Origin of the sequence: Cupriavidus cauae (genome assembly GCF_008632125.1) — a bacterium.
Lineage (GTDB): Bacteria > Pseudomonadota > Gammaproteobacteria > Burkholderiales > Burkholderiaceae > Cupriavidus > Cupriavidus cauae.
This window is the reverse complement of sequence record NZ_VWRN01000045.1, coordinates 112130-167724: the sequence shown is the minus strand read 5'-3', so window position 1 is coordinate 167724 and position 55595 is coordinate 112130. Positions and strand designations below refer to the sequence as shown.

Annotated in this window: 51 protein-coding genes (1 of these 51 cut by a window edge); 28 read left to right on the top strand and 23 right to left on the bottom strand. The window is 69.1% G+C overall.

Going from position 1 to position 55595, the window contains the following annotated elements; all coding sequences use genetic code 11:
* Positions 1-116: 116 nt before the first annotated feature.
* The gene (locus F1599_RS16845; RefSeq protein ID WP_150083826.1) at positions 117-515 is read left to right on the top strand and encodes a RidA family protein; all 399 of its coding nucleotides are present in this window, start codon (positions 117-119) and stop codon (positions 513-515) included.
* The gene (locus F1599_RS16840) at positions 512-1642 is read left to right on the top strand and encodes an oxidoreductase (protein ID WP_150083825.1); all 1131 of its coding nucleotides are present in this window, start codon (positions 512-514) and stop codon (positions 1640-1642) included. Before F1599_RS16845 ends, F1599_RS16840 begins: the two co-directional genes overlap by 4 nt.
* 20 nt (positions 1643-1662) lie before the next feature.
* Here F1599_RS16840 and F1599_RS16835 read toward each other — a convergent pair whose 3' ends face one another.
* Positions 1663-2028 carry a TraR/DksA family transcriptional regulator gene (locus F1599_RS16835; RefSeq protein ID WP_150083824.1) on the bottom strand — a complete coding sequence of 122 codons (366 nt, stop codon included), beginning with the start codon at positions 2026-2028 and terminating at the stop codon, positions 1663-1665.
* Between the two features lie 233 nt (positions 2029-2261).
* Here F1599_RS16835 and F1599_RS16830 point away from each other — a divergent pair, with 233 nt between their 5' ends.
* The 5 genes from F1599_RS16830 to F1599_RS16810 are packed head-to-tail and all read left to right on the top strand — an operon-like array spanning position 2262 to position 9098.
* Entirely contained in the window at positions 2262-3725 is a 1464-nt protein-coding gene (locus tag F1599_RS16830) for an MFS transporter (RefSeq protein WP_149316070.1), read from the top strand.
* Positions 3722-5263 (top strand): FGGY family carbohydrate kinase, encoded by a 1542-nt coding sequence (locus F1599_RS16825; protein ID WP_150083823.1) that lies wholly within the window; start codon positions 3722-3724, stop codon positions 5261-5263. The genes F1599_RS16830 and F1599_RS16825 overlap by 4 nt, the downstream gene beginning before the upstream one ends.
* 18 nt (positions 5264-5281) lie before the next feature.
* A complete protein-coding gene (locus tag F1599_RS16820; RefSeq protein ID WP_150083822.1) occupies positions 5282-6961 on the top strand; it encodes a glycerol-3-phosphate dehydrogenase/oxidase in 1680 nt (559 codons plus the stop codon).
* Positions 6958-8508: an FAD-binding oxidoreductase gene (locus F1599_RS16815; RefSeq protein WP_150083821.1), complete on the top strand. Its 1551-nt coding sequence runs from the start codon at positions 6958-6960 to the stop codon at positions 8506-8508. The genes F1599_RS16820 and F1599_RS16815 overlap by 4 nt, the downstream gene beginning before the upstream one ends.
* A gap of 5 nt (positions 8509-8513) precedes the next feature.
* Positions 8514-9098, top strand: a complete 585-nt coding sequence (locus tag F1599_RS16810; RefSeq protein ID WP_149316074.1) for a glycerol-3-phosphate responsive antiterminator — start codon at positions 8514-8516, stop codon at positions 9096-9098.
* A gap of 79 nt (positions 9099-9177) precedes the next feature.
* Here F1599_RS16810 and F1599_RS16805 read toward each other — a convergent pair whose 3' ends face one another.
* The 10 genes from F1599_RS16805 to F1599_RS16760 form a co-directional block, all read right to left on the bottom strand.
* Complete coding sequence (locus F1599_RS16805; protein WP_150083820.1) at positions 9178-9555, bottom strand: hypothetical protein; 378 nt, start codon at positions 9553-9555, stop codon at positions 9178-9180.
* 77 nt (positions 9556-9632) lie between these two features.
* Positions 9633-11195 carry a glycoside hydrolase family 68 protein gene (locus tag F1599_RS16800; RefSeq protein WP_150083983.1) on the bottom strand — a complete coding sequence of 521 codons (1563 nt, stop codon included), beginning with the start codon at positions 11193-11195 and terminating at the stop codon, positions 9633-9635.
* A gap of 700 nt (positions 11196-11895) precedes the next feature.
* Complete coding sequence (locus F1599_RS16795; RefSeq protein WP_150083819.1) at positions 11896-12864, bottom strand: aliphatic sulfonate ABC transporter substrate-binding protein; 969 nt, start codon at positions 12862-12864, stop codon at positions 11896-11898.
* 17 nt (positions 12865-12881) lie between these two features.
* Positions 12882-13100, bottom strand: coding sequence for a TOBE domain-containing protein (locus tag F1599_RS16790; protein ID WP_150083818.1), 219 nt, complete (start codon positions 13098-13100; stop codon positions 12882-12884).
* Between the two features lie 38 nt (positions 13101-13138).
* A complete protein-coding gene (ssuE, locus tag F1599_RS16785; RefSeq protein WP_149316078.1) occupies positions 13139-13756 on the bottom strand; it encodes an NADPH-dependent FMN reductase in 618 nt (205 codons plus the stop codon).
* A complete protein-coding gene (locus tag F1599_RS16780; RefSeq protein WP_150083982.1) occupies positions 13756-14670 on the bottom strand; it encodes an ATP-binding cassette domain-containing protein in 915 nt (304 codons plus the stop codon). The genes ssuE and F1599_RS16780 overlap by 1 nt, the downstream gene beginning before the upstream one ends.
* A gap of 107 nt (positions 14671-14777) precedes the next feature.
* Positions 14778-15641 carry an aliphatic sulfonate ABC transporter permease SsuC gene (ssuC, locus tag F1599_RS16775; RefSeq protein WP_149316080.1) on the bottom strand — a complete coding sequence of 288 codons (864 nt, stop codon included), beginning with the start codon at positions 15639-15641 and terminating at the stop codon, positions 14778-14780.
* 5 nt (positions 15642-15646) lie between these two features.
* Positions 15647-16834, bottom strand: coding sequence for an FMNH2-dependent alkanesulfonate monooxygenase (gene ssuD, locus F1599_RS16770; protein ID WP_149316081.1), 1188 nt, complete (start codon positions 16832-16834; stop codon positions 15647-15649).
* Positions 16831-17871, bottom strand: coding sequence for a sulfonate ABC transporter substrate-binding protein (locus F1599_RS16765; RefSeq protein ID WP_150083817.1), 1041 nt, complete (start codon positions 17869-17871; stop codon positions 16831-16833). The genes ssuD and F1599_RS16765 overlap by 4 nt, the downstream gene beginning before the upstream one ends.
* A gap of 243 nt (positions 17872-18114) precedes the next feature.
* Complete coding sequence (locus F1599_RS16760) at positions 18115-19047, bottom strand: LysR family transcriptional regulator (protein ID WP_150083816.1); 933 nt, start codon at positions 19045-19047, stop codon at positions 18115-18117.
* 87 nt (positions 19048-19134) lie between these two features.
* Between F1599_RS16760 and F1599_RS16755 the strand changes: the two genes are divergently transcribed.
* The 3 genes from F1599_RS16755 to F1599_RS16745 all read left to right on the top strand — a co-directional run bounded on the left by F1599_RS16755 (position 19135) and on the right by F1599_RS16745 (position 21749).
* Positions 19135-19854, top strand: coding sequence for an RraA family protein (locus tag F1599_RS16755; protein ID WP_149316084.1), 720 nt, complete (start codon positions 19135-19137; stop codon positions 19852-19854).
* Between the two features lie 127 nt (positions 19855-19981).
* Positions 19982-21013 carry a Bug family tripartite tricarboxylate transporter substrate binding protein gene (locus tag F1599_RS16750; protein WP_223819701.1) on the top strand — a complete coding sequence of 344 codons (1032 nt, stop codon included), beginning with the start codon at positions 19982-19984 and terminating at the stop codon, positions 21011-21013.
* Between the two features lie 85 nt (positions 21014-21098).
* Positions 21099-21749 carry a 4-carboxy-4-hydroxy-2-oxoadipate aldolase/oxaloacetate decarboxylase gene (locus tag F1599_RS16745; RefSeq protein ID WP_149316085.1) on the top strand — a complete coding sequence of 217 codons (651 nt, stop codon included), beginning with the start codon at positions 21099-21101 and terminating at the stop codon, positions 21747-21749.
* Here F1599_RS16745 and F1599_RS16740 read toward each other — a convergent pair.
* Positions 21734-22165: an MFS transporter gene (locus tag F1599_RS16740; RefSeq protein ID WP_150083815.1), complete on the bottom strand. Its 432-nt coding sequence runs from the start codon at positions 22163-22165 to the stop codon at positions 21734-21736. The two genes, F1599_RS16745 and F1599_RS16740, sit on opposite strands and share 16 nt — an antisense overlap.
* A 27-nt stretch (positions 22166-22192) precedes the next feature.
* Between F1599_RS16740 and F1599_RS16735 the strand changes: the two genes are divergently transcribed.
* A complete protein-coding gene (locus F1599_RS16735; RefSeq protein ID WP_223819700.1) occupies positions 22193-22504 on the top strand; it encodes a LysR substrate-binding domain-containing protein in 312 nt (103 codons plus the stop codon).
* 34 nt (positions 22505-22538) lie between these two features.
* Here F1599_RS16735 and F1599_RS16730 read toward each other — a convergent pair whose 3' ends face one another.
* Entirely contained in the window at positions 22539-22940 is a 402-nt protein-coding gene (locus F1599_RS16730; RefSeq protein WP_149316480.1) for a hypothetical protein, read from the bottom strand.
* Positions 22941-23248: 308 nt separating this feature from the next.
* Here F1599_RS16730 and F1599_RS16725 point away from each other — a divergent pair, with 308 nt between their 5' ends.
* A complete protein-coding gene (locus tag F1599_RS16725; protein ID WP_149316087.1) occupies positions 23249-24550 on the top strand; it encodes a UDP-N-acetylglucosamine 1-carboxyvinyltransferase in 1302 nt (433 codons plus the stop codon).
* Positions 24551-24713: 163 nt separating this feature from the next.
* Here F1599_RS16725 and F1599_RS16720 read toward each other — a convergent pair whose 3' ends face one another.
* The 4 genes from F1599_RS16720 to F1599_RS16705 form a co-directional block, all read right to left on the bottom strand.
* Positions 24714-25646 carry a dihydrodipicolinate synthase family protein gene (locus tag F1599_RS16720; RefSeq protein ID WP_150083814.1) on the bottom strand — a complete coding sequence of 311 codons (933 nt, stop codon included), beginning with the start codon at positions 25644-25646 and terminating at the stop codon, positions 24714-24716.
* A 17-nt stretch (positions 25647-25663) separates the two neighbouring features.
* Complete coding sequence (locus tag F1599_RS16715; RefSeq protein ID WP_150083980.1) at positions 25664-26986, bottom strand: MFS transporter; 1323 nt, start codon at positions 26984-26986, stop codon at positions 25664-25666.
* Between the two features lie 110 nt (positions 26987-27096).
* Positions 27097-28683 carry an aldehyde dehydrogenase (NADP(+)) gene (locus tag F1599_RS16710; RefSeq protein WP_150083813.1) on the bottom strand — a complete coding sequence of 529 codons (1587 nt, stop codon included), beginning with the start codon at positions 28681-28683 and terminating at the stop codon, positions 27097-27099.
* 75 nt (positions 28684-28758) lie between these two features.
* Positions 28759-30501, bottom strand: coding sequence for an IlvD/Edd family dehydratase (locus F1599_RS16705; RefSeq protein ID WP_149316090.1), 1743 nt, complete (start codon positions 30499-30501; stop codon positions 28759-28761).
* Positions 30502-30724: 223 nt separating this feature from the next.
* Here F1599_RS16705 and F1599_RS16700 point away from each other — a divergent pair, with 223 nt between their 5' ends.
* The 7 genes from F1599_RS16700 (at position 30725) to F1599_RS16670 (ending at position 38447) form a co-directional block, all read left to right on the top strand.
* Complete coding sequence (locus F1599_RS16700; RefSeq protein WP_190286385.1) at positions 30725-31729, top strand: LysR family transcriptional regulator; 1005 nt, start codon at positions 30725-30727, stop codon at positions 31727-31729.
* Positions 31730-31757: 28 nt separating this feature from the next.
* A complete protein-coding gene (pdxR, locus tag F1599_RS16695; RefSeq protein WP_150083812.1) occupies positions 31758-33272 on the top strand; it encodes a MocR-like pyridoxine biosynthesis transcription factor PdxR in 1515 nt (504 codons plus the stop codon).
* Between the two features lie 280 nt (positions 33273-33552).
* On the top strand, positions 33553-34203 hold the full coding sequence (locus F1599_RS16690; protein ID WP_150083811.1) for an FMN-binding negative transcriptional regulator: 651 nt from the start codon (positions 33553-33555) through the stop codon (positions 34201-34203).
* Between the two features lie 56 nt (positions 34204-34259).
* Positions 34260-35279 carry a LysR family transcriptional regulator gene (locus tag F1599_RS16685; protein WP_190286384.1) on the top strand — a complete coding sequence of 340 codons (1020 nt, stop codon included), beginning with the start codon at positions 34260-34262 and terminating at the stop codon, positions 35277-35279.
* Between the two features lie 148 nt (positions 35280-35427).
* Positions 35428-35667 (top strand): hypothetical protein, encoded by a 240-nt coding sequence (locus tag F1599_RS16680; protein WP_150083809.1) that lies wholly within the window; start codon positions 35428-35430, stop codon positions 35665-35667.
* Positions 35668-35763: 96 nt separating this feature from the next.
* Entirely contained in the window at positions 35764-36867 is a 1104-nt protein-coding gene (locus F1599_RS16675) for an HlyD family secretion protein (RefSeq protein ID WP_190286383.1), read from the top strand.
* Positions 36864-38447, top strand: a complete 1584-nt coding sequence (locus F1599_RS16670; RefSeq protein ID WP_150083807.1) for an MFS transporter — start codon at positions 36864-36866, stop codon at positions 38445-38447. The genes F1599_RS16675 and F1599_RS16670 overlap by 4 nt, the downstream gene beginning before the upstream one ends.
* A gap of 40 nt (positions 38448-38487) precedes the next feature.
* On the opposite strand, the gene F1599_RS16665 is transcribed toward F1599_RS16670, so the two are convergent.
* Positions 38488-39447, bottom strand: coding sequence for a DMT family transporter (locus F1599_RS16665; RefSeq protein WP_150083806.1), 960 nt, complete (start codon positions 39445-39447; stop codon positions 38488-38490).
* 248 nt (positions 39448-39695) lie between these two features.
* Here F1599_RS16665 and F1599_RS16655 point away from each other — a divergent pair, with 248 nt between their 5' ends.
* The 6 genes from F1599_RS16655 to F1599_RS16630 all read left to right on the top strand — a co-directional run bounded on the left by F1599_RS16655 (position 39696) and on the right by F1599_RS16630 (position 47630).
* On the top strand, positions 39696-40679 hold the full coding sequence (locus tag F1599_RS16655) for a LysR family transcriptional regulator (RefSeq protein ID WP_223819699.1): 984 nt from the start codon (positions 39696-39698) through the stop codon (positions 40677-40679).
* A gap of 223 nt (positions 40680-40902) precedes the next feature.
* Complete coding sequence (locus F1599_RS16650) at positions 40903-41184, top strand: hypothetical protein (protein WP_317845752.1); 282 nt, start codon at positions 40903-40905, stop codon at positions 41182-41184.
* A 71-nt stretch (positions 41185-41255) separates the two neighbouring features.
* Positions 41256-42575: a TolC family protein gene (locus tag F1599_RS16645; RefSeq protein ID WP_150083804.1), complete on the top strand. Its 1320-nt coding sequence runs from the start codon at positions 41256-41258 to the stop codon at positions 42573-42575.
* Positions 42572-44125: an efflux RND transporter periplasmic adaptor subunit gene (locus tag F1599_RS16640; RefSeq protein ID WP_150083803.1), complete on the top strand. Its 1554-nt coding sequence runs from the start codon at positions 42572-42574 to the stop codon at positions 44123-44125. The genes F1599_RS16645 and F1599_RS16640 overlap by 4 nt, the downstream gene beginning before the upstream one ends.
* The gene (locus F1599_RS16635) at positions 44122-47292 is read left to right on the top strand and encodes an efflux RND transporter permease subunit (RefSeq protein WP_150083802.1); all 3171 of its coding nucleotides are present in this window, start codon (positions 44122-44124) and stop codon (positions 47290-47292) included. Before F1599_RS16640 ends, F1599_RS16635 begins: the two co-directional genes overlap by 4 nt.
* The gene (locus tag F1599_RS16630) at positions 47289-47630 is read left to right on the top strand and encodes a copper-binding protein (RefSeq protein WP_150083801.1); all 342 of its coding nucleotides are present in this window, start codon (positions 47289-47291) and stop codon (positions 47628-47630) included. The genes F1599_RS16635 and F1599_RS16630 overlap by 4 nt, the downstream gene beginning before the upstream one ends.
* 41 nt (positions 47631-47671) lie before the next feature.
* On the opposite strand, the gene F1599_RS16625 is transcribed toward F1599_RS16630, so the two are convergent.
* A complete protein-coding gene (locus tag F1599_RS16625; protein ID WP_150083800.1) occupies positions 47672-48307 on the bottom strand; it encodes an SAM-dependent methyltransferase in 636 nt (211 codons plus the stop codon).
* The gene (locus F1599_RS16620; RefSeq protein WP_150083799.1) at positions 48304-49899 is read right to left on the bottom strand and encodes an acyl-CoA synthetase; all 1596 of its coding nucleotides are present in this window, start codon (positions 49897-49899) and stop codon (positions 48304-48306) included. Before F1599_RS16620 ends, F1599_RS16625 begins: the two co-directional genes overlap by 4 nt.
* A gap of 216 nt (positions 49900-50115) precedes the next feature.
* Here F1599_RS16620 and F1599_RS16615 point away from each other — a divergent pair, with 216 nt between their 5' ends.
* Positions 50116-50505 (top strand): TfoX/Sxy family protein, encoded by a 390-nt coding sequence (locus F1599_RS16615; protein ID WP_149316106.1) that lies wholly within the window; start codon positions 50116-50118, stop codon positions 50503-50505.
* Positions 50506-50510: 5 nt separating this feature from the next.
* Here F1599_RS16615 and F1599_RS16610 read toward each other — a convergent pair whose 3' ends face one another.
* Genes F1599_RS16610 through F1599_RS16600 form a run of 3 tightly spaced genes read right to left on the bottom strand, consistent with a single transcriptional unit; the run spans position 50511 to position 53168 of the window.
* Entirely contained in the window at positions 50511-51146 is a 636-nt protein-coding gene (locus F1599_RS16610; RefSeq protein ID WP_150083798.1) for a flavin reductase family protein, read from the bottom strand.
* A gap of 29 nt (positions 51147-51175) precedes the next feature.
* Positions 51176-52027 (bottom strand): GntR family transcriptional regulator, encoded by an 852-nt coding sequence (locus tag F1599_RS16605; protein WP_395896299.1) that lies wholly within the window; start codon positions 52025-52027, stop codon positions 51176-51178.
* Between the two features lie 31 nt (positions 52028-52058).
* Positions 52059-53168, bottom strand: a complete 1110-nt coding sequence (locus tag F1599_RS16600) for a polysaccharide deacetylase family protein (protein WP_223819698.1) — start codon at positions 53166-53168, stop codon at positions 52059-52061.
* Between the two features lie 343 nt (positions 53169-53511).
* On the opposite strand from F1599_RS16600, the gene F1599_RS16595 reads away from it, so the two are divergent.
* Positions 53512-54717 (top strand): ABC transporter substrate-binding protein, encoded by a 1206-nt coding sequence (locus tag F1599_RS16595; RefSeq protein ID WP_395896149.1) that lies wholly within the window; start codon positions 53512-53514, stop codon positions 54715-54717.
* A gap of 10 nt (positions 54718-54727) precedes the next feature.
* Positions 54728-55595, top strand: the 5' portion of a protein-coding gene (locus tag F1599_RS16590; protein WP_150083797.1) for a branched-chain amino acid ABC transporter permease. The gene runs 8 nt beyond the window's last position; only the first 868 of its 876 coding nucleotides appear in the window; its start codon is at positions 54728-54730; its stop codon lies off the right edge, out of view.

The following is a 55595-nucleotide window of genomic DNA, read 5'->3' as shown; positions in this document are numbered from 1 at the left end:
ATTTGACCATTTGTCGGGCCTGCCTGGGATCACGATACTGCGAACATTCTCCGCTGCGGTCATGAAGGTGGCCGCCTGACGGATGAAATTCCCTCAACTTTACCCCGGAGTTTCCCATGCTGCTCGAACAAGTCCGCACCAACCCCGATCCGTACGCGCCGTTCCTGCTGTCGCAGGGCATCCGCGTCGGCAATCTGGTCTTCATCTCTGGACAGGCCGCCATCGGCGACGACGGCAACATCGTCGGCCGCGGCGACTTCGACAAGCAGGCCGAGCAGGCCTTCCGCAATCTGCGGCGCGCGCTCGAGGCCGCGGGCTCGAGCCTGGACCGCGTGGCCAAGGTCACGATCTTCCTGAAGTCGATGGACAACTTCGGCAAGATCGTCGAACTGCGCCGCAAGTGGTTCTCGGCGCCGTACCCCGCCGACACCATCGTCGAAATCTCCAGCCTGTATTCGCCCGAGGCGCTGATCGAGATCGAGGCCATCGCCGTGGCCGAAGGAGCGCCGGCATGAACGCCCAGGCACGGCCAACGCTGTTCGATCCGCTGGACCTCAACGGCCTCGCCTTGCCGAACCGGCTCGTCGTCGCGCCGATGACGCGCATCAGCGCGACGCCCGAGGGCGTGCCCACGCCGACCATGGTGGACTACTACGCGGGCTTTGCGCGCGGCGGCTTCGGGCTGATCGTCACCGAGGGCAGCTACACCGACCGCGCGTATGCGCAGGGCTATGCCGGGCAGCCGGGCCTGACCGACATGGAGCAGGCGCGCGCCTGGCGCGCGGTCACCGACGCGGTGCACGCTGCCGGCGGCCGCATCTTCGTGCAGCTGATGCATGCGGGCGCGCTGTCGCAGGCCAACCGCTTCCGCAACGAGACGGTCGGCCCGTCTGCCATCGCGCCGAAGGGCATGCAGATGGGCGTCTATCGCGGCAAGGGGCCCTATCGCACGCCGCGCGCCATCGCGCCGCACGAGATCGACGCGGCGATCGCCGGATTTGCCGAAGCGGCGCGGCTCGCCCGCGATGTCGCCGGTTTCGATGGCATCGAGATCCACGGCGCCAACGGCTATCTGCTCGATGAGTTCCTGACCGACTACACCAACCGGCGCGACGATGCCTGGGGCGGGCCGATCGGGAACCGCATCCGGCTCGCCGAGCAGACCGCACGCGCCGTGCGCGGCGCGGTCGGCGACGGCTTTCCGGTCGGCGTGCGCATTTCGCAGGGCAAGGTCAACGACTTCACGCATAAATGGGCCGAAGGGGCCGAGGGCGCGGCGATCGTGTTCGGCCGACTGGCCGAGACGGGCATCGACTTCCTGCACGTGACGGAGTTCGAGGCGTGGCAGCCGGCCTTCCCCGGCGACGCGCGCTCGCTGGTCCGGCATGCGCGGCTTGCCGCGCCGCATCTGACCGTGATCGCCAACGGCGGCCTGCACGAGCCGGCGCGCGCGCAGGACGCGCTGGCCGATGGCGCGGACCTGGTCGCGCTGGGCCGCGGCGCGCTGGCCAATCCCGACTGGCCAGGGCGCGTGGCACAAGGCATCGCACCGCGTCCCTTCGATCCCGCGCTGCTGTCGCCGTTCGGCGAGATCAAGCCCGCCGAGCTGCGGATGCGCGAAGCGCTGCCGCTGGTGGCCTGAATGGCGAGCGCTCGTCCGCCCTAGCTGGCGAACGTGCGCTCGCGCCGTTCCTGGCACGGCGCGCAGCGCGTCGCGGTCGGATTGGCCAGCAGGCGCGCGTACGGAATCTCCTGCTCGCAGTCCTGGCAGACGCCGTACTCGCCGGCATCCATGCGCTCGCGCGCCTGCGCGATATCGTTCAGTTCGCCGCGGTAGTGCTGCTGCAGCGCCGCGCGGTCCAGCTCCTCGTTGACGCCCTCGGCGGTGTCGACGAGGTCCTGCGGCTCCCTGGCCGGGTTGCTGGACGGACGATCGCGTCCCTGCTGATAGAGCGGCTGCAGTTCGCGCTCGCGCGCATCCAGCCGCCCGCGCAGCGCGGCAAGTTGTTCCTGGTTCAGAAGCGACATGTCGCCCTCCATCTGGTGTCATCTCGGCTGCCGCCGAGCCGTGCCATATGTGATCGACATCCCGGCTCTCGCGCCGTTCCCGACATGGCGCCGGCAGGGTTTTCCCGCTTGACTGATCAAGCCCGACGGCCTACATTGGCCGGGCAGATTCAGATAAGAGACCATCTGTAGGATGGTCTCTTAGCGCGTGCAGTTTGCTGCGGCCTCTTACAGAACAATTCAAGGAGACCGCCGTGCAAGCGCCTGCCATCCGCCTTCGTGGCATCGACGATGTCATCGCCTATATCGATTCCTGTCCGGGTATACGGGGCAGAGCCGGCCTGATCTGGTGGCTCGCACTCGGTGGACTGTTTCTCGACGCCTTTTCCAATTCCGCATTGAGCGCCGGCCTCGGGCCGATGACGCGCGATCTCGCGCTCGCGCCGGCACAGGTCGCGCTGTTGACCTCGTTCGCCTCGTGGGTCGCGATCGCCTTCAATCCGATCGGCGGCTGGATGGCCGATCGCTGGGGCCGCGTGCGTCCGCTGATCCTGGCCAAGGTGCTGGCCGTGGTCGGCGCCGTGCTGGTCGTCTTCGCGCCCACGTTTGAAGTGATCCTGGTCGGCCGTTTCTTCGTCGGCGCGGCCTACGGCATCGACTTCGCCATCGCGATGGCCGTGCTGGCCGAATTCACCCCGGTCAAGCTCAAGAGCCGCCTCAATACCTGGCAAGGCATGTGGTACACGGCGGTCTGCACCAACCTGCTGCTGGCGCTGCTGTTCCACTCGTGGCAGGTCGGCGATGCGATCTGGCGCTATTCGGTCGCGGCCACCGCGATCTTCGGCGTGGCGATCCTGGTGCTGCAACTGCTGTTCCTGGTCGAGAGCCCGACGTGGCTGGCCCGCAAGGAACGGCTCGAGGCCGCCGCGCTCGCCATGACGCGCATCTACGGCCGCCCCTTCACCGCGGCACCGCCGGCCGAACGCATTCCGGTGTTGAACCAGGCGCGGCGGGGGCTGGCCAATGTGCTGCTGATCTTCCGCGGCATCTATCTGCCGCGCACCATCCTGGCGGCGACCGTGCAGATCGGCCAGTCGATCCAGTACTTCGCCATCGGCTGGTACCTGCCGCTGATCAGTGCGGCGCTGTTCGGCAAGGACTTCGTCTACGCCACCATCGGCGCGCTCGTCTTCAACGTCTGCGGCATCGTCGGCGGCTTCCTGTCGCCGGTCATCGGCCGCAGGCTGGGCCTGCGCCGCGCCTCCGCCTTCGGCTTTGCCGCGGTGTTCGCGATGCTGCTGGTGCTGGGCCTGTTCAACGGCAAGATGCCGCTGTGGGTCGCGGTGGTGGTGCCTTCGCTGTTCATCCTGTTCCATTCCGGCGGCCCGGGCGCCAACGGCAAGAGCCTGTCGTCGCTGTCCTTCCGCAGCGAGCTGCGCGCCGGCGCCAACGGCGTGATCGGCGCGCTGGGCGCGATCGGTGCCGCGCTCGGCCTGCTGGTGTTTCCGCTGTTCCGCGCGGAATACGGGCTGGAGAAGACCTTCCTGATCCTGTCGGTGGTGCCGCTGGTCGCCAGCCTGATCTGCTTCGCGATCCGCTGGGATCCGACCCGCACGGCCGTCCATCCGGACAACGAGGCCGATGCCCCGCAGTTCCGCGGCGACACCGAGGCGCCCTCGCCTTTTCTCAATCCCGCCATCGAGAAGTCCCGGCCATGACCCGCCCCACCGACGTCATTCTCGCCATCGACGAAGGCACGTCCGGCACCCGCGCCGCGCTGGTCGGCGCCGATGGCCATGTCTCGTGCCTGGAATACACGACGCTGACCGTCGATTCGCCGCGCCCCGGCGTGGTCGAACAGGACGCCAATGTCCTGCTCGACAAGACCCTGGCCGTCTGCCGCGCGACGCTGGCCAATGCGGACCGTGAAGGACGGCGCGTGGTGGCGCTGGCCATCGCCACGCAGCGCGCCACCGCGGTGCTGTGGGATACCGCCACCGGCCGCGCGCTGGTACCGGCAATGGTGTGGCAGGACACGCGCTACGCCGCCGAGCTGGAACGCCTCGCCGCGGCGTGGGATGCGAAGCTGCGGCCGAGCGTCGGCCGCCCGGCCGGCGTGCGCTCGCCCTACCTGTGGGCCGCGCGGCATCTGCGCGAGACGCCGGCCGTCGCCGACGCGTGGCGCGCGCGGCGGCTCGCCTTCGGCACCATCGACAGCTGGCTGCTGTGGCACCTGTCGAGCGAACGCGCCGTCGTGACCACGCCGACCAACGCCACCTCGTGCAGCGCCTACGTGCTGGCCGAGCACCGCTATCGGCTCGACTGGCTCGATGCGCTGGGCTTTCCCGCCGAGCTGCTGCCCACGCTGCGGCAGGACGCCGACGACTTCGGCCGCACGCGGCCCGACGTGCTGGGGATCGACGTGCCGATCCTCGCCTGCGCCGGCGACCAGCTGGCCGGTGCGGTGGGCCTGGGTTGCCTGGACGCCGGCCAGTCGATGTGCCTGCACGGTACCGGCAGCTTCGTCGACCTGATCGTCGGCCCGACGCTGCCGCCGGCGATGGGCCGCTCCGACAGCACGCTGACGATGACGGCGCGCCGCCACGGCGGCCAGTCGCACTTCTCGGTCGAGACCTTCGTCGCCACCACCGGCTCGGCGCTGAACTGGATCTGCGACAAGCTGCACTGGTTCGACGACGCCCGGCAGATCAGCGCGCTGGCCGCCGGCGTGTCGTCCTCCGGCGGCGTGACCTTCATCCCCGCGCTGACCGGCCTGCGCGTGCCGCGCATGGAGCCGGCCGCGCGCGCGGCGCTGAACGGCATCTCGATGGCGACCACGCAGGCCGAGATCGCCTACGCCATCCTCGACGGCATCGCGCATTCGGTCAGCTCCTGCATCGAAGCCAACCGCGACATGGCCGGCGTCGCGGTATCGAGCCTGCTGGTCGGCGGCGGACTGTCCGGCAGCGACGCGCTGCTGCAGATGCAGGCCGACCTGACCGGCCTGCCGATCCTGCGCATGAAGGAGACCGACCGCGCCAGCCTGCGCGGCATCGCGTTCCTGGCCGGCTCGTCGGGGCTGCTGTGGGACGACCTGCAGCAGGCCCGGTCCACCACCGCCGCCGACGCGGTGTTCGAACCGGCGATCGGCGCGGACCAGCGCGAGGCGCGCCGCGCGCTGTGGCATGCGCGCATCGCATCGGAACTCGGGCACGTCGATGCAGTGGCTCAATCCCACGCCCTCGCGGCCCAATAACAAGGAGAAGCAATCAACATGATGGTTCTGCCATCCCGAAGCGCCAGCCGCGCGCGCGCCGCCATGGCCAGCACCGAGCCCTTGCGGCTGGATCGCACGGAGCAGCTGGACCGGCTGCAAGGCGAGCGGTTCGACGTGCTGGTGGTCGGCGGCGGCGTCACGGGCGCGTACACCGCGCTCGATGCCGCGCTGCGCGGCTATCGCGTCGCGCTGGTCGAGAAGAGCGACTTCGCCTCGGGCACCTCGTCCAAGTCCTCGAAGATGGTGCACGGCGGCCTGCGCTATATCGAGCACGGCAATCTCCGCCTGGTCCGCCATTCGCTGCTCGAGCGCCAGCGCCTGCGCCGCAATGCGAGGCATCTGGTGCAGCGGCTGCCCTTCCTGTTTCCGGTGATGGAGCGCGACGGCGTGTTCGACAAGCGCCTGGCCAAGGCCTTCGACAGCCTGCTGTGGACCTACGACCTGGCCGGCGGCTGGCGCGAAGGCATCCTGCACCAGAAGCTGACCAAGGCCGAAGTGCTGTCGCACTGCCCGACCTTCAACGAGCAATACCTGACCGGCGGCTTCATGTACTTCGACGCCCGCGTCGACGACGCCCGCCTGACGCTCAATATCGCGCGCACCGCGGCCTTCCATGGCGCCGCCGTGGTCAACCATGCCCGCGTGGCCGAGATCACGCGCGACGGCCACGGCAAGGTCGATGGCGCCATCGTCCAGGCCGGCGAGCGGGAGATCCGCGTGCGCGCCGGCGTGGTGGTGATGGCGACCGGCGTCTGGCTGCGCGACTGGACCGGCCGCAAGACCGGCGAAGCGAAGACGCTGCATATCCGCCCGGCCAAGGGCGTGCATGTCGCAATCCCCTGGCTGAAGATCCGCAACGACTGCACGGTGACGATCCCGGTGCCCGGCCGCAACCGCCGCGCCACCATCACGCGCTGGGGCAATGTCTCCTACCTCGGCACCACCGACGAGGATTACGAGGGCGATCTCGACAACGTGCTGTGCACGCGCCGAGAGCTGGATTTCCTGCTCGAGGGCGCGCGCTCGGCGTTGAAGACCGACCTGCAGCCCGAGGACGTGGTCGGCAGCATCGCCGGCTGCCGGCCGCTGGTGGCGCCGCCCGGCGGCAAGACGCTGGAAATCCCGCGCGATCACGACATCCGCATCGCCGACGACGGACTGGTGACCGTGGTCGGCGGCAAGCTGACGACCTCGCGCCATATGGCCGAGCAGACCATCGACGCGGCGCAGAAGGTCATCGGCAAGCGCGCGGCATGCCGCACGAAATCGGCCTGGCTGCTGGGCGCGGCCGGCTACGACGCGCAGGCCATCGTCGCCTCGGGCGGCCTGTCGGCGCACCTGGGCGAGCGCTACGGCACCGAGGCGCGCTTCGTCAGCGACATCCTGCAGGCCGATCCGCGCCTCGCGCGGCCGATCGTCGAGGGCCTGCCCTACACCGAGGCCGAGGTCGTCTACGCGGCCCGCCACGAACTCGCGGCCAATGTCGACGACGTGCTGTCGCGCCGCATGCGCGCCCGCCTGATGGCGCGCGACGCCTCCGCCCGCGCCGCCGCGCGCGTGGGCCAACTTCTTCAGGCCGAACTCGGATTGTCCGAGGCGGCCGTGGCACGGCAGGTCGGCGACTACCTCGACGCCGTTGCCCTCGAAAAATCCGTTCTCATGGGAGATGCAGCATGATCAGCAAGGAAGCCATCAAGCGCGGCTACAACCGCGGCAACTACGTGGTCGGCGCGCACACGCCGCCGGGCTACGCCGCCACCATCGCGCGGACGCCCGACGCGCCGGGCCTGCAGCGCGATGCCGTGACGGTGGACGCCGCCACGCTCGCGGCGCTGCGGCAGGCCGCCGACGAGGTGCTGACCGATACCGGCAGCGTGGTCGCGTGGACGCGCGACTGGTGGGCCGGTTCGATGATGACCGAGACCGCCGGCAAGCCGGCGACGCCCCGCGCGGCGATCGTGCGCGTCTCCACCGTCGAGCAGGTGCAGGCGGTGATGCGCATCGCCAGCGAGCGCGCCGTCCCGGTCACCGTGTCCGCCGGCCGCAGCAATGTCACCGGCGCCGCGCTGCCGGTGCGCGGCGGCATCGTGCTGGACGTGTGCGCCATGAACCGGCTGATCGGCTTCGATCGCGACAGCCAGATCGTCGAGGTCGAGGCCGGCATGTTCGGCGACATCTTCGAGCAGACCATCCAGCGCGAGTACGGCATGACGATGGGCCACTGGCCGTCGTCGTATGCCATCAGCACCGTGGGCGGCTGGGTCGCCTGCCGCGGCGCCGGCCAGCTGTCGACGCGCTACGGCAAGATCGAGGACATGGTGTTCGGCATGGACGTGGTGCTGGCCGACGGGCGCCTCGTCACCGTCGGCGGCTATTCGCGCGCGGCGCTCGGACCGGACCTGCAGCAGCTGTTCATCGGCTCGGAAGGCACGCTCGGCGTGATCGTGCGCGTACGGCTGAAGCTGCATCGGCTGCCGGACCATGGCCGCGCCATCGCCTATGGCTTCAAGACTTTCGCGATCGGCCTGGAGGCCTGCCGGCAGATCCTGCAGCAAGGCGGCAATCCGGCTGCGCTGCGGCTCTACGACGAACTCGAGAGCGGCGTGCAGTTCGGCCTGCCCGACACCAATGTGCTGCTGGTCGCCGACGAAGGCGCGCCGGAGATCGTCGAGGCGGTGATGACGATCAGCGAACGCGTGTGCCGCGAGCTGGGCGAGCCGCTGGACGGCGATGCGATCTTCGAGCGCTGGCTCGATACGCGCTACCTGACCGGCAAGAGCGCCGAGGGCTTCAAGCGCAGCCCCGGCTTCGTCGCCGATACGCTGGAGATGTGCGGGCCGTGGAGCGCGCTGGCCGATATCTATCGCGACGTGGTCGCCGCGATCAACGCGGTGCCCGGCACGCTGGCCGGCTCCGCGCACCAGTCGCACGCCTATGTCGACGGCGCCTGCCTGTATTTCTCGCTGCGCGGCGAGGTCGCGGTCGAGGACCGGCAACGGTGGTATCGCGCCGCCTGGGATGCGGCCAACGCGGTGCTGATTCAATACAATGCCGCGCTGAGCCACCATCACGGCATCGGCCTGCTGCGCGCGCCCTATATGGCGCCGTCGCTGGGCAGCGCCTTCCCGCTGCTGGCCACCGTGAAGCGCGCGCTCGATCCGCACAACATCCTGAACCCCGGGAAGCTCGGCCTGACCGACGTTCTCTCCCACGAAGCCCGATAAACGCCATGGACAAGTCCCTCGGTGCACGCCTGATGCGGCATCCCGTCATTGCGACGCTGTACGGGGTCGAACAGGTCGACGCCTTCGTCGACAGCGCCGCCGAGGTGTCGATCGTCGCCAACGTCGAGCTGCGCAAGCTGCAGCCGGTGGTCGCCACGCTGACCCAGGCCGGCAAGTACGTCATCGTCAATATCGACAGCTGCGAAGGCCTGTCGCAGGACAAGGGCGGCGTCGACTACCTGGCCGACATCGGCGTGGCGAGCCTGGTCTCGACTCGCGTGGCGACCATCCAGCGCGCCAACCGCGCCGGCATGGTGACGATGCAGAAGGTCTTCGTGACCGACCGCTCGACCTGGCCGCGCAGCGTCAAGGCGCTGGAGCAGAGCGATCCGAACCTCGTGCAGATCATGCCGGCGCCGATGCTGGCGCATCTTCCCGAGGCGGACCGCAAGGGGCTGCCGCCGATCGTCACCTCGGGCTTCGTCTGCAACCAGGACGACATCCGCAGCGCGCTGGCCCACGGTGCGGTCGCGGTGTCGACCAGCGACCGCAAGCTGTGGCACCTGGAGCCGAAGGCGCTGAAGGGATAAGGGGATGAAGGGCTGAAGGGTTCAAGGGCGCGCGCACGGTCGATGCCAACGCATCGGCCGTGCCGCGCCGCTCTCCACGCTACTGCATGCCCGACGGCAGCTGCGGCGCGTGCACCGATACCCAGCTCCCGTTCTCGTACTTCTTCCAGTTGTCGCCGGCGTCGCGGGCGTAGAGTCCGTCTTCCAGCATCACCAGCCGCGTCGGATGCGGGGCGACCGGCGGCGTGCCGGCCGATTCGGGCGCCTCGCCCTCGATCACGCCTTCGGCGGCCGCGGTCGCCAACGGGTCCGCGGCGGCGGCCGATGCCGTGTCCGGCGGTGCGGCAGCTGGCGCCTCGCTCAGCGCGCGCTGCGCCGCGTCGCTGAGCCGCGCGCCATCGTCCGGCGAGCCGCCGCCGCACGCAGCCAGCAGCAGTAGCGACGGCAGTAATGGCAGTAATGGCAGTAATGGCAGCAATGGCAGTAGCCCCTTCCGCGGCGCCGCGGCCGGCCGCCTGCCTTGCAATACAGCGATCCTTTGCATCGCAACCTCCCTCAATCGAACAGCCGGCGCACCAGGTCGCCGATCAGCACGCCGCGCAGGCTGAACAGGGCCTCGCGATTGGCGGGAATGTCGCCATAGCCGCCGAGCCCATTGACGCCATAGCTGCGATCGACCGCCGTGTTGGCGCCCTGGATGTCGATGCGCACCGTCGGCGCGAGCGAACCGCCGCGCCGCGCGCCGATCGCATCGATAAAGGACTCGACCAGTCCGCCCGGCATCACGTAGTGCGAATACGACTGGAACGTTCGCGGATTCTGCGTCGGATCGAGCGCGAAAGGCTCGCCGCGCGGCCGGTTCATGTCGGTCGGATTCCCCAGCACCAGCCCGCTGCCATTGTTCAACGGCTGGTAGTCGCTGCGCACGCCGTTGCCGACGAAGCCGTAGACGCCGTCCGGACCATCGACGCCTGCGGCATAGGTCGAACGATGGCTGATCGTGAACAGGTAGTACTTGCCGTCCTTGATATAGATCTGCGGCCGCTCGGTCTGGTCGTTGACGCAATTGGCCGACAGGATCGGCGGCAGGAACACCCAGCGGCTCAGCTGCCTGTTGATCGCCACCGCCAGGCCCACGTTGGCCTTCTGGAAGACCGCGCCGGAGTCCATCACCGCGTTCAGGTCCTCGCGCTGCGGATCGTTCGGCGCGTAGCCCAGGTCCTGCTCGGTGCAGGTGCGCGCGCCGCGCGGACCGGCGGTGTTGCCCTCGAACACCATGAAGGTGACGCCGGGATTCGCCGGGTCCTCGAAGGTGAAGGGATCGCGGAACGAGAAGAACTCGTTCTGCTGCCCGGTCTGGTACCACGTGCCGTCCGGCTCCAGCAGCTTCATATGCTCGTTGAAGCCGGTCAGCCGCACGCCGTTGTGGTCGGCCTCCACGCGTCCTTCCGCCTTCGCAATGATGGCGATCGGCGGCGTGATGTTGCCGCCCGACGGGCTCGATCGGTTGAACGACGTCGCGGTATAGAACACCACGATGCGGCCATCCGGCATGATGCGCGTCGAGCCGGACCACTCGGCGTTGTGGGTCATCGGCGCGCCGCCGAAGATCTGCACGCTGGCACCGTCCGGGAACAGATGCCCGCCATAGATCCAGCCGCCGTTCGCGGGCCGCCGGGAGGCCGGAATGCCGGCGCGGCGATAGAAGTAGCCGATGCGCGCATGGATATGCCGGTCGTCGAACGTATAGCCCGCATTGCGATCGGCGGTCAGCGAGAAGATGATCTCCCAGCCCTTGTAGCTGTACTGGTTGGCCCTGGCATCGGTCAGCGGCCACGTGTCCCAGACCCACACCCGATCGTTGGTCTGCGGAAAATTGGCCGGGATGTCGGGCATCGTCAGATGCTGCGGCAGCGAGTTCTGCCCGGGGGTCACGTTGGGCGAGGACATCGCCATGATCTGGCGCGCATCGGCGCGCGTCCATCGCGCGGTGAAGTTGCTGGTCGGGTCCTTGGCCTCCTGCGTATGGGGAGTGGGCGCGGGCGCGGCGGGCGGGGTCTGGGCGCGGGCCGGCGCGACCGCCAGCAGCAGGGGTACCGATGCGGTGCCCACCGCCATCAGGCACCTGCCGATGCCTTCCGGGATGCGAAGAGAAACATTGTTCATGATTACCTCGGCGTCGAAGAGACGAGCGTCTCCGATGCCGTCGCGACGACGGACATGGGAGCGCCAACAGGATCATGACGCTGGACGGAATCGGACAGATGCGGGAAGGGGCGGCCTGTCGGGCAATACGTGGCACCGCGTGAAGCCACGTGAGGTCACGTGAAACCGCGTGACTCCGCGCGAAGCCGCGCACTGCGGACACCAGCGCGCCTCTCGGTGCAGGTCATCCGAAGCCAGCGTCTTGCCGGGGAAGTCCCCACGCGACCACAAGGACAGGTCGCGGACAAAGGCGGCATCGGCATGCTGCGCCATGCGCGCTCGTGAAGAATGACGCGGGACCTGGATGGCCCCCGTCATCGTTCGGGTCTGTGTTGGCCAGCGCGGATCATTCCTGCCGGGCATGGCCACATGAGGATTGCGAAGTGGACTGAATCGAGCCAGGCCAAGCGCCCTGCGCGTGCGCCTGCGACGGCGCCGTTACGGCCCGGGTAAACCCGGTTCACCGCAACGTAGAACGAGGTTAGTACACCGGTTGGCCGAATGCCAAGCCTTCGATAGGGCCGGCATGCAAGCGGTCCACAAGCGGTCCACAAGCGGTCCGCAGCGGTCCACAAGCGATGCGAACGCGATGTGCACACGGTGTACGCGTTGTTCAGGCCTGCCGCCGCCAGACCGCCGAAGCGCTCACCACCACCTTGCGCGGAATGATCTGCTGCGCGTGGAAGGCATCGGCAATGCGCTGCTGCTCGTCCAGCGCCGGCGCGTCGACCGCCTGCAGCCGGTAGCTGCGGCGGCGGTTGGCGATCTCGACGGTGGCCGCGTCCAGGCCGATCAGCGGCGCGTGCCATTCCGCCGCGGCGGCGGGATTGGCCTTGACCCACTCCCCCGCCTGGGCGAGCGCATCGAACACGGTGGCGAGCACGTCGGCGCGGCGGCGCGCGAAGTCGCTTGCCGCCAGATAGAAGCGGCGATAACTGGCCAGGCCGGTGCCGTCGGCCAGCACGCGCGCCTGCGCCTGCCGCTGCGCGGCCGCGAGGAACGGGTCCCAGATGACCCACGCCGCCACGTTGCCGCGCTCGAATGCGGCGCGCGCATCGGCCGGCGTCAGATACGCCGGCTCGATATCGCGCATCGACAGGCCGTTGCGCGCCAGCGCCTCCAGCAGCAGGTAATGCGCGCCGGCGCCCTTGGCGAAGGCGACCCGGTGGCCCTTCAATTGCGCGATCGAGGTCAAGGGCGAATCGCGCGGGACGACGATCGCCTGCGCGGTCGGCGACGGCGTCTCGATCGCGTAGTAGGTCAGCTTCGCTCCGGCGGCGAGCGCGAACGGCGGCACCGCGTCGGCGACATCGGCGCTGAGGTCCAGCCCGCCGACATTGAGCGCCTCGAGCAGCGGCAGGCCCGAAGTGAACTCGTGCCACGACACCGAGACGCCCTGCGGTGCGAGGGCCTTCTCCAGCGTGCCGCGCGACTTCAGCAGGATCATCAGCGTCGACGACTTCTGATACCCGATCCGCACGGTTTCCGGTTTGCCGCCCACCTGCGCCCGCGCCGCGCCACCCAGCGCCCACGCCGCAATACCGGCTCCCGCCAGCAGCAGCTGCCGTCGCTTCCCCTGCATGTTGCGCCCCCCTTCTTTCATAGCGTGGCGATCGACACTTCGGTCGACTTGACCAGCGCGATCACCTCCTTGCCGACCGCAAGTTCCAGCTCCTTGACCGAGCGGGTCGTGATGACCGAGGTCACCACCAGTCCGCCGGAGGTCTCGACGTCGATCTCGGACACGACCGGTCCCTCGATGATTTCGCGGATCTTGCCGCGGAACTGGTTGCGTACGTTGATGGCATGAATCGTCATGACAGGTTCCTGGTTGAAATTGCTCGGTAATGGCGCGCTCAGACGGACCAGCGGACGCGCTCGGCCGGCCATGGCTCGCTGTTTGCCCGCGCGGACGCCGCCCGTGCCAGCTCGGCCTCGCGCTCCCGCAGTTCGCGCGCGCGGGCCGCGACGCGCTGCACCGAGCGGTCGAGCCGTTCGACGATGTCGGCCGCCGCGCTGTAGCCGCCCTCCGGCCGCGACGGCAGCTGCTGGTCGGTCGCGTAGATGCCATCGAGGATGTCGCGAGCCCCGAGCGCCGACAGCACCGGCTTGAGCGCATAGTCCAGCGCCAGCAGATGCGCGGGACTGCCGCCGGTGGCCAGCGGCAGCACGGTCTTGTCGCGCAGCCCGTCCTGCGGCAGCAGATCGAGGAAGGCCTTCAGCACGCCGCTGTACGAGGCCTTGTAGATCGGCGTGGCGACGATCACCAGCTGCGATTCGCCGACCGCGCGCACCGCGTCCTGCAGGCGGGCGTCGCCGAAATCGGCCTGCGTCAGCGCTTGCGCGGGCAGGTCGCGCGGCCGGATCGATCGGTAGGAGGACGTGATCGCGTCCAGCCGCGAGAGCGCGAGCTCCAGCAGATAGGCCGAACGCGAAGGCGTGGAGGGACTGCCGAGAATGCCGACGATATTCATCAGAGAGGTGCCAATGCGCGGGTCTGCGCGTCGTTGTCAGGGGATGCGATGGCGGGCTGGCGCAGCACGCGCCGCAGCACGCGTTCCTCGATCGCGGCGAATGCCGGCGCGCCGTGGCTGCGCGGGCGCAGCAGCGGCACGCGCTCGTCGAGGGCGATGCGGTGGTCTTCGATCAGCACCACGCGGTCGGCCAGCGCGACGGCCTCGGCTACATCGTGCGTGACCAGCAGCGCGGTGAAGCCATGCGCCAGCCAAAGGCCCTCGATCAATTGCTGCATCTCGATGCGGGTCAGCGCATCGAGCGCGCCCAGCGGCTCGTCGAGCAGCAGCAGGCGCGGCCGATGCACCAGCGCGCGGGCCAGCGCGACGCGCTGGCGCTGCCCGCCGGACAGCACCGTTGGCCAGTCGTTGGCGCGCTCGGCCAGCCCGACCTGCGCCAGCGCCTCGCGCGCGCGTTCGCGCCCTTCCCGGCCCGGCAGGCCCAGCGCGATGTTGTCGAGCACGCGCTTCCACGGCAGCAGCCGCGCGTCCTGGAACATGATGCGGGTTCCGTCGTCATGGCCGTCCCGCGGCCGGCCGTCGAGCGCGATCCGCCCCGCGCTGGGGCTTTCGAGCCCGGCGACCAGCCGCAACAGCGTGCTCTTGCCGCAGCCGCTGCGGCCGACGATGGCGACGAATTCGCCCGGCGCGATGCGCAGGTCGATGTGCTGCAGCACGGTGCGGCCGCCATAGGCCTTGTGCAGGCCGCTGACCGCGACCTCGGTGCCGCGGGGGCGGCCGGTGGCGTGGGTGGCATGGGGGCCGTCGGTATTGCGCTCGGCGCTGCGCGCCCCGGCCCGCGCGGTCAGATCGGTGGGCTCGCCGGGCTCGACGGGTTCCCTGCCCGCGCGCCGCAGCGGCAGATGTTGTTGCATGGCATGCATTGGATGAACTCCGGTAGGGGTCGATCGCGATCAGGTCGATTTGACGGGCCGATGGGGTCTGGCCGATGGGGTCAGGCCGATGGGGTCAGGCCGAGGGATCAGCCTTTCGCCGCGCTCTGATAGCCCGGATGCCACCGCAGCCACCACCGCTCCAGCCCCTTGGCCAGCAGGTCGGCCAGCTTGCCCAGCAGCGCATAGAGCAGGATGCCGACCAGCACCACGTCGGTCTGCAGGAACTCTCGCGCGTTCATCGTCAGGTAGCCGATGCCGGCCTGCGCGGAGATCGTTTCCGCGACGATCAGCAGCACCCACATCAGCCCGAGCGAGAAGCGCAGCCCCACCAGGATCGACGGCAGCGCGCCGGGCAGGATCACCTGCCAGTACAGCGCCCAACCCGACAGCCCGTAGCTGCGCGCCATCTCGATCAGTCCCTTGTCGACCGAGCGGATGCCGTGGAAGGTGTTCAGATAGATCGGAAAGAACACGCCGACCGCGACCAGGAACAGTTTGGCCGCCTCGTCGATGCCGAACCACAGGATCACCAGCGGAATCAGCGCCAGCGCGGGGATATTGCGCACCATCTGCAGGCTCGAATCGAGCAGCGTCTCGGCCGTGCGGAACGTGCCGTTCAGCAGCCCCAGCAACAGCCCGAGTCCGCCGCCGATCGCCAGGCCCGCCAGTGCGCGCCACGCGCTGACCGCGGTGTGCTGCCACAGCTCGCCGGACAGCGCCAGCGTGCGGAACGCGGCGACCACGGCCAGCGGCTCGGGCAGCACGCGGCTCGACAGCCAGCCGCTGCGCGAGGCCAGCTCCCACAGCAGCAGGATCAAGGCCGGCACCAGCCACGGCAGGCCGCGCCGCAGCACGGAAGCCGCCCAGCCCTGGGGCAGCAGCGCGCGCGCCGGCGCGGCCGCGGGAAAATCGGCCGCCAGCGCGGCACCGCTTTTCGAGGGATTCGACATGGCGTTCAACTCGCGGACAGATTGGCGCCTGGCGTGGCCGCCGAAGGCACGAAGGTATTGGCGACGATCTCGCCGAACGGTCCGGTCAGCACGCGCTGGGCGGCCTCGCGCTGCGCCAGCGGCAGCAGCGGAAACACCAGTTCGGCGAAGCGGTGCGCCTCTTCCAGATGCGGGTAGCCGGACAGGATGAAATATTCGAGCCCCAGGTCCGCGTATTCCCGGATGCGCGCCGCCACCTGCTCGGGGTTGCCGACCAGCGCGGTACCGGCGCCGCCTCGCACCAGCCCGACGCCGGCCCACAGGTTCGGCGCGATCTCCAGGCCCTGGCGGACGTCGTCCCGGTTGAAGCGGCCACCATGCAACTGCGCCATCCGGCGCTGGCCCACCGAATCCATCGCGGCAAACTTGCGCTGGGCCGCCGCGACGATGTCCTCGTCCAGATGCGACACCAGTTCGCTGGCCGCGCGCCAGGCTTCCTCCTCGGTCTCTCGCACGATCACGTGCAGGCGGATGCCGAAACGCAGCGTGCGGCCGACCGCGGCGGCGCGTGCGCGCACGTCGGCGAGCTTCTGCGCCACCGCCGCCGGCGGCTCGCCCCAGGTCAGATAGGTATCGACCTGCTCGGCGGCAAGGTCGTGGGCCTCGGGCGACGAGCCGCCGAAGAACAGCGGTGGATAGGGCCGGCTGATCGGTGGATACAGCGCCTTCGCGCCCTCCACGCGCAGATGTTCGCCGGCGAAGTCGAACGCCCCGCCATCGTGGCTGCGCGCCAGGATCTCACGCCAGATCGTCAGGAATTCGCGCGACAGCGCATAGCGGTCGCGATGCGACAGGAACAGGCCATCGCCCTGCAGCTCCTCCGGATCGCCGCCGGTGACGAGGTTGACCAGCAGGCGCCCGCCCGACAGCCGGTCCAGCGTCGCCGCCATGCGCGCGGTCTGCGACGGCTGCATCAGCCCGGGGCGCAACGCCACCAGGAACTTGAGCCGCCGCGTGGCGTCGATCAGGCTCGAGGCCAGGATCCACGAGTCCTCGCAGGAGCGGCCCGTCGGCAGCAGCACGCCCTCGTAGCCCAGGCTGTCGGCCGCGATCGCGACCTGCTTGAAGTAGTCGAAGGTCGCGGCGCGCGCGCCCCTGGCGGTGCCCAGGTAGCGCGAATCGCCATGCGTGGGCAGGAACCACAGGACTTTCATCGGGCATCTCCGGCCTGGAGCGCGCCGCGCTGTGCGACGGCGTCCCGTTTTTCCGATTTGTCCCGCTCGGCAGGCAACGCATCGGCAATGCGGATCGGCTTCGGAATCAGCTTCAGTGCGTGGAAGGTATCGGCGATCTGCTGCTGTTGCGCGGCGACGGCCGGCGTCAGCGGCGCGACGCCGAACTCGCTGCGATTGAGCGTGCGTTCGACGACGTCGGCATCCAGCCCCTGCTGCGGGGCGATCGACGCCGCGGCGGCACGCGTATCGGCCTTCAGGCGCCGGCCCTGCTGCAACAGTTCATCGAACAGCGCCTCGACGATCTGTGGCTTCTGCGTGGCAAAGCGCCGCGCGGCAAGGTAGTAGGCGTAGTTGTTGACGAGCCCGCGGCCATCGGCCAGCACGCGCGCGCCGACCTGCTTTTCCGCGGCGGCGAGGAAGGGATCCCAGATGACCCACGCATCGACGGCACCGCGTTCGAAGGCCGCGCGCGCATCGGCCGGCGCGAGATAGACCGGCTGGATATCGGTGATCTTCAGCCCGGCCTTCTCCAGTGCCTTGACCAGCAGGTAATGGACGTTCGAGCCCTTGTTCAGCGCGACCTTGCGGCCCTTCAGATCGGCCACCGTGCGCACCGGCGAGTCCCGGCGCACCACGATGGCTTCGGCTTGCGGCGCGGCGGGATCGAAACCGATGTAGACGAAGTCGGCCCCGGCGGCCTGCGCGAAGATCGGCGGCGCCTCGCCGACGAAGCCGACATCGACGGCGCCGACGTTCAGGCCCTCCAGCAATTGCGGACCGGCAGGAAATTCCACCCACTTGACCGCGGTGCCCAGCGGCGCGAGCCGGCGCTCGAGCGACTGCTGCGATTTGATCAGCACCAGCAGGCTGGCGGACTTCTGATAGCCGATGCGCAAGGTATCGGCAGCGGTTTGGGCCAGCGCGGCGCCGGAAGCGGCCACGGCGGCGCAGGCGATGGCGAGCGCGGCCAGCGCGCGGAGGCCGCGAAGCGCGTGATTCGGGATCGAAAGCGTCATGGCTTGATGGATCGGGGATCGGAGTAGCCCCGACGATAGCCCGGCGGGCCGCCATGACAAACGAAGCGTTTCGGATTTCGATACGCGGTCAGCGCATGTGGGATGCGCGCGCATCAAAGGCAACGACGCGACGGTCTGCCCCGGCGCCAGCACCACGACGTTGGCCATCATGCCGCCATCCCCGTGCCCCACGATATGGCAGTGGAAGGCGACATGACGGCGACGCGCCACGTCGGCGACGCGCTACCCCGCGCGGGACTTCCGTCGCGGCGCGGGGCGCTCCGGGCCGCCCCTGCCCTCCTTCAGCGCGGCGACGAAGGCCTGCACCGCCGGCGGCGACGCATCGGCCCGCGTCACCGCCACCACGGTCGCGCGGGTGCCGAGGTCCGCGATCGGCACGAAGGCGACATCGGGCCGGTTCGCCTCGGCGACCGAGGCGCCCACCAGCGTGAAGCCGAGTCCGGCGGCCACCAGCCCCAGCGCGGTATGGATCTCGATCGCCTCGTGGCCCGGCAGCGGGTCCGCGCCCGCCTCGCGCAGCGCCGCCAGCATCAGGTCGGCAAAGCCGCTCTGCGGGTCCTTCGGATACCGGATCAGCGCCATCGCGCCGAGATCGGCCGCGCGCAGCGACTTGCGCCGCGCGAGTGCCGACGTCGCCGGCAGCGCCGCGACGAAGGGCTCCTCGAACAGCACCGTATGCACGAGATCGGCAGGGCGCTCGAACTCGCCGATATAGCGCGAGATGCCCACATCGATGCGCCCGCGCCGCAGCAGCGCGGGCTGATGCTCGGACAGTTGCTCGACCAGATCGAGATGGACATCGGGAAAGCGCTTGCGGAAGCGGCGCACCGCCGTGGGCAGGATCGAGAAGATCGCCGAGCGCGTGAAGCCGATGCCGAGCCAGCCGAGATTGCCGGCGGCGACCGCGCGCGCCTCCTCGTCGAGCCGCCGCATCTGCGACAGCAGGTCCTTGGCGCGCGGATACAGGAAGCGCCCCGTGGCGGTCAGCGACATGGGCCGGGTCGAACGATCGAAGACGGGCGCGCCGAGCTGGCCCTCGAGCTGCGCGATCTGCATGCTGATCGCCGTCGGCGCGACGAACAGCCGGCTGGCGGCCTCGACGGCGCTGCCCGCGTCGACCACGGCGCAGAAATAGCTGAGCTGTCGCAAGTTCATTTTTTCTGAATCCGAGTCCAATAATCGATGTTTTATCCGGCTCGCACTTTACTTGAAACTGCGCCTCAAGCTTACGAGGACATCGACATGCAAGCCATGCAACACGGGGACGGCCACGCAGTGGGACGCGAAGACGGGCACGGAGACAAGCGGGAAGACGACTGGCTGCAGGCCGTCCGCGAGCTCTCCACGGCCGAGGTTTCCGACGCCCTGGACTATTTCCGCCTGCCCGGCAGCGCGCTCGGCATCCAGCCGATCGCCGGCGCGCCGGCGTTGTTCGGCCCGGCCTTCACCGTCAGCTTCGTGCCGGTGGACGTGGCCTCCCCCGGCACCGTCGGCGATTTTCTCGACGACATCCCGGCCGGCGCGGTGGCCGTGCTCGACAACGGCGGCCGGCTGGACTGCACCGTCTGGGGCGGCATCATGAGCCGGCTGGCGGCGCATCGCGGCATCGCCGGCACCGTGATCCACGGGGTCTGCCGGGACACCGCGGAAGCCGATGCCGCCGGCTATCCGCTGTATGCCCGCGGACGCTTCATGCGTACCGGCAAGGATCGCGTGCAGGTCTCGGCCGTCGGGCAGCCGGTCAGCCTCGGCGACGTGCGCGTGGTCGCGGGCGACTACATGCTGGCCGATGCCGACGGCGTGGTCGTCATTCCGCGATCGCAGGCGCCGCGCGTGATCGAGCGCGCGCTGCGGACGCGCGATGTCGAGCAGCGGATCCTCGACGCGGCGCTGGGCGGCATGGCGCTGCGCGAGGCCCGCCGCCAGTTCGGGTATCACGTGCTGCAGCGCGCCAGCCATTAGCGGACACCGAATGTCATTGACGAGCATCGACGGTCCTCGACGGCCTCTGGCGGTCCAACGCCGCCGGCATTGAACCCTTGCCCACAGACGACGAAACACGTCGCACCGAATTGCATCAGGAGACAGCATGAACATCGAACCTGGCCACGCTCGCCGCCTTTCTTCGCGCCGCCCTTCGCGCCGGCACGCCCTGCTGCTCGCCGCCGCCGCGATGGCGGGCCTCGGCCTTGCCGCCCCGAACGCCCGCGCCGCCACGCCCGAGCCCTATCCGTGCGCGACCCTGCGGATCGTGTCGCCCTACCCGCCCGGCGGCACCACCGACATCCTCGCGCGCATCGTCTCACCCGGGCTGTCGAAGCAGCTCGGCGTGCCCGTGATCGTCGACAACCGCGGCGGCGCCAGCAGCAATATCGGCACGGAATTCGTCGCGCGCGCCAAGGGTGACGGCTGCACCGCGCTGCTGGGCAACAACACCGGCATCGTGATCAACCGCAACCTCTACCAGCTCAAGCTCGATCCCACCCGCGCGCTGGCGCCGGTCGGCGAGGTCGCGTCGGTGCCGCTGGTGCTGTACGTCAACAGCGCGCTGCCGGTGAATTCGGTGGCGCAGCTGGTCGCGCTGGCCAAGGCCGCGCCCGGCAAATACAGCTACGCTTCGGGCGGCAGCGGCAGCCCGCAGCATCTGGCCGGCGAGATGCTCAAGCTCGAACGCCAGCTCGACATCGTCCATATCCCCTATCGCGGACAGGGACCGGCGCTCGGCGACGTGATTGCCGGCCAGGTGCCGATCGCCTTCGAGACCACCACCGCGATCGCCCCGCAACTGAAATCCGGACGGCTGCGTCCGCTCGCTACCACCGGTGCCAGACGCGCCCGCACGCTGCCCGATCTGCCGACGATGCAGGAGGCCGGCTTCCCCGGCTTCGTGATCGAGAACTGGTATGGCCTGTTCGTGCCGGCCGATACGCCGGCGCCGCTGGTGCAGCGGCTGAACGCCGCGCTGAACGCGGTGCTGGGCCAGCCGGACATCGCCGGCAAGCTGTCGGACATGGGTTCGGCGGACGTGCGCGGCACCACCGCGCAGTTCCGCGCCTTCATTGCCAGGGAAATGCCGTACTGGGAATCGCTGGTCAAGCGCTCCGGCGCCACGGTGGACTGAATCGCATCCCGGCCCCATCGCCGCCCGGCATCCCCGCTCGCATCCCAGCCTTCACCCCTTTCCTGATCCGGACTTCCCGCTAGCCATGACGCAAGCCGACATCACTACCGCGCAGCTCGACCGCCTGAAGCGGCTCGGCACGGCCACCATCCACGAGGCACAGGGCCAGCAGGGCGCGGTCGATCCGCGCATCGCCGCGCTCGATCCCGGCATGCGGCTGGCCGGACCCGCGCTGACCGTGGATGTCCGTCCCGGCGACAATCTGATGATCCACTACGCGCTGACCAAGGCGCGGCCCGGCGACGTGCTGGTGGTGGACGCCAAGGGCTTCGCCGAGGCCGGCCCGTGGGGCGACGTGCTGACCTTCGCGGCGCAGACGATCGGTCTGGCCGGGCTCGTCATCGACGGCGCGGTGCGCGACGCGGCCAGCATCGTCGAGATGGGATTCCCGGTGTTCTGCCGCGGCGTCTGCATCCGCGGCACCAACAAGCAGCAGCCGGGCAAGCTGGGCGTGCCGCTGATCGTCGGCGGCGCCGCGATCCGCCCCGGCGACATCGTGGTCGGCGATCGCGACGGCCTGGTCGTGGTGGCGCGCGAGCAGGTGGCGCAGGTCATCGAGGCCAGCGAGGCGCGCGAACGCAAGGAGCAGCAGATGCGCGAGCGGCTGGCCGGCGGCGCCACCATGGTCGAACTGCTGGAACTGCAGGACACCCTGGCGCGCTACGGCCTGCATTGAGCCAGGCCAGCGGAAGCCGCCGCCGGCGCGCGCTGCATGCGCAGGCTAGTGACCAGCGCCGCCAGCGTCAGCGCACCGGCGATCAGCAGCGTCGCATGCAGCCCCGCCGCGTCGACCGCGATGCCGCCGAAGAACGAGCCCAGCGCGATCCCGAGGTTGAAGACCGACACCAGCAGCGCGGTCGCGGCCTCGATGCCGTCGAGGCCGTCGGCGGCGCGCAGCATCAAGCTCTGCACCGAGACCGACACCGCGCCGTACGACAGTCCCCAGCACAGCAGCAGCACCGCGCCACCGGCCATGGTGCCGCCCAGCGCCGCGAACAGCAGCAGCGTCGTGCTCAACGCCAGCGCGACGGCCAGCAGCGCGCGTCCCGGATGCCGTCCGGCCAGCGGCCCTGCGGCGAAGTTGGCGATCATGCCGGCCACGCCGTAGCCGACGCCGGCATGGCCCCGCCGTGGCGCTTCACGGTCGACGGCCGCCCTTGCACGCTGGCGATCGAGGGACGCTGGCGCATGAACAATACGGAGGCGATGCGCGACCTGGCGCTGGCGGATGCCGGGCTGGTGCAGATCGCGGCCTTCCTGGTCGGCGGCGATCTGCGCGCGGGCACGCTGGTGCCGGTGCTGGAGGGGTTCACCGGTCCGGGGGCGCCGGTCTGCGCGGTCTATCCGAACCGGCGCCATCTGTCGCCGAAGGTGCGGCGGCTGATCGACGAGATCGATCGCGCATGGGCCGACGGGGCGCCGTGGAATTGAACAGGGGCGCCGGCCCCGTCCTGGCGCGGAGACTTCAGCCCTCGCCCAGCAGCCCCTGCGCATCCAGAATCGCGTAGGCGATCTCGGGATGGCGTTCGAGACAGCGGCGGATCGCCGCGGGAATGGTCTGCCGGGTCTTCTTGCACAAACCGAGCTGGTCGGCCAGTTCGATGTTGAAGCCGCGCACGGTGCGCACGCCGTGAATGCTCGGCTCGATCGTCACCGTGATGCCAAGCAGCGCATGCATTTTCTCCTGCATGCGGCGCAGGTCGTCGAGCGTCTGCACGTCTTCCAGCCGCGCGATCAGCCGCTTCTCTTCCTCCTTGGTCAGCCGCAGCACGCGGATGTCCGCCTGCGGATCGTCGAGCAGCTGCTCGCGGCCGCAGACGCAGGCCCCGGGCGGGCACTCCTTGCGGATCGGAAAGGGGGCGTTCATGTCGACTCGGATCGAGGCGGGTGTGGCGCGATGGTGCTGGCTGGTGCTGGCGTTGCGGGATGGCGGCGCGGAACGGCTCAAGGCACGGCTCAAGGCACGGGCCAAACCACGGGCCAAACCACGGGCCGCGGCACAGCCCAGGCACAGGCGATGCAAAGGCCGCATGGCGGCGGCGAGCCCGTAGCCGGGGCATTATAGCGGCCTCGGCGATCGCCCGCGCCGGCGGCCGGGGCAGTACAATGCCGTCCGTTTCCACCGCTTACCGCCGTTCGGCGCCGCCCGCCGGCGCGGCACGGACGCTCTCCCTCATGTCAAATCTGATCGTGCATGGCGGCACGCCGCTGCGTGGCCGCATCGTACCCTCCGCCAACAAGAACGCCGTGCTGCCGGTGCTGTGCGCCACCTTGCTGACCGACCAGCCGGTCCGGCTGCACGGCGTGCCCGACATCACCGACGTGCGCAAGATCCTCGATATCTTCCGCACGCTCGGCAGCGATGTCCGCATGGACCATGACAGCGGCACGCTGGACCTGCATCACCGCGATACCGTCTTCGATCCCGCCCGCCACCATCTGCCCGAGGAAATGCGTTCCTCGATCATGCTGGTGCCGCCGCTGCTGAGCCGCTTCGGCGTCGCGCGGCTCGAGGACAACGTCAAGGGCTGCACGCTGGGCGTGCGCGAGATCGATCCGCACGTCGAGATCTTCCGCCGCTTCGGCGGCGAGGTCGAACGCGCCGAGGGCTCGCTGCTGCTGCACAGCGAGGGCCCGCTGCGGCCGATCGACCATTGGCTCGACTACGCGTCGGTCACCACCACCGAGAACTTCGTGATGTGCGCGGCCGCGGCCGGCGGCACTTCGACGCTGACCAACGCCGCGTCCGAGCCGCACGTGCAGGAGTTCTGCCGCTTCATGACGATGATGGGCGCGCGCATCGAGGGCATCGGCACCTCGCGCGTGACCGTGCATGGCGGCGAGAAGCTCGGCGGAGGCGAGTTCACCTTCGACGAGGACTTCCACGAGATCACGACCTTTCTCGCGCTCGGTGCGATCACCAATGGCGACGTGGTGGTGCGCAACGGCGCGCCGGCGAATTTCCCGCTGATCGATCGGACCTTCGAGAAGTTCGGCGTGCGCATCGTGCACGAGGACGGCTGGTCGCGCGCCGAGCGCTCCGGCCCGCTGCAGGTGCAGACGCCCTTCACCAGCAATGTGCTGACCAAGGTCGAGGCCGCGCCGTGGCCCTACTTCCCGGTCGACCTGCTGCCGATCTTCATCGCGCTGGGCGTGCGGGCGCAGGGCAATGCGATGTTCTGGAACAAGGTCTACGACAGCGCGCTCGGCTGGACCAGCGAGCTGTCGAAGTTCGGCGCGCATGTGTTCTCGTCGGACCCGCACCGCTTGATCACCTTCGGCGGCAACACGCTGGCGCCGGCCGTGGTGGAAAGCCCCTACATCATCCGCGTCGCCATCGCGCTGTTCATGGTGGCCGCCAGCATCGACGGCCGCTCGGAGATCCGCAACGCGGCGCCGATCCGGCGCGCGCATCCGCGCTTCGTCGAGAACCTGCGCAGCCTCGGCGTGCAGGTGGAGTGGACCGACGGCGAGTAGGACCGCCAACGAACCGGCCGACGAGACGGTCACCAAAACGACAAGCGAGAGGGCAAATCAGCCGTCCGCCTTCGCAATGCAATGTGGCGGCCCGCAAGGCCGCCACATTGCCATCTCCCGCCGCTATTTGCCGCTGTTTGCGGCCCTGTGCTGCGCTGTTCCGCTATTTCGCCCAGCGCAGCACCAGCGGATCGAGCCGCCGCGCGATCGCGATCAGTTCCCTGCGCGTTGCCGGATGCATCGGTGGCAGCGGGTGGCGCGGCGCCTCGCAGGCGATCACGCCGCCCTCCTTCATCAGCGCCTTGGCCGCGAGGATGCCCGCCTGCCGGTTCTCGTGGTTGATCAGCGGCAGCCAGCGCTGGTACAGCGCGAAGGCCAGGTCGGCATCGCCCTGGCGGTGCGCCTCGATGATCGGCCGGATGCCGTCCGGAAAGCCGCCGCCGGTCATCGCGCCGGTGGCACCGGCCTCCAGGTCGGCCAGCAGCGTGATCGCTTCCTCGCCGTCCCACGGCCCTTCCACCGCGTCGCCGCCCAGCCGGATCAGCTCGCGCAGCTTGTTGGCCGCACCCGGCGTCTCGATCTTGAAGTAGGCCACCTGCTCGATCTCGCGGGCCATGCGTGCGAGCAACGGCGCCGACAGCACGGTGCCGCTGGCCGGCGCGTCCTGGATCATGATCGGGATACGGATCGCGTCCGACAGCCGCGCGTAGAACTCGTGGATCTGCGCCTCGGGCACGCGGAACGTCGCGCCGTGGTAGGGCGGCATCACCATCACCATTGCGGCGCCCATCTGCTGCGCGCGCCGGCTGCGCGCGATGCAGACCTCCGTACTGTAGTGCGTGGTGGTGACGATCACCGGCACCCTGCCCCGCACATGCTCGAGCACGGTGCGCGTCAGCAACTCGCGCTCGTCGTCCGACAGCGCGAACTGCTCGGAGAAATTGGCCAGGATGCACAGGCCGTCCGCGCCGGCGTCGATCATGAAGTCGACCGCGCGCTTCTGGCTGGGCAGATCGAGCTCGCCGGTTTCGGTGAAGGTGGTCGGCACCACCGGGAAGATGCCGCGGTAGCGCGGCGAGGTGCGGGTGTAAGACATATGCAGGGCTTGCCGTATCAGCGCGGCGTGCGCGGCTCGAGCGCGGCGCGTACCACGAAGGTCATGAGCACCGCGAACACCAGCATCGCGGCGAGGAAATAGAGGCCGGCGGCGAGGCTTCCGGTCGCGTCCTTGATCAGGCCGATGCCGTAAGGACCGAGATAGCCGCCCAGATTGGCCAGCGAATTGATGGTGGCGATGCCGACCGCGGCGCTGGCGCCGGTCAGGAACTGCCCCGGCAGCGCCCACACCACTGCCTGGATCGAATAGATCGAGAACGCCGTCAGGCAGATGAACAGGAACTGCAGCGCGGGCGTCTGCACCCAGGCGCTCGCCGCCATCGTCAGCGCGGCCGCGCTCGACACCACCACGATGTGCCAGTAGCGCTCGCCCTTGCGGTCCGAATGGCGCGGCACCAGATACAGGCCCACCACCGCGAACAGATACGGCACCGCCGACAGCAGGCCGGTACTCGCATCGGTGACGCCGAACTGCTTGATGATCGTCGGCAGCCACAGCGACAGGCCGTAGATGCTCAGCGGAAACGGCAGGAACAGCAGCGACAGCAGCAGCACGCGCTTGTCCTTCAGCGCCTTCAGCGGGTTGCCGTGCGACTTCAGCGCGAAGGTCTTCTGGTCCGCGGCGAGTTCGCGCTCGATCCAGGCACGGTCGCGCGCCGACAGCCATTTGGCGTCAGCCGGGGACTCCGGCACCAGCCGCAGCGTCGGCAGGCACAGCAGCACCGCGGGCAGGCCGCTGACGACGAACAGCGTCTGCCAGTTCGACATGCCGAACAGCCCCGGCGTCGACAGCACCCAGCCGGCGATCGGGCCGGTGACGATCAGCGCGATCGGCTGCGCCAGTACCAGCAGGCCGATGATGCGGGCGCGATGCCGCATCGGGAACCACTTGGTCAGGAAATACAGGATGCCGGGATAGAGCCCCGCTTCGGCCGCGCCCAGCAGAAAGCGCAGCACGTAGAAGGTGGTGGCGTTGTGGATCAGCGCCATCGCCATCGTGATCAGGCCCCAGGTCAGCAGGATGCGGGCGAACCAGCGGCGCGCGCCGAAGCGCTCCAGCGCCAGGTTGCTGGGCACCTCGCAGAGGAAATAGCCGATGAAGAACAGCCCCGCACCGAGGCCATAGGCGGCATCGCTGATGCCGACCGCGGCGTTCATATGCAGCTTGGCGAAGCCGACCACCGAGCGGTCGATGTAGGCGACCACGTAGATCAGCGCGAGGAACGGGATCAGCTTGCGGGTCAGCATGCCGATGATGCGGGACTCTTCGGCTGGGGCGGTGTCGGCGCTGTCGTGGGGCAGCGGCACGGGCTGCGGCATGGACTGCGGCACGGGCTGATCCAGCCCGGCCGTGGAATGGCTGTTCATATCGGTCTCCTCACATTGTTCTGCATGTTGTGAATATCGGGATGGGTCTCGATGCGCAGGGGTCAGGCCGGCGTGGCCACCGCCTCCACCTTGCCGCCGACGCGGCGCCGCAGCCCGAGCGGGTTGCCGTCGCGCAAGGCGTCGGGCAGCAGCGCATCGGGCAGGTTCTGATAGCAGACAGGACGCAGGAAGCGTTCGATCGCGGCGGTGCCGACCGAGGTGCTGCGCCCGTCCGATGTCGCCGGAAACGGCCCGCCATGGACCATCGCATCGCACACTTCGACGCCGGTCGGAAAGCCGTTCGCCAGGATGCGGCCGGCCTTGCGCTCCAGCACCGGCAACAACGCGCGGGCGGCGTCGTGGTCCGCGTCGTCCACATGCAGCGTCGCGGTCAGCTGCCCTTCGCCCTGCTCCAGCACCCGGCGCAGCTGGTCGGCGTCCTCGCATTCGACCAGCACGCTGCACGGGCCGAAGCATTCCTCGGCGAGCCGCGCGTCGGCCAGCAGATCGGTGGCGCGCACGCGAAACAGGCTCGCGGTGGCGCGGCCCGAGGCCTTGGCACCTTGCGCGACCGTGGTGACCGCCGGATGCGAGGCCAGGCGTTCGACGCCTTCGGCATAGGCGCGCGCAATACCGGCGGTCAGCATCACGCCGGCGGGCACGGCGGCGATCGCGCTGGCCGCCGCGGCGACAAAGCGCTCGAACGCTTCGCCGCCGACCGCCAGCACGAGGCCCGGATTGGTGCAGAACTGACCGCAGCCCAGCGTCACCGAGGCGACGAAGTCGCGCGCCAGCGCTTCGCCGCGCCGTGCCAGTGCGGCGGGCAGCAGGATATTCGGATTGACGCTGCTCATCTCGGCATACACGGGAATGGGTGCGGGCCGTGCGGCGGCGATCGCCATCAGCGCGAGGCCGCCGCGGCGCGAGCCGGTGAAGCCGACCGCCTGGATGGCCGGATGCGCGACCAGTGCCGCGCCGACCTCGTGGCCGGCATCGAACAGCAGCGAGAACACGCCTTCGGGCAGACCCGCCGCGGCAATGGCGGCCTGCACCGCAAGGCCGACCAGTTCGGAGGTGCCTGGGTGAGCGGGATGGGCCTTGACCACCACGGGACAGCCCGCCGCCAGCGCCGACGCGGTATCGCCGCCGGCGACCGAGAATGCCAGCGGGAAATTGCTGGCGCCGAACACGGCCACGGGACCGATGCCGATGCGCCGCAGCCGCAGATCGGTGCGCGGCGGCTGGCGCTGCGGCAGGGCCGGTTCGATGCGGGCATCCCAAGCGTCGCCGCTGCGCACGAGCGCCGCGAACATGCGCAATTGGCCGGTGGTGCGGGCGCGCTCGCCCTCGAGCCGGGCGCGCGGCAGGCCGGTTTCGTCCATCGCGCGCAGGATCAGCGCATCGCCGATCGCCTCGATGCGCGCGGCAATATCGTCGAGGAACGCGGCGCGGGCTTCGTCGGGCAGCGCACGGTAGGTATCGAACGCCCGCGCGGCCAGCGTGCAGGCCTCGTCTACGTCGGCAAGCGAGGCGCCGTGAAAAGCGGGATCGGCGATGATCTCGCCGCTGGCCGCATGCACCGCGTGGAAGGCCTCGCCGCTGCCGCGCCGCGCGGTGGCGCCGATCAGTTGATGGCCGGTCAATGGCATGGCGTGTGCTCCTGGTTGCCGTTCATGGGTTGCCGTGCATGGGTTGCCGTGCATGCGTTGCCGTGCCATGCGCGCTCAATGCGAGTGGCGTGGCACATCGGCACCACGGCAGCCCACCAGGAAATCGAGATCGCAACCCTGGTCCGCCTGCAGCACGTGGTCGACATAGAGCCGTTGATAGCCCCCCTCGCCCGCGCGGCCCTCGGGCTTCGGCGGCCGGAACATCTCCATGCGGTCCGCCAGTTCCTCGGTCGGGATGTCCAGATGCAGCGTGCCCGCCTCGCAGTCGAGTTCGATCCAGTCGCCGTCCCGCACCGCCGCCAGCGGACCGCCCGCCGCGGCCTCCGGCGCGACATGCAGCACCACGGTGCCGTAGGCCGTGCCGCTCATGCGCGCATCGGAGATCCGCACCATGTCCTTGACGCCCTGCCGCAGCAGCTTCGGCGGCAGGCCCATGTTGCCGACCTCGGCCATGCCGGGATAACCCTTGGGCCCGCAGTTCTTCATCACCAGCACCGAGCTGGCGTCGACCTCGAGCGATTCGTCGACGATGCGGGCCTTGTAGTGCTCCAGGTTCTCGAACACCACCGCGCGGCCGCGGTGCTTCAGCAGCGAAGGCGTGGCCGCCGAGGGCTTGAGGACCGCGCCGCGCGGGGCCAGGTTGCCGCGCAGCACGCGGATGCTGCCGTCGGCGATCAGCGGCCGATCGAGCGGGCGGATCACCTCGTCGTTGAAGTTCGGCGCGTCCTTGACGTTGTCCCACAGCGTCCTGCCGTTGACGGTCAGCGCGCCCGGATGCGGCAGCAGGCCGCCCTCGCCGAGCCGGCGCAGCACCGCGGGCAGGCCGCCGGCGTAGTAGAACTCCTCCATCAGGAAGCGCCCCGACGGCATCAGGTCGACGATGGTCGGGGTATCGCGGCCGATGCGGGTCCAGTCCTCCAGTTCGAGCGGCACGCCGATGCGGCCGGCGATCGCCTTCAGGTGGATCACGGCGTTGGTGGAACCGCCGATCGCCGCATTGGTGCGGATCGCGTTCTCGAAGGCCTCGCGCGTCAGGATCTTCGACAGGCACAGCCCTTCCCGGGCCATCTCGACGATGCGGATGCCGGACATGTGGGCCAGCACGTAGCGGCGCGCATCGACCGCGGGAATCGCCGCGTTGTGCGGCAGCGTGGTGCCGAGCGCCTCGGCCATGCAGGCCATCGTCGAGGCGGTGCCCATCGTGTTGCAGGTGCCGGCCGAGCGCGACATGCCGGCCTCGGCCGACAGGAAATGGTGCAGGTCGATCTCGCCCGCCTTCAGCGATTCGTGCAGCTGCCACACCGCGGTGCCGGAGCCGATGTCCTTGCCGTCGAGCTTGCCGTTGAGCATCGGCCCGCCGCTGACGACGATTGCAGGCACATCGCAGCTGGCCGCGCCCATCAGCAGCGCCGGCGTGGTCTTGTCGCAGCCGGCCAGCAGCACGACGGCATCGACAGGATTGCCGCGAATCGCTTCCTCGACGTCCATCGCGGCCAGATTGCGCGTCAGCATCGCGGTCGGCCGCAGATTCGATTCGCCATTCGAGAACACCGGGAATTCGACCGGAAAGCCGCCGGCTTCAAAGACGCCGCGCTTGACGTGCTCGGCCAGCTTGCGGAAATGCGCATTGCACGGCGTCAATTCCGACCAGGTATTGCAAATGCCGATGATGGGCCGGCCATCGAATTCATGATTGGGAATGCCCTGGTTTTTCATCCAGCTGCGGTACATGAAGCCGTTCTTGTCGGCGGTGCCGAACCATTGGGCGGAGCGGAGCTTGGGTTTTGAATCCGGCATGGAAATTCCTGAATGCGGCGGGACGAACGCCGGCCCGCGGCAATGGCCGCGCGGCGGGGGACGTCATCGGGATTTGGGGGCAGCTGAGGGTGTCTCCTGGCTGCGTCGCGCCTTGGGCGATCGGTTTTGTTTTCGACAGGCGGCAGTGTACAAACCGATCGGATATCCTTCTAATGAAAATTCACGCCATTGCGATATCGAATCAGATATCCGTGTTAACCCGATGCCGACTTCCCCGCCCTGGTATATCCGCGCCCGCCTGAAAACCCGCCAATTGCTGCTGCTGGTGGCATTGGCCGAGGAAGGCAATATTCATCGCGCCGCGGCGGTCCTGAACATGACGCAGCCCGCCGCATCGAAGCTGCTGCGCGAACTCGAGGAAATGCTCGGCGTGCCGCTGTTCGAACGGCTGCCGCGCGGCATGCGGCCAACGTTGTATGGCGACGCGATGATCCGCCACGCACGGGCCGTGGTCGGCAGCCTCGATCAGGCGCAGCAGGAAGTGATGGGCCTGCGCGCGGGCCGCCTCGGCCATGTCGCGGTCGGCGCGATCACCTCACCCGCGGTCAAGCTGCTGCCGCCCGCGGTGGCCGAGCTCAAGCGCGACAACCCCGGGCTGCGCGTCTCGCTGGAGATCGAGAACAGCAACGTGCTGCTGGAGCGCCTGGCGCAGGACAAGCTCGATCTGGTGGTGGCCCGGCTGTTCGCCGAGCACGACAAGCTGCAACTGCGCTACGAACCGCTGGCCGGCGAGCCGGTCTGCGTGGTGGCGCGCTGCGGCCATCCGCTGCTGGACGCGCCGGCACTGTCGCTGGCCGATCTGGAACCGGCGACGTGGATCGTTCCGCCGGCCGGCAGCGTGCTGCGCCATCGCTTCGACCTGATGTTCCAGCGCGCCAGCCTGGTGCCGCCGACCAATGTGGTCGAGACCGCCGCGCTGCTGTTCGTCACGCAGATGATCGAGCAGAGCGACATGCTGGCGGTACTGGCCGCCGATGTCGCCGAGTACTATGCGCGCCACGGCATGGTGGCCATCCTGCCGCTGGACGTTCCCTGCCATATGGACGACTTCGGCATCATCACGCGCACCGACCGGCTGCTGTCGCCGGCCGCCACGCTGATGGTGGAGGCGCTGCGGGCCGCTGGCCGCGTGGTCTATGCCAACGCGAATGCCAATGTCAATCCCAATGTCAATGCCAATGGCCACGCCGCCCGCGACCGGCATTGAGCCCTGATCCATTTCGACGCGCGAAGACATGGCACGACACCGTCACGCAATGGAGCTGCCCTCCATCGGCAAGCTGGACCGGTCCGCAGGACAGCTCGGCAGACAGCTGTCGCGGCTGCTGCGCGAGGCGATCCGGCGAGGGGAACTGAAACCGGGCGAGCTGCTGCCATCGACGCGCCATCTGGCGAGCTCGCTGGGCGTGTCGCGCGGGACCGTGCTGGAGGCGTTCGAGCAGCTGATTGCCGAGGGCTATCTCGAGGCCCAGGCCGGGGCGGGCACCAGGGTCGCGACGGCGTTATCCGATGCGCCGCAGCGCCGTACGCCGGCCCGCCATGTCGATGCGCCGGCGGCTCCGGTGCGATTGAGCACACGGGCTGCAGCCTTCGGCGAGGTCGCGCGGCAATTCGCGCCGCTGCCGCCCGTGCCGTTTGCGGTTTCGGTGCCGGTGGGCCCCACCGCGCCCGACGACGCATGGCGCCGGCTGGGCAATCGCACGCGGGCGCTGCGTGCGGCCGCGCCCTCCGGCTACGACGACCCCCAAGGCGTGCCGGCGCTGCGCTCCGCGATCGCCGACTACGTGCGCCGCTCCCGCTCGGTCCATTGCACGCCGGAGCAGGTGATCGTCACCTCCGGCACGCAGCAGGGCCTCTACCTGTCGTGCCAGGTACTGCTCGACGCCGACGACCTCGCGTGGGTCGAAGACCCCGCCTATCGCGGCATCACCGGCATCCTGGAAAGCACGGGACACCGGCGCGGCATGGTCCGCGTACCGGTCGACGAGGCCGGCATGGACGTCGAGGCGGGCCGCGCGATGGCCGAGCGCGCGCGCGTGGCCTTCGTCACGCCCTCGCATCAATATCCGCTGGGCATGCCGCTGACGATGGCGAGAAGAAACGCGCTGCTGGCCTGGGCGCGCGCCAATGGGTCCTGGATCGTCGAGGACGACTACGACAGCGAATTGCGCTACGTCGGCCATCCCTTTCCCTCGCTGCAGGGACTCGCACCCGACCGCGTGGTCTATCTGGGCACCTTCAGCAAGATCCTCTTCCCTTCGCTGCGGCTCGGCTATGCCATCGTTCCGCAGGCGCTGGTGCCGGCGTTCTGCGGCGCCCGTGTCCTGATCGACCGGCATTCGCCCAGCGCCGACCAGCATGTGCTGGCGGCATTCATCGACGAAGGACACCTCGACCGGCATATCCGCCGAGTCCGGCTGGTCTATGCGGACCGGCGCCAGCATCTGATCGCGGCAATCGCGCGCTGGATACCGTCCGAGCTGGCCTGGCTCCAGCCCGGGGACCAGGGCATGCACCTGGTGCTGTGGCTCGGCGAGGGGTGGGACGACCAGTGGATTGCCTCGCTCGCGATGGAGGCGGGCGTGGCGGTCAGGCCGGTGTCGCCGATGTACTCGAGCGGAAACGCGCGCCCGGGCCTGGTGCTCGGACTCGGCGGCTACACCGACGAACAGATCGACGCGGCGGTCAAGAAACTGGCCAAGGTACTCGGGTCCGCTGCCCGGACCAGGGGCGTATTCCCGGCCGGGTGAAAAAACACGGAACGCCCGGCGCGGCCCCGGCGGACTGCCTCAAATCGGCGATTACCCCGAATACTGGTCCATTCGAATACATCGAAAATGGCTCTTCCTTCCGGCCGGACACGGACCGATCATCGGGCACGGTGGAGGTCCGCCGGTGAGATCTGCCGCGAGGTCCACCCGTGACATCCGCCCGTGACTTCCGCCCGTGACTTCCGCCCGTGACTTCCGCCCGCGAGTTCCGCCCGTCACCACGCCAGTCCCTTTCGCCATTCGAGACCCGTTCGAGACCATGTACATCCCCTCCCATTTCGAAGTGCAGGACGTCGACGCGCTGCATCGCCTGATGCGTCAGCATCCATTCGCGATGCTGGTCACGCATGGCGCGGATGGCCTGGACGCCAACCATCTCCCATTCGAGCTGGACCTGTCCGCCGGCCGGAACGGCACGCTGCGCGCCCATGTCGCCAGGGCGAATCCGGTGTGGCAGGACGTGCGGAACGGCGACGAGGTCATGGTCGTGTTCCGCGCCGAGGATGGCTACATCACGCCGACGTGGTTCCCGAGCAAGCACGAGACCCACAAGCAGGTGCCGACGTGGAACTACCGGGTGGTCCATGCCCATGGCAGGATCACGATCCGCGATGAGGAACGGTACGTCCGGGGCGTGGTGGCGCGCCTGACGCGCGCGCACGAGGCCTCGCGGCCGCAGCCGTGGAAGATGACGGACGCGCCGGCGGACTACATCGATACGATGCTGAAGGCGATCGTCGGCATCGAGATCGACATCACGCGGCTGGTCGGCAAGTTCAAGCTGAGCCAGAATCGCAAACTGCGCGACAAGCTCGGCGCGGCCGAGGCGCTGAAGCAGCAAGGCAACGTCGCGCTCGGCCAGGCGATGCTCGATGCCATCGCGGAGCCACGGGACCGCGACACCCCATAACGGCCATGGAGCCAGGCGGATCCCGGCTGGCGCGCCGAACTCGACGGAGAAACGGCATGGATCCGGTCACCGGGCCGCGCAACGACGCGGCGCACACATCGGCCCACATATCCCCGCACACATCGAACAACATCGCCCCCCTCGACTACCGCAAATTCCGCGCGCTGGACCTGAACCTGCTGGTCGCCTTCGATGCGCTGGCGAGCCAGCGTTCGGTCAGCGGCGCGGCCCGGCAACTGTTCCTCGGGCAGCCCGCGGTCAGTCATATGCTGGCCCGGCTGCGGCGGCTGTTCGACGATCCGCTGTTCGTGCGCGGCGCCAGGGGCATGGAGCCGACCGCCAAGGCCATGGCGCTGGTCGAACCGGTACGCGCGCTGCTGAACGAGGCCTATGGCCTGGTACGTCCGGCCGGCGAGTTCGATCCCTCGTCGGCGCAGGCGTGCCTGCGCATCGCGCTGCCGGAACCGCTGGAGGCGATGCTGCTGCCGGTGCTGTGTGCCGCGCTGGCGCGCGAAGCGCCGTCGATCCGGCTGGTGTCGCGCGCGATGCCGGCCGCCCGCATGCCGGACGCCCTCGACGCCCGCGAGATCGATATGGCGGTCACCGGCGTGCCGCTCGCGACGAAGGACTGGCATCGCAGCGCGGACCTGCATCGTTGCGAGCTGGTCTGCCTGCACGCGCCCGCGCAACTGCCGCTGCCGGCCAGTGTCGGTGCCGACCAACTGCGCACGCTGCAGGCAATCGGCCTGTCGCATGCGATCGCGCTCGGCTCGGCCGGCAACGCCTTTCTCGGCCAGTTGCAGCACACCGGCGCGATGCCCACCGAAGTCGAGAGCCTGCTGACGCTGAGCCGGCTGCTGCAGGCCGCCCCGGTGGTCGCGGTGTTGCCCGCCGTGGTCGCGCCGCTGATCGTGCGGCAAGGCGCGCTGGCCTGCGTGCCGGTGCGCGGCACCGAGGACACCGTCGCGATCCGGCTGCACTGGCACGGCGGTGCCGAGTGCGATCCGGTGCATCGCTACGTGCGCCAGCACCTCGTCGACGCCTTCACCGCGATGCTCGCGCCGCCGGAAGCCTGACGGTGCCGGACGCCCGCCGCGGCGGGCACGTCCCCATTGAAACGCCGCATGGGGGCCATCGAATCGTTCGATTTCCCCTGCGTGACGGCCCTGCCTATAGTCGTGCCACTTCCACCACGAGGCGGCATGCAACGATGCCGGGCCCACGATGACGTTTCGGTTCTACCCCAGTTCGATCGCGCTGGCGATCGCGGCGGCCGCCCTGTCCGGCTGCGCCACCAGGCAAGGCGACGGCGGCGGCGACGCTGCCACCGCCACGACGTCCACACCGGCGCCCGCGCCGATCGGCATGAGCCTGAGCGATATCAATCACCGGCATCCGATGCTCGAAGAGGATTCGCCACCCCGACGCGGCGTCCGCCTGAACGACGCCTTCGTCGATCGCTAGCCGCGCGGAGCAAATTGCATGGCGACCCAGGCAAAGGTTCCGGGCCCTTCCCGACGGCCATCGTGGCGCTTGGCGCAACGCCCATCGCGGCGAACGATGCTGGTCTCGCTGTCGATCGCCGGCGCGATGCTGGCCGGCTACGGCGGCTATCGCTGGTGGCAGCACCGCCAGCACACGGTGACCAGCGACAACGCCTATGTCCGCGCCGACGTCACGGCGGTGGCGCCGCGCGTGGCCGGCTATGTGCGCGCTGTCGCGGTCGACGACAATCAGCCAGTGCGCGCGGGCGACGTGCTGTTCCGCATCGACGACGCCGATTATCTGGCGCGCGTCGGCCAGGCGGATGCCGATGTGCGCGCGCGCCGCGCGGCGCTGGCCACGCTGGAGCGCCAGCATCGGCTGCAGCAGGCGCAGATCCGGCAGGCGCAGGCAGCGCTGCGCATCCGCCAGTCGGCCACGCACCGCGCGGCGCTCGATCATCGGCGCCACGCGCAGCTGCTGGAGGTGCACGCCAGCAGCCGCCAGGCCTATGAGCTGGCGCGCGCCGAGGCTGAACAGGCGGCGGCCGCCGAGCAAGGCGCGCTGGCCCACCTCGATGCCGAGCGCCGCCGTCTGGACGTGATCGCCGCGCAGGTCGACGAGGCCAGGGCCGCCGAAGCGTCCGCACTGGCACGGCTGCAGCTGGCGCGCATCGACCTCGGCAATACCGTGGTGCGTGCGCCGGTCGACGGCGTCGTCGGCAATCGGCAGATTCGCGTCGGGCGCTACGTGCAGCCCGGCACCACGGCCCTCGCGCTGGTGCCGGTCGAGGCGTCCTGGGTCGTCGCCAACCTGAAGGAGACCGAGCTCCATCGCGTCCGCGTCGGCAGCCCGGTACGGATCGAGCTCGACAGCTATCCCGGCGTGCCCATCGACGGCACGGTCGTCAGCGTGTCGCCGGGCAGCGGCGCGCAGTTCGCGCTGCTGCCGCCGGACAACGCCACCGGCAACTTCACGAAGATCGTGCAGCACGTGCCGGTCAAGATCGTGCCGGCGCGCGGCGGTCCGCTGCACGGGAAGCTGGTGCCGGGGCTGTCGGCGGTGGTGTCGATCGATACGCGATCCGGCGCGGCGGCCCGGGCGGCCCCCGCTGCCCCGGCGGCGCCGGTCGCACGGCAAGCCGCGCAGCGCCTCTCGCAGCAACTCGCGCAGGCCCGATGATGGACCGCCGCTTTGCCGCGCTGCTGGCGGCGGTGACGCTGCTCGCCCTGACCGACGCCATCAACGGCACGCTGATGATGGTCAATCGGGCGCATTTCGCCGGCGGGCTGCATGCGACGCTGGACGAGGCGGCGTGGCTCAACATCCTGTACTTCGCGGCGAAGCTGGCGGCGTTCGTGATCGCGGCCGCGGTGGCGCGCCGCTTCGGCGAGGCAGCGGTGCTGCGGTGGTCCGGCGTCCTGCTGGTGGCGTCGACCGCGGCCGCATCGCTGCCGCTCGATTTGGCGATGCTGGGCGCCTGCCGCTTCGTGCAGGGCGCTACCGCCGCGCTGATGCTCGCCACCGCGCAGGCGCTGCTGTTTCGCGATGCGCCGCCGCGCTGGGTGCCGCTGAGCCAGGCGGTGTTCGCGCTGGCGACCGTGATGGCGCCGACCACGCTGGCACCGCTGGCGCAGGGATGGGTCACCGATCATGGGTCCTGGCGCCTGGTGTTCCTGGCGGGTGTGCCATTCGGGCTGGCGGGGATCGGGCTGGCGCTGTTGGTCCTCCCTCGCGAGGCCACCGACCAGCGTATCGACGTGGGAAGCACGGCGCTGCCGCACGCGCTCGATCCGATCGGTATCGCGCTGCTGACCGTCGCGTCGATCGCCACGGTATTCGTGCTGCAGGAAGGCAATCGTCACGACTGGCTGCACTCGCCACGGATCGTGCAGGCCGGACTGCTGGCCGGGGCGGCCTTGGTGCTGGCGGCATGGCGCCAGCGCCGGTGCGATAGCCCGCGCTGGCTGCAGGCGCGGCTGTTCCGCGACCCGCATTTCGCCTTCGGCTTCTGCGTCAGCTTCGTGGCCGGCTTCGCGCTGTTCGGCAGCGCCTTCCTGCTGCCCGCCTTCGCGCTCAACGTGCTGTGGCTGAGCCCAACCCATGCGGGCGATCTGCTGGTATCGAGCGCCGCCACCGCGTCGCTGGGCCTGCTGCTGGGCGGCGCGCTGGCGCAATACACGCGCGTGGCGCCGTTCAAGCTGATCCCGCTCGGCATCGTGCTGTTCATGCTGGCGATGGGCATGCTGTCGTATGCCACCGCGTACAGCGGCCTGCCCGACATGACCCCGCCGCTGCTGATCCGCGGCTTCGGCCTCGGGCTGATGTTCGTCTCGCTGACGCTGGTCACGCTGGGCGGACTGCCTGCGGCGCTGGCCTGCCAGGGCGCCGCGCTGTTCAACTTCGGGCGGCAATTCGGCGGACTGATCGGCATCGCCTTCCTGCAGACGTATCTGCACCATCGCCATGGCGCCGCGCGGGCCGCGCTGGTGCAGACGCTGCCGGTCGGCATGGATGCGCCGCTGGCCACGGGATCGATGGAAACGCCGCTGCGCCAGGCACTGTCGCACGCCGATCCCGCCGTGGCGATCGCCGCGACGCTGGAACCGCTGCTGGAGCGGCAGGCGGGCGCCCTCGCCTTCAACGCCGGCTTCCTGTCGCTGGCGCTGCTGTTTGTCGTGGCGATCCCCGTGCTGCTGGCGATCAAGGTGGCGCTGGGCCGCTACGCCAGCCACGACGCCGGGCTCACCGCCGCGCATTGAACGCGCCGGGGCTCGGGTTTCAGGGTGGCGGGCGCTGCCGCTACGTCCGCTCCGCGACGCCCGGCACATCGTGCACGGGCGCGATTGCACGCTGCCATCGCACGGTCGCCAGCAGCGAGGCCAGCACGATCAGGCCGCCGCCGATCCAGCCGGACAGCGCGATCCGCTCGCCCAGCCACAGCCATGCGAACAGCGCGCCGAACGCGGGTTCGCTGCCCATCAGCAAGGCCACGCGCGTGGGGCTGCTGCGCTTGATCGCATAGTTCTGCGCAAAGAACGCGAACAGCGTGCAGGCGCCGACCAGGTACAGCAGGCACAGCCAGAAGGCGCCCTGCGCGCCGAAGCCGGGCAACGGCGGCAGCGGCCAGGTGGCGGCCCCACCGGCAAATGCCACTGCCATAGCCACCGCCACGCTGCCGGCCGACACCACGCCGGCCTGCAGCGCGGTGACCGCCAGCGCGGGCGGGGGCTGCCGGCCCATGCTGTGCTTCATCGCACAAACATAGATGGCCCGCAGCAGCGCGGCCAGCAGGATCAGCGCATCGCCGGGATGGAACGACAGCGACCCGGCACCGTCCGCGGCCAATATCCACGCGCCGCACAGCGACAGCAGCACCGCCGCCCATTCCAGACGGGTCGGCCGGCGCGACAGCAGCAGCCACTCGATCAGGGGGGTCAGCACCACGCACAGGCTGATCAGGAACGCCGCATTGGCCGCGCGCGTCAGCAACAGGCCGAATGTCTCGCACAGGAAGATGCCGAGCAGCAGCACACCCGCGCCCGCTACGCGCGCCAGCGACGCCGCCGGTATGCCGCGCAGCCCGGCCAGCGTCGGCGACAGCAGCACGAAGGTCAGCCCGAAGCGCAGCGCGAGCAGGCCGAGCACCGGGTAGTGCTGCAGCGCCTGCTTGGCGACGCCGTAGCTGGTGCCCCATACCACGGCGACCCCGAGCAGCATCAGGTCGGACAACATCAGCAGGCGGGCTTGTTGGGCGGTCATGGCTTCGGGGCTTCGGGGCTTCGGGGATTCGGGGATTCGGGGCTTCGGGGCTTCGGGGATTCGGGGCTTCGGGGATTCGGGGATTCGGGGATTCGGGGATTCGGGGATTCGGGGATTCGGGGAATCGGCGGATGCGCGGACAAGGAGATGGCGTTTCACGCATTGTCCGGTATTGCATCGACGGTGATAATCTGCTCCATCCGAAAATCTTTGATGTCGCCGATTCATCAATCGCTGCGCCCGCCACGATGCATCAGAACACCTTGATCGCCCTGCTCCCCGACCTGGCCGTCTTCGCCCGCGTCGTCGACACCGGCAACTTCTCGCTGGCGGCCCGCCAGCTCGGCAGCACGCCATCGACCGTCAGCCGGCAGATCAAGCGGCTCGAGGAGGCGCTGGCCACGCGGCTGCTGGAACGCTCGACGCGCAAGGTCCGGGTAACAGAGGCCGGCGAACAGGTGGCGCGGTTCTGCCGCGACATGGTGGGCGCCGCGGCGGGCGCCGTCGATGCGGCCGGCCAGCTTGGCGGGCTGCCGCAGGGCCGCGTCACGCTGAGCGCGCCGGTGGCCTACGCCAAGACCGTGATCCACCCGCTGATCCCCGCGTTCCTGCGCCAGTACGAGCAGATCGACGTGCATCTGCGTTTTTCCGACCAGAGCGTCGACCCGCTGGCCGACGAGGTCGATCTGGTGATCCGGCTGACCGACGATCCGCCGCCGGGGCTGGCGGGACGCCGGCTAGGCGCGGTGCGCTGGGTGTTATGCGCGTCGCCGCGCTACCTGCGCAAGCGCGGCGTACCGGCGCAGCCGCGCGAGCTGGCCGAGCACGACTGCATGTTCCTCGGCGAGGTCGCCGACGACAATCGCTGGCGCTTTCGCCGCGGCACGGAAACGCAGACGGTCACGGTGCGCGGGCGCTATATCGCCAACCATGTCGGCGCGCGGCTCGAAGGTGCGCTGGGCAGCCTGGGGATTGCGGCCTTGCCGGACTTCGCCGCGCAGGCCGCGCTGCAATCTGGCAAGTTGGTGCAGGTGCTGCCGGACTGGGACTTCCGTGCCCGGGCCTACCAGGGCGCGGTGTGGTTGCTGTATCCCCCCAAGCGCGTGATGCCGCCGAAGGTGCGCGTGCTGATCGATTATCTGGCGATGCGGCTGGGCGGGCAGGATATCGGCCCGCACGCGCCGGCTTCGACACGTCCGCGCCCGGCGAGGACTCAGCCCTCCGCTCGTTGACCGCTGCCAAGGGTGATTTCCCCGAGCCAGGGACTGCCGGCTGCCTCGCGCTTGCCGAGTCAATCGCTGGTACCATTCGGCCAACATGGGCCCACACGCGCGCACGTCCCTCCGGCGGCTTTGGCTGGCCGCATTCCTGCTGACCGCTTTCCTGACAGTCCAGCTGGCAGCGGCGGCGTACGCTTGCGCGGGCAGCCGGTACGCCGTCAGTACCGACCGGGACATGACGGGCATGATTGGCATGACCGAGTCGTGTCCCGACATGGCGCAGAAGGCCGTCGAGCCGGATTCGCACGATGGGCTGTGCCTCGAACACTGCCAGCTGGGATCCAAGTCCCTCGACCATGCCAGCCCGCAGCTTCCGGTGTTTCATGCAAGCCTGGTCCATCCCGTGATGCTGGTGCCGGAGCCGCTGCTCGCGCGCCCGAACGCGGCGGCTGCGGGAGCCACGCCACGCGGCCCTCCTCGCCCGCTCTCCATCCTGCACTGCTGTTTCCGAACGTAGCCTCCGCCGCAACGCCACCTATCGCGCCCCGACACGTCGTCTGAGGGCGGTCGTTGCTTTGCGGAGGCTTTATGCATTTGCGTTTCCCCCCATTGTGCGGACGCCGGCTGGCGTTCGCCATCACGCTGCTCGGCGCCAGTCATACGCCATGGGCGCAGCCGGCGAGCCGCCTCTCGTTGCAGGAAGCGGTCGCGCTCGCATCATCCCGGTCGAGCGACGCAGAAACATCCTCGTCCGCGGTGCAGTCCGCCATCGAAATGGCGGTTGCAGGCGGCCAACTGCCGGACCCGGTGCTCAAAGTCGGTGTCAACAACGTCCCGGTCGACGGCCGCGACCGGTTTTCGCTCGGCACCGAAGCCATGACGATGCGGTCGATCAGCGTGATGCAGGAGTTCACCCGAACGGCGAAGCGCCAGGCCCGCGCCCAACGTTTCGAGGCTGAAGCCACCTCCGCGGAGGCGCAGCGCACGGTGGCGCTGGCCGCCGTGCAGCGCGGCACGGCCAGCGCCTGGCTCGAGCGGCAGTACGCCGAGCGAATGCTCGATGTATTTGCTGAACAGACGCAGTCCATCCGATTGATGGTGGACGCCGCCGAAGCCGCCTACCGCGCCGACCGCGGCACCCGGGCCGAGATTCTGACCGCTCAGCTCGAACTTCAGCAGGTCCGGAACCGGGAAGACGAGGCGCGCGCGGCTGTGGCTGCGTCCCGGGCGATGTTGCGCCGATGGGTTGGCGATGCCGCGGACCTGCCGCTTGCCGAGCCCCCCGCCCTTGAGTTGCCCACCTGGCTGGGCAATTTGGACGCCGATACCGTGATGCGACTGCCGGACGTGGCCGCCGCCCAGGCGCAGGTCGGCGTCGCCGAAGCCGACAGCCGGATCGCAAGCGAGAACAAGGTGCCGGACGTCAGCGTGGAGTTGATGTACAGCCAGCGGGGTCCCGCGTATTCCAATATGGTGTCCGTCAATGTCTCCCTCCCCTTGCCGTGGGACCGGAAGCATCGTCAAGACCGCGAACTGGCGGCGAAGCTGGCGCAAGCCGAGGCGGTGCGGGCACAGGCCGAGTCGATACGCAGAGGCGTGCTCGGCCAGGTCCGCGGCAAGCAGGCGCAATGGCAGCTCAATCAATCCCGCCTGGCGCGCTATGTCGACACGACCCTGCCGCTGGCCAAGGCTCGCATCGATGCAGCACTGACCGCCTATCGTACCGGCGCCGGAACGTTGACCGCGGTGGCGGACGCGAACCGCAAGGCGCTGGACATCTCGTTGGAGCACCTTCAACTGGAGGCCGCCACCGCGCGCCTGTGGACGGAGCTCGCCTTTCTGCTGCCGCTGCCGACCGCCGCGCAGGGGCCGGCGCGTGCAACGCGCGTTCATGGGGGATGGGAATGAACAGGACCGCGATCGGTCGCGCAGCGGCTGGCCTGCTCGTCGCCGCCAGCGTAGGCACGGCTTATTACCTGGGCCAACAGCATGGGCGCAACATCACGCCGGCCGCCCCACCATCCATTGGCGCGTCGGCCGGATCCGAACTGAAGGCCGGGGATATCGACCCGAAGACAGGCAAGCGCATCCTCTATTGGCACGATCCGATGGTGCCGGGCCAGCGCTTCGACAAGCCGGGCAAGTCTCCCTTCATGGACATGCCGTTGTCGCCCGTCCATGAGGATGCGGGCGGCGACGCCGCCGTCACCATCGACAGCCGCGTCTTGCAGAACCTTGGCATTCGCACCACGCAGGTCAAGACGGGACGACTCGAACCCACGCTCGAGGTGCCGGGCAATGTCGCGATCAACGAGCGCGGCATCGAGGTACTGCAAGCGCGTACCACCGGCTTCGTTGAGCGAACCTATGCCAGGACCACGCTCGACCCGGTCAGCAAGGGTCAGGCGCTGGCGTTGATCTACGCGCCTGAATGGGTGGCCGCACAGGAGGAATACCTCGCTGTCAGCCGCATGAGCGCCGGCCTGCAGCACGATCTGCGGGAGGCCGCCATCGCGCGCATGCGGCAGGTCGGCATGAGCGAGAGCCACATACGGCTGGTGCAGAAGAGCGGCAAGCTGCAGCCGCGCCTGGCCATCACAAGCTCGATCGATGGCGTTCTGACCGAAATCGGCGCGCGCGATGGCATGACCCTGTCGCCCGGCATGACCCTGTTTCGGATCGCCAGTCTCGCGACCGTTTGGGTGATCGCCGAAGTACCGGAAAGCCAGGCTGCCCCGTTGCGGCCCGGACAATCGGTTACGGCCGTCGCGGCAGCGCTGCCCGGGCAGACACTGGACGGCAAGGTCGATGCCATCCTGCCCGATGTCAGCACGGCAACGCGTACGGCCAGGGTTCGCATCGAGTTGAACAACAAGGGCCGGCAATTGCTGCCCGGCATGTTCGTGTCCGTTCGCTTTGCGCCAGCCCCGGGCCCGGATCGGCTACTGGTACCGAGCGAGGCGTTGATTCGTACGGGCACGCGCACCGTCGTCATGGTACAGACCGAGCAAGGCGGATTCAGCCCCGTCGAGGTGAGGATTGGCGCGACGGCGGGCGGACAGACCGAGGTCATCGAAGGGCTGAAGGCTGGCCAGAACGTCGTCGTGTCCGGGCAGTTCCTGATCGACTCCGAAGCCAGCCTGCGCGGCACCGCACAGCGCATGGCGGCCGCGCCCGGAGCCTCGGCGCCTGCACCGCCAGCCGCGCCGCGCCCCGAGCATGAAGGCGTCGGACGCATCGAGGCGGTGACCGCCGAAGGTTTGACGATCTCCCACGGTCCGATTCCGTCGGCGCAGTGGGGCGCCATGACGATGGACTTTGCGGCTCCGCCGGCCGGGCTGCCGCGAGCGCTCAAGCCCGGCGACCGCATCCGCTTCCGCTTCCACCTCAACAGCGACGGGGTGGCAGTCCTGTCTTCGGTCGAACCGGCGGCAACGGCGCCCGGGGGCAAGCCATGATCGCCCGGCTCATCCTTGCCTCCATCCGGAATCGCTTCCTGGTGTTGCTGGCGACCGTGATGCTGACCGCGTGGGGACTGTGGGCGGTCAAAGGTACGCCGCTCGATGCCTTGCCGGACCTTTCCGATGTGCAAGTGATCATCCGCACGCCGTTCCCCGGCCAGGCGCCGCAGATCGTCGAGAATCAGGTCACCTATCCACTGACCACCACCATGCTGTCGGTGCCGGGCGCAAGGACGGTGCGGGGCTATTCCTTCTTCGGCGATTCCTATGTCTACGTGCTGTTCGAGGATGGCACCGACCTCTACTGGGCGCGCTCGCGGGTGCTCGAATACCTGAACCAGGCGCAATCGCGTCTGCCCGCCGCGGCCAAGCCTGCGCTCGGCCCCGATGCGACCGGCGTGGGCTGGATCTACGAGTATGCGCTGGTCGACAGGACGGGGCAGCACGACCTGAGCCAGCTGCGCGCCTTGCAGGACTGGTTCCTGCGCTTCGAACTCAAGTCGTTGCCCAACGTCGCGGAGGTCGCCTCGCTAGGCGGCATGGTCAAGCAATACCAGGTGGTCCTGATGCCGGATCGGCTGCGCGCTTACGGGCTATCGCAATCGAAGGTGCTGGCGGCGCTCAAGGGGGCCAACCAGGAAACCGGCGGCTCGGTGCTGGAACTGGGCGAGGCCGAATACATGGTGCGCGCGTCGGGCTATCTGAAGACGCTGGAGGACTTCCGGCAGATTCCGCTGGTCACCAGCGACACCGGCATTCCGGTGCGGTTGGGCGACGTCGCCACCATCCAGCTGGGCCCGGAGATGCGGCGCGGCATCGCCGAACTCGACGGCCAGGGCGAAGTCGCGGGCGGCATCATCGTGCTTCGCTCGGGCAAGAACGCGCTCGAGACCATCGACTCGGTCAAGAGCAAACTCGCCACGCTGCAACAGAGTCTGCCCGCCGGCGTGGAGGTCGTGACGACTTATGACCGCTCCAGCCTGATCAAGCGCGCGGTCGACAACCTGACCACGAAACTGATCGAGGAGTTTGTCGTGGTCGCGCTGGTGTGCCTGGCATTCCTGTTCCATCTGCGCTCGGCGCTGGTGGCGATCGTATCGCTGCCGCTTGGCGTGCTGGCCGCCTTCCTGGTGATGCGCTACCAGGGCGTGAACGCCAACATCATGTCGCTCGGCGGCATCGCCATCGCGATCGGCGCCATGGTCGATGCGGCGGTCGTCATGATCGAGAACGCGCACAAGCACCTGGAACGCTGGCATGCGGACAATGGCGGGCGGGAACCGTCAGCTGGTGAGCGCTGGCAGATCATTGGGCAATCGGCCGCCGAGGTGGGGCCGGCGCTGTTCTTCTCGCTGCTGATCATCACGCTGTCGTTCGTTCCGGTATTCGCACTGGAGGCGCAGGAAGGACGCCTGTTCTCGCCATTGGCGTTCACCAAGACCTACTCCATGGCGGCGGCGGCGGGACTGTCGGTGACGCTGGTGCCGGTCCTGATGGGCTACATGATCCGCGGCCGGATTCCATCGGAACAGGCCAACCCGCTCAATCGGTGGCTGATCCGCGCCTACCGGCCAGCCTTGACCAGGGTGTTGACCTACCCCAAGACCACGCTGGCCATCGCCGCGACCCTGCTGGTGGCCACCGCCTGGCCGATCATGCGGATCGGCGGCGAATTCATGCCGCCAGTCGACGAAGGGGACCTGCTGTACATGCCGTCCGCCCTGCCGGGGCTGTCCGCCGGCAAGGCGGCCCAACTGTTGCAGCAGACGGACAGGCTGATCAAGACCGTGCCGGAGGTGGCGACCGTGTTCGGCAAAGCAGGCCGGGCCGATACGGCGACGGACCCCGCGCCGATCGAGATGTTCGAGACAACGATCCAGTTCAAGCCGCGCGACCAATGGCGCCCCGGCATGACCACCGAGAAGCTGGTCGAGGAGCTGGATCGGGTCGTCAAGGTGCCCGGCTTGTCGAATATCTGGGTCCCGCCGATTCGCAACCGGATCGACATGCTGGCCACAGGGATCAAGAGCCCGGTCGGCATCAAGGTCGCCGGCACCGACCTGCAGGAGATCGACCGGCTTGCGATGCGCATCGAGGCGGCGGTCAAGGCGGTGCCGGGTGTTACGTCCGCGCTGGCCGAGCGGCTGACCGGCGGCCGCTATATCGACGTCGATATCGACCGCGTGGCCGCTGGCCGTTATGGCCTCAATATCGCCGACGTGCAGAGCATCGTGTCCTCGGCCATCGGCGGCGAGAACGTCGGCGAGGTGGTCGATGGCTTGGCGCGCTTCCCCATCAACGTACGGTATCCCCGCGACTATCGCGACTCGATCGAGCAATTGCGCAGCCTGCCGATCGTGACAGACAAGGGTCTGCAGATCACGCTGTCCGACGTTGCACGCATTCAACTGGTGCAGGGCCCGCCCATGCTCCGCAGCGAAAATGCGCGCCTGTCGGGCTGGATTTACGTCGATATCCGGGGACGGGACCTGCGCTCCGCCGTGCAGGCCATGCAATCCGCGGTGGCCGAGGCGGTACCGATGCCTGCGGGCTATTCGGTCAGTTGGTCCGGGCAGTTCGAATACCTCGAGCGCGCCAGCGCCAAGCTGAAGGTGGTGGTGCCGTTCACGCTGCTGATCATCTTCGTGCTGCTGTACGTGGTATTCGGGCGCCTCGACGAAGCGATGCTGATCATGGGAACGCTGCCGCTGGCGCTGATCGGGGGGTTCTGGCTGCTCTACCTGCTGGGCTACAACCTGTCCGTGGCAGGGATTGTCGGCTTCATCGCGCTGGCCGGCGTCGCGGCGGAGTTCGGCGTCATCATGCTGCTCTATCTCAAGCATGCGTGGAACGAGCGGTTGGAAGCGGGCCAGTCCGATGTCCACTCCCTGCTCGACGCCATCCAGCAAGGCGCCGTGCTGCGCGTGCGCCCGAAAGCCATGACGGTCGCGGTCATTCTGGCCGGCCTGATTCCCATCATGTGGTCGCATGGCACCGGCTCCGAGGTGATGCAGCGCATTGCCGCGCCGATGGTCGGCGGCATGGTGACCGCCCCATTGCTGTCGATGTTCGTCGTGCCGGCGGTGTACCTGCTGCTGCGCCGACGCCAGGCCGCACACGCTACCCCTTCCGCCACCCCCTCACTTCTGAAGGAATCGCAATGACATCATCCATCAAGACCCTCGCTGCCGTCCTCGCTCTTGCCGCCGCGCCCATCGCCTTCGCGGCCGGCGCAATGGAGGGCATGGACATGAAGGCGCCCTCGGCTTCCAGCCAGGCTGCCCGTCCCGTTCCGGCGGAAATCAGGAAGATCGATGCCCAGGCCGGCAAGGTCACGCTCAAGCATGGTCCGATCGAGAACCTCGGCATGCCCGCCATGACGATGGCATTTCCGGTCAAGGACCGCGCGTCCCTGAGCCGCTTCAAGGAGGGCGATGCCGTTTCGGTAACCTTCGGCAAGATCGATGGTTCGCCAGCCGTTCTCGATATGCAGCGCAAGTAGGCGTCGTGGTTCACGGGATCCCTTGTGGCAATCGGTCTCGGTCACGACCTCCCCTGCCGTATGCGATCCTGCTCCGCTTCCCGCCGGCTGGCGCCCAGCCCATCGGCGGCCCACGCGTCGATCATGAAGTCGTCTTCCCGATAACTGGCCGTGCGCGGAAAGCCGGTCTCCTGCCCGAGAATGCGATGCACCTCGGGCGCGGGGCACGCCTGCTCGTCGAAGGGATGGCGCCAGTGGCAGGCCAGCAGCAGCCCGTCGGGCGCCATCGACTCGCGCACCCGACGCGCCAGCAAGGTGACCTGATCCGGCGCGAGGTAGTAGCAGAACTCGCTGAGCACCACCAGATCGAAACGCTGCGGCGGCCATTCCGCTGGCACCTTGATGGTTTCCACGCGCACGTGCGGGGCGTGGCCGGCGCGCGCGGCCGCGGCCCGGACCGCGCGCGCGTGCCGGTCGGCCGCCAGCAGCGCTTCGCAGCGCGGCGCCAGCGCGGCCGTCATCTCGCCATTGGCGCAGCCGGGCTCGAAGGCCGAGCGATAGCGCGGCCGATCGAGCATCGCCAGCAGCAGCGCGCGCTTGCGCGCCTCGAACCAGCGCGTACGGTAGTGCCAGGGATCGTCGCCGTTGGCGTAGACGGCGTCGAAGTAGGCGTCGGGGGTCGGCTCGCCGGCGCTCATGCCTGCGCCTCGTACCGGCGGCGCAGTTCGCGCTTGAGCAGCTTGCCGCTGGGGTTCTTCGGCAGCGCATCGGCGAAGATCACGCGCTTGGGCACCTTGAAATGCGCCATGCCGGCCTTGCAGAAGTCGATCACCTGCTGCTCGGACAGCGACTGCCCTTCCTTGAGCACGATCACCGCGGTCACCGCCTCGACCCAGTAGGCATCGGGCAGGCCGATCACCGCGACCTCGGACACCTCGGGGATGCGGAAGATCATTTCCTCGACCTCGCGGCTGGCCACGTTTTCGCCGCCGCTCTTGATCATGTCCTTCTTGCGGTCGACGATCGTGATGTAGCCCTCCTCGTCGCGCACGGCCAGGTCGCCGCTATGGAACCAGCCGCCGCGGAAGGCCTCCGCGGTGCGTTCGGGATCGTTGTAGTAGCCGTCCAGCAGTTGCGGCGAGCGATGGACGATCTCGCCGATCTCGCCGGTCGCGACATCACGCATCTCGTCGTCGACGATGCGCGTCTCGACGTTGAGGGCCGGCTTGCCGGCCGAACCGGCCTTGCGCAGCTGGTCGTCGGGATGCAGCACGGTCGCCAGCGGCGCGATCTCGGTCTGGCCGTAGAAGTTCCACAGCCGCACGCCCGGCATGCGGCGCTGCATTTCCTTCAGCACCTCGACCGGCATGATCGACGCCCCGTAGTAGCCCTTGGCCAGCGTTCCGAGGTCGGCGCCCTCGAACAGCGGCGAGCGCAGCAGCGCGATCCAGATCGACGGCGGTGCGAAGAACGCATTGACGCGATGGCGCGCGATCAGCGGCAGGATCACGTCGGGCCGCGGCTGGCCCGTGATGATGTTGGTCGCTCCCAGATACACCGCGGGGCCGAGGAATACATCGAGCTGCGCGCAGTGATACAGCGGCAGCGCGTGCAGCACCACGTCGTCGGCCTGCATATTGCCCTCGACGATGCAGGTGACGTACTCCCACAGCACTGCCTCGTGGCTCAGCATCGCGCCCTTGGGCAGCGACTCGGTGCCGCTGGTGTAGATGATCTGCAGCAGCGCGCGCGGATCGACCGGCGCGATGTCCCGTATTGGTGCGCTGGCCATCAGCAGATCGTCGAAGCGCAGCATGCCTTCGGGCGCGCCGTCGGCCTGGTCCTCCGAGGGCAGCCAGATCTGCAGGCCGATCTGCACGCCATCGGCCGCGCCCTGCTCGACCGCGGCCACGGCCAACGCCTCGAAACCCGCGCCTACCAGCAGCGTGCGCGCGCCCGAGCTGCGCAGGATGTAGGCGACCTCGCCGGCATTGAGCATGAAATTGATCGGCACCAGCACCGCGCCCATGCGGGCCAGCGCGAAGCGCATCGCCGCGAAGGCGTGCGAATTGCGCGACAGGATGGCGACGCGGTCGCCGGCGGCAATGCCCTGCTGCGACAGGGCCGCGACCAGGCGGTCGCAGATCTGGTCGAAATCGCGGTAGCTCCACTGCACGTCGCCGCAGACGATCGCGGTCTTGTCGGGCGTGCGCTGGGCCGAGCGCCGCAGGATGTCTCCCACGCCATGCTGATGCGCGCGGCGGATCGCCGCCTTCTGGTCTAGCGTCATGCTGCTGTCTCCTGTGCCTGTTCTGTGCGCATCCTGTGCGCATTCTGTGCTCGTTCCGAGCTCGTTCCATGCATCCTGCTCGCGGCGGACCGCTGCGCGGAACATCGGCCGCCGGCCGCGTCAGGCTAGCAGCATTCGCGCGGCGGCGCATCCCCCCTGGGCACGGTGCGGGCGGTGCTAACATCGCCGGATCGCATGCCACCCCGCCAGTCCCCCATGTCCACGTCAGCCCGTCGTCCGGATCCCTTCGTCGACCATCTGCTCGAACTAATGGCGCCGCTGGCCGCCCGCATCGGCCCGATCACGGCGAAGCGGATGTTCGGCGGGCATGGCCTGTACTACGACGGGCTGATGTTCGGCCTGGTGACCGATGGCCGCTGCTATCTAAAGGCCGACGCGGTCACGCTGCCGCGATTCGAGGCGCAAGGCTGCGAGCCGTTCAGCTATCGCAGCGGCGGCAAGGAGGTGGTGCTGCGCCACTATCTGAGCCTGCCGGCGCAATGCCTGGAGTCGCCGGGCGAGATGGAACCCTGGGCGCGCGAGGCCGTGGAGGCCACGCTGCGGGTCGCGAACGCCGCGCCGCCCAGGCGCAAGGCACGGGGATAGCCGCGTCAGATCTCGTCGATCGCGGTCGACGCGGTCGGCTTGCCTGCGTCCTGCTCCAGCGAGAAACGGTCGCGCGTGGTGACATAGAAGCTCGCGCCGAACCGCCCGACCGGGAAATACTCCTGCAGCCTGACGCGCCAGCGTTCAGTGTCGATCAGGCCGTCTCGCGCATGCAGCCGCAGCACGCGGCCGATGAAGATCTGGCGGCTCTCGGTCTCCAGCGTCTCCCACAGCCGGCATTCGAACGCGACCGGCGCCTCGGCGATCCGCGGCGGCGCGATGCGCGTGCTGGGCGCCGCCGTCAGGCCGACGTGCGCCAGCTCGCTGACATCCGGCGGCAGCCGCTCGCCGCAGCGGTGCATCCGCTCTGCCATGGCCTCGTCGCACAGATGCACGACGAATTCGCCGGAGCGCACGATATTGGCCGCGGTGTCTTTCAGCGCGCCGTCGGCCAGGCGGTTGACGCTGATCATCACGATCGGCGGCTCCTCGCCCAGCATATTGAACATCGAGAATGGCGCGGCATTGGCGGTGCCGTCCGCGCCCAGCGTGGTCACCAGGGCGATCGGCCGCGGCACGATCAGGCTGGCCATCAGCTTGTAGCGCTGATATTCGGTAATGGCGTCGAAATCGATTTCCATGTTGGCGCGATCGCCTCGTTTGAGTCGTGTCACAGGCCGAGCAGCTGGGCCAGGCTCTTCTCGCCCTGCATGCGCGAGGTCTCGATGCGCTGCTCCAGCTCGCGCAGATGCGCGTCCATCCTGCCGATGGCGCCGGCCGCATCGCGTTTTTCGATGCAATCGACGATCGCCGCATGCTCGTCGTGCTCGCATGGCGCATGGCCGGGCGGCTCGTACAGGCCGACGATCAGCGAGCAGCGCGACACCAGCTCCGTCAGATAACGCTGCAGCACCGGATTGCGCGCCAGCGCGGCGATGCGCAGATGGAAGCCGCTCGCCAGCCGTGCCCATGATGGCTGGTCGAAGCGATGCATGGCCTCGTGCTCCTCGGCCAGCTGCCGCCGCAGGTCGCGCAGGTCCGCCGCGGTGGCGCGCGCCACCGCCATCTCGACCAGCACGCGTTCGAGCGCCCGCCTTGCCTCGAAGATCTGGCCGGTCTCTTCCGGCGTCGGCTCGGCGATGACCGCGCCCTTGTTGGGCCGCAGCGCCACGATGCCGTCGTGCGCCAGCTTCTCCAGCACGCGCCGCACCACCGCGCGGCCCACGCCGAACAGCTGGCACAGCTCCGGCTCGGGCAGCTTGGTGCCGGGCGTCAGCCGATGATTGAGCACGCCGTCGAAGATCGCCTGGTAGATGCGCGCGTCGGCGTCGGCCGCCCGGCCTGCCGGCGGCGCGGCAGCGGTCGCCGGCGCTGCCGGGGATGCCTTGCCCTTGCTGGCGGCGGACTTGGGGGCCGCCTTGCCGGCGGTTTTTGCGGCGGTTTTTGCGACAGTCCTGGCGGAAGCCTTGGTACCGGATCTCGCTGTCGTCCTGGCGGCGGCTTTGTCGACGTTGGCGGACATGAATTCGGTCAACGAATGAAGGGTCATGATGTTAGCGCGTGCCGGCCATGGTAGCGGTCATGCCACGCGGCGCAATGGGAGCCCCGCCCACCGCATCCTCCACCGCATCCTCCACCGCATCCTCTACCGCGTCCTCCACCGCGTCCTCTACCGCGTCCTCCACCGCGTCCTCCATCGCCTCGCAGATCGCCCCGGGTGTCGTCATCCAGATCTCGCCGGTATCGCGGCGCCGCGAGATATGCTCCAGTGCCCTGCGCAGATGGCGCAGCCGGTGCGGCTGCCCGACCAGATAGGGATGCAGCGCGATGCCCATCACCAGTGGCTGCGGGCGCGTGGCGTGGTTGGCCTGCGCCAGCATCTCGTCGAAATGGTCGACGATCATGTCGGCGAACGCGGCGCCATCCATCTGGCGCCCGACGATCATCGGAATGTCGTTCAGTTCCTGCGGATACGGAATCGACCATAGCGGCCCGCCGCGCGTCGCCATTCGCACCGGACGATCGTCGTGGCACCAGTTCAGCGTATAGCGATAGCCGGTCTCGCTCAGCAAGTCCGGCGTCAGCGCGCTCTCCGATATCCAGGGCGACAGCCAGCCGGCGGGCGGCTTGCCGGCATGCGCGGCAATGCGCTCGCGGCAATGACGCAGCAGCGCGCGCTCGCCGGCCTCGTCCAGATCGCTCTGGCGCACCGCGTTCGTATGCCCATGCCCGATCAGTTCGTCGCCGCGCGCGAGAAAGGCGTCCGGCACCTCGGGACAATGGTCGTACAGCGCGGTATTGAGCAGCACGCCGGTGGGCATGCGCAGCCGGTCGAACAGCTCCAGGCAACGCCAGACGCCGACCCGGTTGCCGTATTCGCGCCAGCTGTAGTTCAGCACGTCGGGCTGCGGCGACGCGGGCCCGATATTCGCGCCCAGTCCCTCGCCGAAGGCGAAGTGCTCGATATTGAAGCCGAGATAGACGGCGAGCCGCGCGCCACCCGGCCAATGGAAATCGTCGACATCGGTGATGGGCCGATAGGGGAAGCGCCCGTGCGTGCGCAGCGGGCCGAATGCGGCAGTGGCAGCGTGGCGGTCGCGTGCGCGCTCCCCTGCCGCCCGTGGTGGAAGCGGAATCGGATTCGAATTCGGATTGTGGGTCATTGCCCTGTGCCCTTCGTCGTTTGGCGATCGCGGCATCGGAGCGGCATCGGAGCGGCATCGGGCAGGATCGGAGCGTGACCGCCGCGTGCCCCGCACCGCCATGGCCCCGTTCCCGCACATCCCGCACCGCGTCCGTGCGGCATGCACCGCCTTCGATCGCATTCATATCGATACCCGGATCGTTCGCAAGATGCAGGCCAGATCGTATGCGATCCGCTACGCCTTCGTCCGCAAGGCATGGCGGTCCAATGTCGACGTGTGGCATGGCTCTTGCGAACGGATGGGCGGTCCGTCGATTCCACGACATCTTTCCCTTCCCGTTGCACCGATCCGGAGAACTGCCATGTCCCGCCACCGTCCCGAACCGCGCCGCCGCGCGCTGATGCTTGCCGTCGCCGCTGCCTGCGCGCTGCCCGCCGTGCCGGCACTGGCGGCCGAACCCGTCAAGATCGGCCTGATCACCGCCATGACGGGACAGTCCGCGCGCGCCGGCGAAGCGCTGACGCGCGGCATGACCATCGCGATCGACGAGATCAATGCCAGGGGCGGCGTGCTGAACGGCCGCAAGCTCGAGCTGGTCCGCCGCGACGACGAAAGCAATCCCGCCAAGGGCGTGCTCGCCGCGCGCGAGCTGATCTACAAGGAGAAGGTCGCGGTGCTGTTCGGCGGCCTCGACACGCCGGTGTCGATGGCGATCGTGCCCATCGCCAACCAGGAAAAGGTGCCGTTCATGGGGCCGTGGGCGGCCGGCACGCCGATCACCCGCAATGGCGCCAATCCCAACTTCGTGTTCCGCGTGTCCGCGGTCGACGAACTGGTCGACAAGGCGATGCTGCAGTACGCACAGAAGACCTTTGGCGCCACCAAGCCGGGACTGATCCTGGTCAACAACCCGTGGGGCGAATCCAACGAGAAGGGCATCGTCGCCGCGCTGACCGCCAAGGGCATGAAGCCCGCCGGCATCGAGAAGTTCGAGGCGAACGATGTCGACGTGGTGCCGCAGCTCGGCCGCCTGAAGGCCGCGGGCGCCGATGTGCTGCTGATGGTCGGCAACGTCGGCCCTTCGGCCCAGGTCGTCAAGTCGCTGGACCGCATGGGCTGGAAGGTACCGGTGGTTTCTCACTGGGGCCCGGCCGGCGGGCGCTTCACCGAGCTGGCCGGCCCGAACGCGCGCAACGTCCACTTCGTGCAGACCTACAGCTTCTTCGGCGCGCCGTCGCCGGTCGGCACGCGCGTCGTCAACGCGCTGAAGGCCAGGTACAGCGACATCAAGGGACCGGACGACATCACGCCGGCGGTCGGCGTGGCCAACGCCTATGACGCCACGCATCTGGCTGCGCTGGCGATCCAGCGCGCCGGCTCGACCAGGGGCGATGCGGTACGCCAGGGCTTCTACGCCATCGACCGCCATGAAGGGCTGATCAAGACCTACGTGAAGCCCTTCTCGCCGCAGGTGCACGACGCGCTCACCGAGAACGACTACGTCTGGGCGCAGTTCATCGACAACCGCATCGTGCCGGTCGCCGACAAGCAGGTCGCGTCGAAGTAAGGAACGCCTCATGTTATGGATCTCCGCCCTGATCAGCGGTCTTGGCCTCGGAAGCATGTACGGGCTGATGGCGCTGAGCTTTCATCTGACCTATGTGGTCAGCGCCACCGTCAACTTCGCGCAGGGCAGCTCGATGATGCTCGGCGCCGTGCTGACCTACACCTTCGCGCAGACGCTCGGTTGGCCGATGGCCCCGTCCGTGCTGCTCTCGCTGGCGCTGTGCGCGCTCTACGGGCTGGCCGTCGAGTTCGTCGCGGTACGCCCGTTCGCCAGCCGCGGCTCCGATGCCTGGCTGATGGCGACGGTGGCACTCGGCATCGTGCTCGATAACGTCGTCACGCTGACCTTCGGCACCGAGCCGCGCAGCCTGCCGTCGCCGCTGGCGGCGTCGTCGCTGCAGCTCGCCGACGGGCTGGGCGTCTATCCGCTGCAGTTGCTGATCCCGCTGGTCGGCCTCGCGCTGGCGGGCGTGCTGCACTACGTGCTGCGCCATTCGCGCTGGGGCCTGGCGATGCTGGCGGTGGTGCAGAACCGCGATGCCGCGCGGCTGATGGCCATTCCGATCCGCCGCACCGTCGCCGCCGCGTTTGCGGTATCGACGCTGCTGGCCGGCGTCGCCGGCGTGCTGATCGCCCCGCTGTTCAACGTGCAGTCGGACATGGGCACGGTGTTCGGGCTGAAGGCGTTCGCGGTGGCGATCCTCGGCGGCCTGTCCAGCGCCTGGGGCGTGATGATCGCGGGCCTGATCTTCGGCGTGGTGGAGGCCGCGATCACGGCCGCGCTGGGCTCGAGCTATACGCAGATCATCACGTTCGCGCTGGTGATCGCGCTGCTGGCGCTGCGCCCGGCGGGACTGTTCGGCCGCGCGGAGGTACGCA

What these genes read in the sequence shown, in the direction of transcription:
- F1599_RS16845 (WP_150083826.1), top strand. Translation starts at nt 117, where the DNA reads ATGCTGCTCGAACAAGTCCGCACCAACCCCGATCCGTACGCGCCGTTC.
- F1599_RS16840 (WP_150083825.1), top strand. Translation starts at nt 512, where the DNA reads ATGAACGCCCAGGCACGGCCAACGCTGTTCGATCCGCTGGACCTCAAC.
- F1599_RS16835 (WP_150083824.1), bottom strand. Translation starts at nt 2,028, where the DNA reads ATGTCGCTTCTGAACCAGGAACAACTTGCCGCGCTGCGCGGGCGGCTG.
- F1599_RS16825 (WP_150083823.1), top strand. Translation starts at nt 3,722, where the DNA reads ATGACCCGCCCCACCGACGTCATTCTCGCCATCGACGAAGGCACGTCC.
- F1599_RS16820 (WP_150083822.1), top strand. Translation starts at nt 5,282, where the DNA reads ATGATGGTTCTGCCATCCCGAAGCGCCAGCCGCGCGCGCGCCGCCATG.
- F1599_RS16815 (WP_150083821.1), top strand. Translation starts at nt 6,958, where the DNA reads ATGATCAGCAAGGAAGCCATCAAGCGCGGCTACAACCGCGGCAACTAC.
- F1599_RS16810 (WP_149316074.1), top strand. Translation starts at nt 8,514, where the DNA reads ATGGACAAGTCCCTCGGTGCACGCCTGATGCGGCATCCCGTCATTGCG.
- F1599_RS16800 (WP_150083983.1), bottom strand. Translation starts at nt 11,195, where the DNA reads ATGGCGGTGGGCACCGCATCGGTACCCCTGCTGCTGGCGGTCGCGCCG.
- F1599_RS16795 (WP_150083819.1), bottom strand. Translation starts at nt 12,864, where the DNA reads ATGCAGGGGAAGCGACGGCAGCTGCTGCTGGCGGGAGCCGGTATTGCG.
- F1599_RS16790 (WP_150083818.1), bottom strand. Translation starts at nt 13,100, where the DNA reads ATGACGATTCATGCCATCAACGTACGCAACCAGTTCCGCGGCAAGATC.
- ssuE (WP_149316078.1), bottom strand. Translation starts at nt 13,756, where the DNA reads ATGAATATCGTCGGCATTCTCGGCAGTCCCTCCACGCCTTCGCGTTCG.
- F1599_RS16780 (WP_150083982.1), bottom strand. Translation starts at nt 14,670, where the DNA reads ATGCAACAACATCTGCCGCTGCGGCGCGCGGGCAGGGAACCCGTCGAG.
- ssuC (WP_149316080.1), bottom strand. Translation starts at nt 15,641, where the DNA reads ATGTCGAATCCCTCGAAAAGCGGTGCCGCGCTGGCGGCCGATTTTCCC.
- ssuD (WP_149316081.1), bottom strand. Translation starts at nt 16,834, where the DNA reads ATGAAAGTCCTGTGGTTCCTGCCCACGCATGGCGATTCGCGCTACCTG.
- F1599_RS16765 (WP_150083817.1), bottom strand. Translation starts at nt 17,871, where the DNA reads ATGACGCTTTCGATCCCGAATCACGCGCTTCGCGGCCTCCGCGCGCTG.
- F1599_RS16760 (WP_150083816.1), bottom strand. Translation starts at nt 19,047, where the DNA reads ATGAACTTGCGACAGCTCAGCTATTTCTGCGCCGTGGTCGACGCGGGC.
- F1599_RS16755 (WP_149316084.1), top strand. Translation starts at nt 19,135, where the DNA reads ATGCAAGCCATGCAACACGGGGACGGCCACGCAGTGGGACGCGAAGAC.
- F1599_RS16750 (WP_223819701.1), top strand. Translation starts at nt 19,982, where the DNA reads ATGAACATCGAACCTGGCCACGCTCGCCGCCTTTCTTCGCGCCGCCCT.
- F1599_RS16745 (WP_149316085.1), top strand. Translation starts at nt 21,099, where the DNA reads ATGACGCAAGCCGACATCACTACCGCGCAGCTCGACCGCCTGAAGCGG.
- F1599_RS16740 (WP_150083815.1), bottom strand. Translation starts at nt 22,165, where the DNA reads ATGATCGCCAACTTCGCCGCAGGGCCGCTGGCCGGACGGCATCCGGGA.
- F1599_RS16735 (WP_223819700.1), top strand. Translation starts at nt 22,193, where the DNA reads ATGGCCCCGCCGTGGCGCTTCACGGTCGACGGCCGCCCTTGCACGCTG.
- F1599_RS16730 (WP_149316480.1), bottom strand. Translation starts at nt 22,940, where the DNA reads ATGAACGCCCCCTTTCCGATCCGCAAGGAGTGCCCGCCCGGGGCCTGC.
- F1599_RS16725 (WP_149316087.1), top strand. Translation starts at nt 23,249, where the DNA reads ATGTCAAATCTGATCGTGCATGGCGGCACGCCGCTGCGTGGCCGCATC.
- F1599_RS16720 (WP_150083814.1), bottom strand. Translation starts at nt 25,646, where the DNA reads ATGTCTTACACCCGCACCTCGCCGCGCTACCGCGGCATCTTCCCGGTG.
- F1599_RS16715 (WP_150083980.1), bottom strand. Translation starts at nt 26,986, where the DNA reads ATGCCGCAGCCCGTGCCGCTGCCCCACGACAGCGCCGACACCGCCCCA.
- F1599_RS16710 (WP_150083813.1), bottom strand. Translation starts at nt 28,683, where the DNA reads ATGCCATTGACCGGCCATCAACTGATCGGCGCCACCGCGCGGCGCGGC.
- F1599_RS16705 (WP_149316090.1), bottom strand. Translation starts at nt 30,501, where the DNA reads ATGCCGGATTCAAAACCCAAGCTCCGCTCCGCCCAATGGTTCGGCACC.
- F1599_RS16700 (WP_190286385.1), top strand. Translation starts at nt 30,725, where the DNA reads ATGCCGACTTCCCCGCCCTGGTATATCCGCGCCCGCCTGAAAACCCGC.
- pdxR (WP_150083812.1), top strand. Translation starts at nt 31,758, where the DNA reads ATGGCACGACACCGTCACGCAATGGAGCTGCCCTCCATCGGCAAGCTG.
- F1599_RS16690 (WP_150083811.1), top strand. Translation starts at nt 33,553, where the DNA reads ATGTACATCCCCTCCCATTTCGAAGTGCAGGACGTCGACGCGCTGCAT.
- F1599_RS16685 (WP_190286384.1), top strand. Translation starts at nt 34,260, where the DNA reads ATGGATCCGGTCACCGGGCCGCGCAACGACGCGGCGCACACATCGGCC.
- F1599_RS16680 (WP_150083809.1), top strand. Translation starts at nt 35,428, where the DNA reads ATGACGTTTCGGTTCTACCCCAGTTCGATCGCGCTGGCGATCGCGGCG.
- F1599_RS16675 (WP_190286383.1), top strand. Translation starts at nt 35,764, where the DNA reads ATGCTGGTCTCGCTGTCGATCGCCGGCGCGATGCTGGCCGGCTACGGC.
- F1599_RS16670 (WP_150083807.1), top strand. Translation starts at nt 36,864, where the DNA reads ATGATGGACCGCCGCTTTGCCGCGCTGCTGGCGGCGGTGACGCTGCTC.
- F1599_RS16665 (WP_150083806.1), bottom strand. Translation starts at nt 39,447, where the DNA reads ATGACCGCCCAACAAGCCCGCCTGCTGATGTTGTCCGACCTGATGCTG.
- F1599_RS16655 (WP_223819699.1), top strand. Translation starts at nt 39,696, where the DNA reads ATGCATCAGAACACCTTGATCGCCCTGCTCCCCGACCTGGCCGTCTTC.
- F1599_RS16650 (WP_317845752.1), top strand. Translation starts at nt 40,903, where the DNA reads ATGACGGGCATGATTGGCATGACCGAGTCGTGTCCCGACATGGCGCAG.
- F1599_RS16645 (WP_150083804.1), top strand. Translation starts at nt 41,256, where the DNA reads ATGCATTTGCGTTTCCCCCCATTGTGCGGACGCCGGCTGGCGTTCGCC.
- F1599_RS16640 (WP_150083803.1), top strand. Translation starts at nt 42,572, where the DNA reads ATGAACAGGACCGCGATCGGTCGCGCAGCGGCTGGCCTGCTCGTCGCC.
- F1599_RS16635 (WP_150083802.1), top strand. Translation starts at nt 44,122, where the DNA reads ATGATCGCCCGGCTCATCCTTGCCTCCATCCGGAATCGCTTCCTGGTG.
- F1599_RS16630 (WP_150083801.1), top strand. Translation starts at nt 47,289, where the DNA reads ATGACATCATCCATCAAGACCCTCGCTGCCGTCCTCGCTCTTGCCGCC.
- F1599_RS16625 (WP_150083800.1), bottom strand. Translation starts at nt 48,307, where the DNA reads ATGAGCGCCGGCGAGCCGACCCCCGACGCCTACTTCGACGCCGTCTAC.
- F1599_RS16620 (WP_150083799.1), bottom strand. Translation starts at nt 49,899, where the DNA reads ATGACGCTAGACCAGAAGGCGGCGATCCGCCGCGCGCATCAGCATGGC.
- F1599_RS16615 (WP_149316106.1), top strand. Translation starts at nt 50,116, where the DNA reads ATGTCCACGTCAGCCCGTCGTCCGGATCCCTTCGTCGACCATCTGCTC.
- F1599_RS16610 (WP_150083798.1), bottom strand. Translation starts at nt 51,146, where the DNA reads ATGGAAATCGATTTCGACGCCATTACCGAATATCAGCGCTACAAGCTG.
- F1599_RS16605 (WP_395896299.1), bottom strand. Translation starts at nt 52,027, where the DNA reads ATGTCCGCCAACGTCGACAAAGCCGCCGCCAGGACGACAGCGAGATCC.
- F1599_RS16600 (WP_223819698.1), bottom strand. Translation starts at nt 53,168, where the DNA reads ATGACCCACAATCCGAATTCGAATCCGATTCCGCTTCCACCACGGGCG.
- F1599_RS16595 (WP_395896149.1), top strand. Translation starts at nt 53,512, where the DNA reads ATGTCCCGCCACCGTCCCGAACCGCGCCGCCGCGCGCTGATGCTTGCC.